Origin of the sequence: Alkalibacterium olivapovliticus, assembly GCF_003003275.1 — a bacterium.
Taxonomy (GTDB): Bacteria; Bacillota; Bacilli; order Lactobacillales; family Carnobacteriaceae_A; genus Alkalibacterium; species Alkalibacterium olivapovliticum.
Genome location: NZ_PVTO01000012.1, coordinates 1 through 57,671, shown reverse-complemented (window position 1 = coordinate 57,671; position 57,671 = coordinate 1). Strand labels below are relative to the sequence as shown.

General features: G+C 41.6%; 50 protein-coding genes, 1 tRNA gene, 1 rRNA gene and 1 other annotated feature (1 of these 53 running past the window's edge). Of the genes, 8 read left to right on the top strand and 44 right to left on the bottom strand.

Going from position 1 to position 57,671, the window contains the following annotated elements; translation table 11 throughout:
* Both rplC and rpsJ read right to left on the bottom strand, forming a co-directional pair.
* Positions 1 to 23, bottom strand: partial view of a 50S ribosomal protein L3 gene (gene rplC, locus CLV38_RS07420; RefSeq protein WP_106193511.1) — the start only. 616 nt of this gene lie to the left of the window's left edge; only the first 23 of its 639 coding nucleotides appear in the window; its start codon is at positions 21 to 23; the stop codon falls past the left edge of the window.
* A 41-nt stretch (positions 24 to 64) separates the two neighbouring features.
* Positions 65 to 373 (bottom strand): 30S ribosomal protein S10, encoded by a 309-nt coding sequence (gene rpsJ, locus CLV38_RS07415; protein ID WP_106193509.1) that lies wholly within the window; start codon positions 371 to 373, stop codon positions 65 to 67.
* A gap of 1,158 nt (positions 374 to 1,531) precedes the next feature.
* Between rpsJ and CLV38_RS07410 the strand changes: the two genes are divergently transcribed.
* Genes CLV38_RS07410 through CLV38_RS07400 form a run of 3 tightly spaced genes read left to right on the top strand, consistent with a single transcriptional unit; the run spans position 1,532 to position 5,955 of the window.
* Complete coding sequence (locus tag CLV38_RS07410) at positions 1,532 to 2,503, top strand: AAA family ATPase (protein ID WP_106193506.1); 972 nt, start codon at positions 1,532 to 1,534, stop codon at positions 2,501 to 2,503.
* A complete protein-coding gene (locus CLV38_RS07405; RefSeq protein ID WP_106193504.1) occupies positions 2,494 to 3,519 on the top strand; it encodes a DUF58 domain-containing protein in 1,026 nt (341 codons plus the stop codon). Before CLV38_RS07410 ends, CLV38_RS07405 begins: the two co-directional genes overlap by 10 nt.
* Before the next feature lie 3 nt (positions 3,520 to 3,522).
* Positions 3,523 to 5,955: a transglutaminase-like domain-containing protein gene (locus tag CLV38_RS07400; protein ID WP_106193502.1), complete on the top strand. Its 2,433-nt coding sequence runs from the start codon at positions 3,523 to 3,525 to the stop codon at positions 5,953 to 5,955.
* Positions 5,956 to 6,078: 123 nt separating this feature from the next.
* On the opposite strand, the gene tuf is transcribed toward CLV38_RS07400, so the two are convergent.
* The 17 genes from tuf to CLV38_RS07315 form a co-directional block, all read right to left on the bottom strand.
* The gene (gene tuf / locus CLV38_RS07395; RefSeq protein ID WP_106193499.1) at positions 6,079 to 7,263 is read right to left on the bottom strand and encodes an elongation factor Tu; all 1,185 of its coding nucleotides are present in this window, start codon (positions 7,261 to 7,263) and stop codon (positions 6,079 to 6,081) included.
* A 182-nt stretch (positions 7,264 to 7,445) separates the two neighbouring features.
* Positions 7,446 to 9,533 carry an elongation factor G gene (gene fusA, locus CLV38_RS07390; protein ID WP_106193496.1) on the bottom strand — a complete coding sequence of 696 codons (2,088 nt, stop codon included), beginning with the start codon at positions 9,531 to 9,533 and terminating at the stop codon, positions 7,446 to 7,448.
* A gap of 124 nt (positions 9,534 to 9,657) precedes the next feature.
* On the bottom strand, positions 9,658 to 10,128 hold the full coding sequence (gene rpsG, locus CLV38_RS07385) for a 30S ribosomal protein S7 (RefSeq protein ID WP_106193494.1): 471 nt from the start codon (positions 10,126 to 10,128) through the stop codon (positions 9,658 to 9,660).
* A 214-nt stretch (positions 10,129 to 10,342) separates the two neighbouring features.
* Positions 10,343 to 10,753: a 30S ribosomal protein S12 gene (gene rpsL / locus CLV38_RS07380; RefSeq protein WP_106193491.1), complete on the bottom strand. Its 411-nt coding sequence runs from the start codon at positions 10,751 to 10,753 to the stop codon at positions 10,343 to 10,345.
* 325 nt (positions 10,754 to 11,078) lie between these two features.
* Positions 11,079 to 14,705, bottom strand: coding sequence for a DNA-directed RNA polymerase subunit beta' (gene rpoC, locus CLV38_RS07375; RefSeq protein WP_106193489.1), 3,627 nt, complete (start codon positions 14,703 to 14,705; stop codon positions 11,079 to 11,081).
* A 114-nt stretch (positions 14,706 to 14,819) separates the two neighbouring features.
* Entirely contained in the window at positions 14,820 to 18,431 is a 3,612-nt protein-coding gene (rpoB, locus tag CLV38_RS07370; protein ID WP_170068843.1) for a DNA-directed RNA polymerase subunit beta, read from the bottom strand.
* Between the two features lie 444 nt (positions 18,432 to 18,875).
* The gene (tkt, locus tag CLV38_RS07365; RefSeq protein WP_106193483.1) at positions 18,876 to 20,873 is read right to left on the bottom strand and encodes a transketolase; all 1,998 of its coding nucleotides are present in this window, start codon (positions 20,871 to 20,873) and stop codon (positions 18,876 to 18,878) included.
* A 28-nt stretch (positions 20,874 to 20,901) separates the two neighbouring features.
* On the bottom strand, positions 20,902 to 21,606 hold the full coding sequence (locus CLV38_RS07360) for an HAD family hydrolase (protein WP_106193481.1): 705 nt from the start codon (positions 21,604 to 21,606) through the stop codon (positions 20,902 to 20,904).
* 86 nt (positions 21,607 to 21,692) lie between these two features.
* The gene (locus CLV38_RS07355) at positions 21,693 to 22,967 is read right to left on the bottom strand and encodes a class II D-tagatose-bisphosphate aldolase non-catalytic subunit (protein WP_106193478.1); all 1,275 of its coding nucleotides are present in this window, start codon (positions 22,965 to 22,967) and stop codon (positions 21,693 to 21,695) included.
* Positions 22,968 to 22,991: 24 nt separating this feature from the next.
* Positions 22,992 to 24,053 (bottom strand): PTS fructose transporter subunit IIC, encoded by a 1,062-nt coding sequence (locus tag CLV38_RS07350; protein ID WP_106193476.1) that lies wholly within the window; start codon positions 24,051 to 24,053, stop codon positions 22,992 to 22,994.
* A gap of 13 nt (positions 24,054 to 24,066) precedes the next feature.
* Complete coding sequence (locus CLV38_RS07345; protein WP_106193473.1) at positions 24,067 to 24,384, bottom strand: PTS fructose transporter subunit IIB; 318 nt, start codon at positions 24,382 to 24,384, stop codon at positions 24,067 to 24,069.
* A gap of 18 nt (positions 24,385 to 24,402) precedes the next feature.
* Entirely contained in the window at positions 24,403 to 24,858 is a 456-nt protein-coding gene (locus CLV38_RS07340) for a PTS sugar transporter subunit IIA (RefSeq protein WP_106193471.1), read from the bottom strand.
* A gap of 2 nt (positions 24,859 to 24,860) precedes the next feature.
* On the bottom strand, positions 24,861 to 26,783 hold the full coding sequence (locus CLV38_RS07335; RefSeq protein ID WP_106193469.1) for a BglG family transcription antiterminator: 1,923 nt from the start codon (positions 26,781 to 26,783) through the stop codon (positions 24,861 to 24,863).
* A gap of 237 nt (positions 26,784 to 27,020) precedes the next feature.
* Positions 27,021 to 27,626 carry a class I SAM-dependent methyltransferase gene (locus CLV38_RS07330; RefSeq protein WP_106193466.1) on the bottom strand — a complete coding sequence of 202 codons (606 nt, stop codon included), beginning with the start codon at positions 27,624 to 27,626 and terminating at the stop codon, positions 27,021 to 27,023.
* A 123-nt stretch (positions 27,627 to 27,749) separates the two neighbouring features.
* Complete coding sequence (gene fumC, locus CLV38_RS07325; RefSeq protein WP_106193463.1) at positions 27,750 to 29,111, bottom strand: class II fumarate hydratase; 1,362 nt, start codon at positions 29,109 to 29,111, stop codon at positions 27,750 to 27,752.
* Between the two features lie 58 nt (positions 29,112 to 29,169).
* On the bottom strand, positions 29,170 to 30,798 hold the full coding sequence (locus CLV38_RS07320) for an NAD-dependent malic enzyme (protein WP_281260048.1): 1,629 nt from the start codon (positions 30,796 to 30,798) through the stop codon (positions 29,170 to 29,172).
* A 285-nt stretch (positions 30,799 to 31,083) separates the two neighbouring features.
* Positions 31,084 to 32,379, bottom strand: coding sequence for a uracil-xanthine permease family protein (locus CLV38_RS07315; RefSeq protein ID WP_106193458.1), 1,296 nt, complete (start codon positions 32,377 to 32,379; stop codon positions 31,084 to 31,086).
* A 338-nt stretch (positions 32,380 to 32,717) separates the two neighbouring features.
* Between CLV38_RS07315 and CLV38_RS07310 the strand changes: the two genes are divergently transcribed.
* The gene (locus CLV38_RS07310) at positions 32,718 to 33,953 is read left to right on the top strand and encodes an MFS transporter (RefSeq protein WP_106193455.1); all 1,236 of its coding nucleotides are present in this window, start codon (positions 32,718 to 32,720) and stop codon (positions 33,951 to 33,953) included.
* Positions 33,954 to 34,008: 55 nt separating this feature from the next.
* Here the strand turns inward: CLV38_RS07310 and CLV38_RS07305 are convergent, their stop codons facing one another.
* The 11 genes from CLV38_RS07305 to CLV38_RS07255 form a co-directional block, all read right to left on the bottom strand.
* Positions 34,009 to 34,500: an LURP-one-related/scramblase family protein gene (locus tag CLV38_RS07305; protein WP_106193453.1), complete on the bottom strand. Its 492-nt coding sequence runs from the start codon at positions 34,498 to 34,500 to the stop codon at positions 34,009 to 34,011.
* Positions 34,501 to 34,506: 6 nt separating this feature from the next.
* A complete protein-coding gene (locus tag CLV38_RS07300; RefSeq protein ID WP_106193451.1) occupies positions 34,507 to 35,676 on the bottom strand; it encodes an FtsW/RodA/SpoVE family cell cycle protein in 1,170 nt (389 codons plus the stop codon).
* A 29-nt stretch (positions 35,677 to 35,705) separates the two neighbouring features.
* Positions 35,706 to 36,899, bottom strand: a complete 1,194-nt coding sequence (locus CLV38_RS07295; protein ID WP_106193448.1) for an FtsW/RodA/SpoVE family cell cycle protein — start codon at positions 36,897 to 36,899, stop codon at positions 35,706 to 35,708.
* Between the two features lie 204 nt (positions 36,900 to 37,103).
* On the bottom strand, positions 37,104 to 37,469 hold the full coding sequence (gene rplL, locus CLV38_RS07290) for a 50S ribosomal protein L7/L12 (protein WP_106193445.1): 366 nt from the start codon (positions 37,467 to 37,469) through the stop codon (positions 37,104 to 37,106).
* Positions 37,470 to 37,563: 94 nt separating this feature from the next.
* Positions 37,564 to 38,073, bottom strand: coding sequence for a 50S ribosomal protein L10 (rplJ, locus tag CLV38_RS07285; RefSeq protein ID WP_106193443.1), 510 nt, complete (start codon positions 38,071 to 38,073; stop codon positions 37,564 to 37,566).
* 66 nt (positions 38,074 to 38,139) lie between these two features.
* Positions 38,140 to 38,269 (bottom strand) — a sequence feature (ribosomal protein L10 leader region).
* A gap of 126 nt (positions 38,270 to 38,395) precedes the next feature.
* Positions 38,396 to 39,091, bottom strand: coding sequence for a 50S ribosomal protein L1 (gene rplA / locus CLV38_RS07280; protein ID WP_106193440.1), 696 nt, complete (start codon positions 39,089 to 39,091; stop codon positions 38,396 to 38,398).
* A 146-nt stretch (positions 39,092 to 39,237) separates the two neighbouring features.
* A complete protein-coding gene (gene rplK, locus CLV38_RS07275) occupies positions 39,238 to 39,663 on the bottom strand; it encodes a 50S ribosomal protein L11 (RefSeq protein ID WP_106193437.1) in 426 nt (141 codons plus the stop codon).
* A 149-nt stretch (positions 39,664 to 39,812) separates the two neighbouring features.
* Positions 39,813 to 40,367 (bottom strand): transcription termination/antitermination protein NusG, encoded by a 555-nt coding sequence (gene nusG / locus CLV38_RS07270; RefSeq protein WP_106193434.1) that lies wholly within the window; start codon positions 40,365 to 40,367, stop codon positions 39,813 to 39,815.
* A 140-nt stretch (positions 40,368 to 40,507) separates the two neighbouring features.
* Positions 40,508 to 40,684: a preprotein translocase subunit SecE gene (secE, locus tag CLV38_RS07265; RefSeq protein WP_106193431.1), complete on the bottom strand. Its 177-nt coding sequence runs from the start codon at positions 40,682 to 40,684 to the stop codon at positions 40,508 to 40,510.
* A 40-nt stretch (positions 40,685 to 40,724) separates the two neighbouring features.
* Positions 40,725 to 40,877, bottom strand: a complete 153-nt coding sequence (rpmG, locus tag CLV38_RS07260; protein ID WP_211295435.1) for a 50S ribosomal protein L33 — start codon at positions 40,875 to 40,877, stop codon at positions 40,725 to 40,727.
* 85 nt (positions 40,878 to 40,962) lie between these two features.
* Positions 40,963 to 42,021, bottom strand: coding sequence for an FAD:protein FMN transferase (locus CLV38_RS07255; RefSeq protein ID WP_106193427.1), 1,059 nt, complete (start codon positions 42,019 to 42,021; stop codon positions 40,963 to 40,965).
* A gap of 174 nt (positions 42,022 to 42,195) precedes the next feature.
* Here CLV38_RS07255 and CLV38_RS07250 point away from each other — a divergent pair, with 174 nt between their 5' ends.
* Positions 42,196 to 42,771: a Gx transporter family protein gene (locus CLV38_RS07250; protein ID WP_106193424.1), complete on the top strand. Its 576-nt coding sequence runs from the start codon at positions 42,196 to 42,198 to the stop codon at positions 42,769 to 42,771.
* A 275-nt stretch (positions 42,772 to 43,046) separates the two neighbouring features.
* Here the strand turns inward: CLV38_RS07250 and CLV38_RS07245 are convergent, their stop codons facing one another.
* The 11 genes from CLV38_RS07245 to CLV38_RS07195 form a co-directional block, all read right to left on the bottom strand.
* Positions 43,047 to 43,673, bottom strand: coding sequence for a sigma-70 family RNA polymerase sigma factor (locus CLV38_RS07245; RefSeq protein ID WP_106193422.1), 627 nt, complete (start codon positions 43,671 to 43,673; stop codon positions 43,047 to 43,049).
* A 236-nt stretch (positions 43,674 to 43,909) separates the two neighbouring features.
* Positions 43,910 to 44,443, bottom strand: a complete 534-nt coding sequence (locus CLV38_RS07240; RefSeq protein ID WP_106193419.1) for an NYN domain-containing protein — start codon at positions 44,441 to 44,443, stop codon at positions 43,910 to 43,912.
* 35 nt (positions 44,444 to 44,478) lie between these two features.
* On the bottom strand, positions 44,479 to 45,204 hold the full coding sequence (gene rlmB, locus CLV38_RS07235) for a 23S rRNA (guanosine(2251)-2'-O)-methyltransferase RlmB (RefSeq protein WP_106193617.1): 726 nt from the start codon (positions 45,202 to 45,204) through the stop codon (positions 44,479 to 44,481).
* Between the two features lie 143 nt (positions 45,205 to 45,347).
* Entirely contained in the window at positions 45,348 to 45,749 is a 402-nt protein-coding gene (locus CLV38_RS07230) for a Mini-ribonuclease 3 (protein ID WP_106193416.1), read from the bottom strand.
* Positions 45,742 to 47,160 (bottom strand): cysteine--tRNA ligase, encoded by a 1,419-nt coding sequence (gene cysS, locus CLV38_RS07225; RefSeq protein WP_106193414.1) that lies wholly within the window; start codon positions 47,158 to 47,160, stop codon positions 45,742 to 45,744. Before cysS ends, CLV38_RS07230 begins: the two co-directional genes overlap by 8 nt.
* Positions 47,161 to 47,324: 164 nt before the next feature.
* Positions 47,325 to 48,800, bottom strand: coding sequence for a glutamate--tRNA ligase (gene gltX, locus CLV38_RS07220; RefSeq protein ID WP_106193411.1), 1,476 nt, complete (start codon positions 48,798 to 48,800; stop codon positions 47,325 to 47,327).
* Between the two features lie 78 nt (positions 48,801 to 48,878).
* A complete protein-coding gene (gene ispD / locus CLV38_RS07215; RefSeq protein WP_106193409.1) occupies positions 48,879 to 49,592 on the bottom strand; it encodes a 2-C-methyl-D-erythritol 4-phosphate cytidylyltransferase in 714 nt (237 codons plus the stop codon).
* Positions 49,589 to 50,701 carry a PIN/TRAM domain-containing protein gene (locus CLV38_RS07210; RefSeq protein ID WP_106193407.1) on the bottom strand — a complete coding sequence of 371 codons (1,113 nt, stop codon included), beginning with the start codon at positions 50,699 to 50,701 and terminating at the stop codon, positions 49,589 to 49,591. The genes ispD and CLV38_RS07210 overlap by 4 nt, the downstream gene beginning before the upstream one ends.
* A gap of 84 nt (positions 50,702 to 50,785) precedes the next feature.
* Positions 50,786 to 52,156 (bottom strand): DNA repair protein RadA, encoded by a 1,371-nt coding sequence (radA, locus tag CLV38_RS07205; RefSeq protein ID WP_106193404.1) that lies wholly within the window; start codon positions 52,154 to 52,156, stop codon positions 50,786 to 50,788.
* 27 nt (positions 52,157 to 52,183) lie between these two features.
* Complete coding sequence (dut, locus tag CLV38_RS07200) at positions 52,184 to 52,678, bottom strand: dUTP diphosphatase (protein WP_106193401.1); 495 nt, start codon at positions 52,676 to 52,678, stop codon at positions 52,184 to 52,186.
* A gap of 206 nt (positions 52,679 to 52,884) precedes the next feature.
* Entirely contained in the window at positions 52,885 to 53,991 is a 1,107-nt protein-coding gene (locus CLV38_RS07195) for an ABC transporter ATP-binding protein (RefSeq protein WP_106193399.1), read from the bottom strand.
* 330 nt (positions 53,992 to 54,321) lie between these two features.
* Here CLV38_RS07195 and CLV38_RS07190 point away from each other — a divergent pair, with 330 nt between their 5' ends.
* Positions 54,322 to 55,062, top strand: coding sequence for an SDR family NAD(P)-dependent oxidoreductase (locus tag CLV38_RS07190; RefSeq protein WP_106193396.1), 741 nt, complete (start codon positions 54,322 to 54,324; stop codon positions 55,060 to 55,062).
* A gap of 53 nt (positions 55,063 to 55,115) precedes the next feature.
* On the opposite strand, the gene CLV38_RS07185 is transcribed toward CLV38_RS07190, so the two are convergent.
* Positions 55,116 to 55,667, bottom strand: coding sequence for a sugar O-acetyltransferase (locus CLV38_RS07185; protein ID WP_106193394.1), 552 nt, complete (start codon positions 55,665 to 55,667; stop codon positions 55,116 to 55,118).
* 185 nt (positions 55,668 to 55,852) lie between these two features.
* On the opposite strand from CLV38_RS07185, the gene CLV38_RS07180 reads away from it, so the two are divergent.
* Both CLV38_RS07180 and CLV38_RS07175 read left to right on the top strand, forming a co-directional pair.
* A complete protein-coding gene (locus CLV38_RS07180; protein ID WP_106193391.1) occupies positions 55,853 to 56,980 on the top strand; it encodes an NADH-dependent flavin oxidoreductase in 1,128 nt (375 codons plus the stop codon).
* Positions 56,981 to 57,050: 70 nt separating this feature from the next.
* Positions 57,051 to 57,347, top strand: coding sequence for a HesB/YadR/YfhF family protein (locus tag CLV38_RS07175; RefSeq protein WP_106193614.1), 297 nt, complete (start codon positions 57,051 to 57,053; stop codon positions 57,345 to 57,347).
* 129 nt (positions 57,348 to 57,476) lie between these two features.
* On the opposite strand, the gene CLV38_RS07170 is transcribed toward CLV38_RS07175, so the two are convergent.
* Positions 57,477 to 57,549 (bottom strand) — tRNA-Asn (locus tag CLV38_RS07170).
* Between the two features lie 36 nt (positions 57,550 to 57,585).
* Positions 57,586 to 57,671, bottom strand: a 5S ribosomal RNA gene (gene rrf, locus CLV38_RS14205); the annotation flags it as partial.

Below are 57,671 nucleotides of genomic sequence, written 5' to 3'. Positions count from 1 at the left end.
CCTAAGATTCCTTTTTTGGTCATGATTACACCTCCGTTATATTAATTTTGTTTTATGTTACGAATTATAGTTTAATTTCGATGTCAACGCCTGATGGTAAGTCAAGTTTTGTCAACGCATCAACAGTCTTTGGTGTAGGATTTAAGATATCTACTAGACGTTTGTGAGTGCGCATTTCAAATTGCTCACGTGAATCTTTGTATTTGTGCGGCGAACGGATTACTGTGTACAGTTTACGTTCAGTTGGCAATGGAATTGGACCAGAAACAGTAGCCCCAGTTCTTTTTGCCGTTTCCACGATTTTGTCAGCTGATTGATCTAGTACTCGGTGCTCGTAAGCTTTTAAACGAATACGTATTTTTTGATTTGCCATGATTTTTTCCCTCCTTCGCTTATTTAAGAAATAAACCTAGCTCCACGAAAATTTTCGACTGCCCTCCATGGCAAAGCATCCGGGTGTGTCGTAACCTCTCGCTTCCTAGCCCTGGTTCTGTAATTGATGCCTACCCAGCGTAACTATCTTACACAGGTTAGATATGTTCTGCTGAAAATAAACCTCTCTCACAGACACCTATACAAGTATACAGACAACACAGACTTTAATCAAGTGTTTTCTGCATATTATGAAAATAAACCATGAGTCTTTCATGTGCTTATTTATTTTGTAATGCTCTATGAATTATAGGGGTTTTACAGCCATAACTCATCTCTTTTGTCCTATTATTTGGATTTTATAATATCTCTCTTCACTTGGCCGACACATTTATGGTAAATCAGCCTTTCTCTACTCACTGTTGTGTCTCCGCACTCTCTTTTAATGCTTTTTTCCTCTAATTCAATTGTTCTTGGCGCCTGCTTCGGTCAGCTCACCACAGACTGATGGTTTACTTCGCTTATGGAACTCCTACTTATACAAACTCAACACTTATTGTTCTTCCACTTTACCTAAAGCTGCATCACTTCAACACGCTCAACAGGTTTCGCTCTTTCAGTATCCCCAAAGCTGGTTCACTTCGACACACCCAATAGTAGATACTCTCTGACTTTGCCTAAAACGGAGGTACTTCAGCTCACTCAAATTCGTATTCGCTTTACTTTACCTTAGTCGCCTATTTTAGGCATACTCTATACTCTATACCTCCTCACTCTGCCGAACCGTATCCTACTTTAGCTTACTCACTCACTCCAACGCTCACACTTTGCCTAAGCAGCTGGTTTACAGGGTGTTAACCGATATTACTCAGTTACACTTTCCCCAACAGGTTATTATATAGAAGAAACTGGTTCATCCAGTTTCACCTTCTTTCCATTTCGGACTGATTTAACAGGGATTTTTACTCATTCACGTGCTGTTCCTTTGAAAAGACCAAAAACGCTTATTAATTGTAACCATTTAGCGACAGTCTGCCTGAAGCCATTGTTTTATAAGCGTTTTCTCTATACAATAATAAAAACCCATGCTGTATGTACACATCATAGAGCCAACAAACTCTAAAGCCTTTTAACTACATTATTTCAAGGGAGACTATTCATGGCCTTTTCAGAAGACATCACAGTATCTATTCAAAAGCTTCACCAGTTGATCGACACTGTCGATCACATCATTATTGGGAAAAAAGAAGTCACCCGTCTGACCATCGTTGCTATGCTCGCAGGTGGCCATATTCTATTTGAAGACATTCCTGGAGTAGGGAAAACTCTTTTGATCAGAACGATCGCAAAATGTCTGGAAGCTGACTTTGCCCGAATCCAGTTCACACCCGATCTAATTCCCTCGGATATTATCGGCTTCTCTGTACCTACTACAAATGGATCTCTGTTCGATTTTCGCAAAGGACCGGTATTCAATCAGCTGATACTAGCGGACGAGATCAACCGGACTTCTCCCCGTACACAGGCTGCCATGCTTGAAGCGATGTCAGAAAAACAAGTGACATTGGACGGAAGGACCTACACGCTTCCTAATCCTTTCTTTGTTCTGGCTACTCAGAACCCCATTGAGTATGAAGGGACCTATCCTTTACCGGAAGCACAGCTTGACCGTTTTCTTTTCCAGTTATCTCTCGGTTACCCCGACAGCGAACAGGAAGCGCTCATGCTGGCGTCTCCCGATCAGCAGAAAGAAGTGGAAAAACTCGAGCCCGTAATGGACCTGGAGGAATTCCTGCTGCTTAAAGAGACAGTGGATCAAGTACACGTTGAAGAAAAACTGCTTCATTACATTGTCTCACTGGCCACATTGACGCGTAACCACCCTGCTTTAAGGTTAGGCATCAGCCCTCGTGGAAATCAGTATTGTCTGGCTGCTTCTAGAGCCAACGCTCTGATTGACGGTCGGGATTATGTCACGCCTCAGGATATCCTGACCGTCCTTAAGCCGATCTATCGTCACCGCCTTCTGTTTGAAAACAGTCTATCTAAGACAGAAATAGATGTCTTTATCGACGAACTGACTAAGGAGCTCGTTGTTCCGACTATTAGAGGAACAAGACGATGGAACTGACGCGGTCAAGATTTCGTGTGATCTGGTACCTGCTCCTTTACGGCTTAGTCATTTTGTATACCGTCACGTTCCCGACAACAGTTGCCTGGTTCTTATTCTATTCATTTTCCCTGCTGCTGTTACTGTCTTTTGTCTCCACACGCCATACTTTCAGTATTCAAAATGTAAACTGGTACAAAACGGATGAGAACCGCATCACTCTTTCTTTGACGCTAACGAGTAAGCGGAAGCTGCCATTCTTTCTATCCTCCGTCAACCTGACTCTTTTGAAAGGAAATGAATCTGATACGCAATATCAGTCCTCTTTCTTTTCCAGAAAAGTGCCTGTCACGTTCAATCAGCTTCTTTTACCACGGGGGCAGCATGATCACCTCACTGTCGATTTTGAAGCTGTCAGTTTATTCGGTGTCTGGAGAAGACACTTATCTTTTGAGATTCCTGTTGACGTGGCTGTCTACCCTGCAGTTTTGACCAAGTCGAATCGTGCCAGACTAATGAGGACTATTAACCCTGAACTGACGAATGCAATACACTCTTCGCTTCACGAGTTTTATGTAAAGGAAATCCGCGGTTATCAGAACCGGGACGCATTCAGCGCAATAGACTGGAAAAGCAGCATGAGGCGAGGACAGTGGATGGTCAAGGATTACGAGCTCGAAGAAGATGCTCCGGTAGACTTGTATTTTTACGGAGGAAGTCCTACCGATTTCGAATTCCTTTTAAGTGTTACTTACAGTCTTTACCTTGAGTTGAATAAAATGATGACATCCCAACTGTACCTGATAGGTCAGTTTGAAGATGGCCCCGCGTTGAGAGAAACTGAACACAGTCTATTAACCATTCATCCTTCCACAGATGAACGGGCCACGGCCCAGATCATCAGACAGTCCCTATCCACAGACAGAAAACACATCCTCATAAAAGCAAGCGATTGTAAGTTACCGAGCGGGTTTTCCCCGTCAAAAGCAGATATGATATTAGATGAACACGATCTCCACTTTCTGAAAGGAGGGTGACCTATGACACTACTGACTAGACACAAACTGGATATAGTCAAAGATGCACTGATTGGTATACTACACGTCTTTGTGTTATTGCCGGTGTTGTACTTCGCCCTGGAACTGAACAGAGTACCGGGCATTAGGGGCTTAGTTGTATTTTTTGTATTGACTCAAGCATTAGCCGTTATGTTTACCAGACGTCGCTACTATTTTCCCATTCAGGCAGGACTGATTACGGCATTTTTGTATGTGCTATTCCCCTTGACCGAAGAGCCCGTTTCTTTCTGGAGCTGGCCCGCAGAAACATGGATGCTCGGGAGAGAACAGTGGACAGCACTTATGGCCAGTGAGCTAGTTGAAGTGCCTATGCTGCTGCTGACCGCTATGCTTTTTGTTCTAATCACGCTTCTCACCCATCTGTCAATCCATATTAAACTGGCGATTCCCTCCTTCTTGGTCAGTTTTGTCTATCTTATGCTGGTTCACACCTTTAGCGCCAATCGAATTTTGCCCGAGATGATTCAGCTGATTGCTTTTGGCTTTTTATTTATTTCAATGATGCAGCTCGATTCCCGGACCAGCTGGCTGCATTTCACTAAGAGCGTGATGTTGACTTCACTGTTTACTCTTGGATTAGTCAGTCTCTCCTCATGGGCAGTCGATCGACTCCGTCCGACTCAGGAATGGATCGAAGTCCGCTCGGAGGGGTATCATAAAGAACTGGATGAAAGAGGCCTGTTTGAATGGATAAATACCTATAGCAGTGGGTTCGGATTCAGACGCACCGGTTTCGGTGTCGACGATTCGAGACTAGGCGGTCCACTCCGACAGGATTATACGCCTCTGTTCAATGCCTATACAGCAGAACCACACTATTGGAAAGTCATGCACCGAAACGAATACACTGGTATTGGCTGGGAAACACAAGAGGATGAAAATCCGAGAAGAGTCTATTCGCCTTACAATGCAGTTCATGATTTTACACCACCCACTACTCAGCGGGAAGATATGATCGCATCCGATTCAATTTCCACAATCGGCGTTAAATGGATCGATGACTTCAGCTATATTGCCTATCCTTATGGGTGGTACGATTTGGAGCTCGATACTGACGCAAGTCGAAATTACTCTATGGTCCGGTATGACAGCAGTGATTTTTATTCTGTTGAGTCCGGATCTGAGGATATGACTGACTATGTTGTCACCTACAATAATGAGTTCCCCAGCCGTATTGATGAAGACATTCTGCGTATAGATGATGACTGGCGTATGGCAGTTCCAGGTCTACATGAACAGCGAGTGAGCGACTATCCTGACTATGATTTCGATCCCCTGGAAGATGAGGATATTCTGTCATTCTTGTTCGAAAATGAGCTGCAGCTGCCAGCGGACCTGCCTCAGCGGGTGATTGATCTGGCAGAAGAACTCACGGAAGATCTGGATAATGAGTATGATAAAGTACGTGCAATCGAACAGTATTTAAAAGAAGATGGCGGCTACCGTTACAGTCTCCTCGAAGTTGAAAATACACCTGATGGCGGCGACTATGTCGATCACTTCCTGTTCGAATCCAGAATTGGTTACTGTAACAACTTCTCATCTGCCATGACCATCATGCTGAGAGCTGTAGGCATTCCGGCAAGATGGAGCAAAGGCTTCACGCCAGGTAGTCAATACACAGATGAGAACGGCGAAACATTCTTTCAAGTTACGAATGCTAATGCACACTCATGGACTGAAGTGTTCTTTCCAAGTTTCGGGTGGGTTCCTTTCGAACCAAGCCCATCATTTGCCAATCCAATGACGAACCCGGAACCTGTCGCAACCGTCGGAGGTGAAACGTACAGTTTTGAAAATGAAGATTTCATCGATCTGGAAGAAGCAGGAACAGAAGAAACCGCACTCGAACAAGACACGTCTGAAGAAGAACTAGAAGCAGATCCAGTGCAAGATGAAAATAGTGAAACTCCACTGGAAGAGGACACAGTCGGTTCTGAAACCGAGCCCTCATTCAGATGGTCACTTATCGTAAGCCTAACGACGTTGACGACATTAAGCACTCTGTTATTCCTTACCATCTTCAGATGGAAAGTAACGACATATCTCGCTATACTCCTGATTAAAAAAGGCATTATATCCGTGCACCAGTCGTGTTCACTTGTCTTGACTCTTTTCAGTATCCGACAGATGCGAGTATCTGGTCAAACCATTGGACTGTATCTCGACCAGTGGAAGCCATTTGCTCCTCAAAATGTTGCAGAGATTGATCGTTTCACTCAGTTATCTGACGCTGTATTTTATGGTGCAGACGACAAAAACAAAAAGCCGTCAGATGAGCAAAAGGCAGTTTTCATCGATATCCTTAAGCTTTTATATGACTTGCCAAATTTAAAACATAATCCAAGACCCCCTCACCCTCTCAGCGGTAATATTGAAAATTTTAAACTGTAAACACTAAAGGTCCTAAGTCAGAATTCTGACTTAGGGCCTTTTATTCTGCATTCTATTTTTCTGCATGAAAAAAGCACCTGGAGGAAAACCTCCAGGTGCTTTAAACTAGCTCATTGTTAACTATTACTCAACAATTTTAGTTACAACGCCAGCTCCAACAGTACGTCCACCTTCACGAATAGTGAATTTAGTACCATCTTCAACAGCGATAGGAGCGATTAATGAAACGCTCATGTTAGTGTTATCGCCAGGCATAACCATTTCAGTACCTTCTGGTAACTCAACAACACCAGTTACGTCAGTTGTACGGAAGAAGAATTGTGGGCGATAGTTAGTGAAGAATGGAGTGTGACGTCCACCCTCTTCTTTTGAAAGAACATATACTTCAGCATCAAATTTAGTATGCGGAGTAATTGAACCAGGTTTAGCTAATACTTGACCACGTTCAACGTCATCACGTGACATACCACGTAATAGTGCGCCGATGTTGTCTCCAGCTTCAGCGTAATCTAATAATTTACGGAACATTTCAACACCAGTAACAGTTGTTTTAGCAGTGTCTTTGATTCCGATAACTTCGATTTCGTCTCCAACTTTAACTTCACCAGTCTCAACACGACCAGTTGCAACCGTTCCACGTCCAGTGATTGAGAATACGTCCTCAACTGGCATCATGAATGGCTTAGCTGAGTCACGCTCAGGAGCAGGAATGTAGTCATCTACAGCTTGCATTAATTCAAGAATTTTTTCGCCGTACTCTTCGTCGCCTTCAAGAGCTTTAAGAGCAGAACCAGCGATTACAGGAATATCGTCACCAGGGAAGTCATATTCAGACAGTAAGTCACGAACTTCCATTTCAACTAATTCAAGTAATTCTTCATCGTCGACCATGTCAACTTTGTTCAAGAATACTACGATATAAGGAACGCCAACTTGACGTGAAAGCAGGATGTGCTCACGTGTTTGAGGCATTGGTCCATCAGCAGCAGATACTACTAAGATAGCGCCATCCATTTGTGCAGCACCAGTGATCATGTTTTTAACGTAATCCGCGTGACCTGGGCAGTCAACGTGTGCATAGTGACGAGTATCAGTTTCATACTCAACGTGTGAAGTAGAGATTGTGATACCACGCTCTTTTTCTTCAGCAGCTCCATCAATACTGTCGTATGCTTGTGCTTCTGCATAACCTTTTTTAGATAATACAGTAGTAATAGCAGCAGTCAACGTCGTTTTACCATGGTCGACGTGTCCGATAGTACCAATATTCATATGTTGTTTCGTACGGTCAAATTTCTGTTTAGCCATTTAAATATATCCTCCTTAGGATTATCTTCTTTTTTAAAATAGAAAATGAGTTTTCTATTCCTATTTTCTCTAATTTATTATACCGGTAGACCGGTTTTAAATCAATCAATTTGGTTGATCTGTGCACGCGTTCATCTCCCACTGCTGGGATCTTAACGCGTGCTCGATCAGGAGTTAGCTTATTAAGCTGCTCCACCATTTTTCTTGATAATTTCTTCAGCAATGCTCTTAGGCACTTGCTCGTAGTGGTCAAACTGCATAGTGAATGTTCCACGACCTTGAGTAGCAGAACGTAGAGATGTTGCGTAACCGAACATTTCAGCTAAAGGAATAGTTCCTCTAACGATTGTTGCATTTCCGCGCTGTTCTGATCCTTCAATATTCCCGCGGCGTGCAGAAATATGGCCCATAATGTCACCCATGTAATCTTCAGGAACTGTAACTTCAACAGCCATCATAGGCTCAAGAATGACAGCGCCCGCTTGTTTAGCAGCGTTTTTCAAAGATAGTGAAGCAGCAACTTTAAATGCTGTCTCATTTGAATCGACATCGTGGTAAGACCCATCATACAGTTTAGCTTTAACGTCGACTAGTGGATAACCGGCAAGAACACCGTTGTCCAGTGACGCTTCCAGTCCGGCTTTAACAGCAGGAATGTACTCACGAGGAACAACTCCACCAACGATAGCATCTTCAAATTCGAAACCTGCTCCTTCTTCGTTTGGTGTAAATTCAATCCATACGTGACCGAATTGTCCTTTACCACCAGACTGACGAACAAATTTACCTTCTGATTGTACTTGTTTAGTGAATGTTTCACGGTAAGATACTTGAGGTGCTCCAACATTGGCTTCAACTTTGAATTCACGTTTCATACGGTCAACGATGATGTCCAAGTGTAATTCACCCATACCGGCAATGATTGTTTCTCCAGTTTCGTGATCAGTTTCAGCACGGAACGTAGGATCTTCTTCAGCCAGTTTTTGTAGTGCAATACCCATTTTATCCTGGTCAGCTTTTGACTTAGGTTCGATAGCTACTTGAATAACGGGCTCAGGGAATACCATTGATTCCAGGATTACCGGAGTTTCAAGTGAGCATAGCGTGTCACCTGTTGACGTATCTTTAAGTCCAACAGCTGCTGCGATATCTCCAGAAAATACTTCTGGAATCTCCTGACGGGAGTTCGCATGCATCTGAAGGATACGTCCAACACGTTCACGGCTGTCTTTTGTTGCGTTTAAAATATATGATCCTGATTCAAGAGTACCTGAGTACACACGGAAGAATGTCAGTCGCCCGACAAACGGGTCAGTCATAACTTTAAATGCTAAAGCAGAGAAAGGCTGATCATCGCCTGCTCCAACTTTAACCTCTGCCTCCGGATTTCTTTGTTCATGACCAATCAGTTCACGAACATCTAGAGGAGATGGCAGGTAATCAACAACAGCATCAAGCAGTAATTGAACCCCTTTGTTTTTGAAAGCAGATCCGACAAGCACTGGGTAAAATTCTACGCTCAATGTTGCTGTACGGATACCTTGTTTTAGTTCAGCTTCAGAGATGTCTTCTCCCTCAAGATATTTCATCATGAGTTCTTCATCCATATCTGCTACAGCTTCAACTAATTTAGTACGCCATTCTTGTGCAAGCTCCATATGATCTTCAGGAATGTCTTCTTCAGTGATTTCAGTTCCTAAATCATTACCATACATGAAAGCTTTCATTTTAACTAAGTCGATGATACCTTTGAAGTCATCTTCAGCACCGATCGGTAATTGGATAGGGTGAGCATTAGCTTGTAAACGGTCATGTAATGTTTCGTTCGCGTTTAAGAAGTCTGCTCCCAGTTTATCCATTTTGTTGACAAAAACAATACGTGGAACGCCGTAAGTTGTTGCTTGACGCCATACTGTTTCTGTTTGCGGTTCAACACCTGATTGTGCATCTAATACAGCAACAGCTCCATCTAATACACGTAATGAACGTTCTACCTCAACGGTAAAGTCCACGTGTCCTGGAGTGTCGATGATGTTTACACGGTGATTGTTCCACTGAGCAGTTGTAGCAGCAGAAGTAATGGTGATTCCACGCTCTTGCTCTTGCTCCATCCAGTCCATTTGTGATGCACCTTCGTGCGTTTCACCAATCTTGTGGATTCGGCCAGTGTAATAAAGGATACGTTCAGTCGTTGTTGTTTTACCAGCATCGATGTGAGCCATGATCCCGATATTACGTGTTTTGCTTAGAGGAAATTCTCTTTTGGCCACTAATCATTACACCTCTCTTTAATCGAATTGTTCATGTTGCCATGAATACGGATAGTCATTTAAAGTAATAGAGTTCGTCAGTCGCACGGATAAACTCTATGCAACTAACCGAGGCTCTGTTATTTTACCAACGGTAGTGAGCAAACGCTTTGTTCGCTTCTGCCATACGGTGGATTTCTTCACGTTTACGAACAGCAGCACCAGTGTTGTTTGCTGCGTCCATGATTTCTTTAGCTAATCTGTCTTCCATAGTGTTTTCTCCACGAAGACGAGCATAGTTAACTAACCAGCGTAATGCTAATGTTGTACGACGATCTGGACGTACTTCCACAGGCACTTGGTAGTTAGAACCTCCTACACGACGAGCTTTAACTTCTAATACAGGCATGATATTTTTTAGTGCTTGTTCAAACACTTCCATAGGATCATTTCCTGATGTTTCTTTAATTTGATCAAATGCATCATACAAAATCGTAGATGCATTCCCGCGTTTACCATCAACCATCAAGCGGTTAATTAAACGAGAAACCAATTTAGAATTGTACATTGGATCTGGCAATACATCACGTTTTGCTACAGGACCTTTACGAGGCATTCAAATTCCTCCTTTCGGGAATAGTTTTCAGATTTTTTGTTATGTGTGCTTGGCTTAACGCCTCACTACACTTTTAATTTTATCCAGCTTCGTTCGGCAGCTCTCCGCTCCATTCACATGAAAAATTCGCTGTGCAGCCTTCGGCTTGCGCGCTATAATTTTTCATGTGGATGTCGGGTAGAGCTTAACGCCTCACTACACTTTTAGTTTTAAATTACTTAGCTCTTTTAGTTCCGTATTTAGAACGACCTTGTTTACGGTCAGCTACTCCAGCAGTATCAAGTGCTCCACGAACGATGTGATAACGTACCCCAGGCAAGTCTTTTACTCGACCTCCACGGATTAATACCACGCTGTGTTCTTGCAGGTTATGACCTTCACCAGGGATGTATGCTGTAACTTCGATCATGTTAGATAAACGAACACGAGCATATTTACGTAAAGCTGAGTTAGGTTTTTTAGGAGTCATTGTTCCAACACGAGTACAAACACCACGTTTTTGTGGAGAGTATACTGTAGTCTGTTTACGTTTTTGAGTGTTGTACCCTCTGTTTAACGCAGGTGACTCAGACTTGCTTGTTTTAGATTTACGAGGCTTACGGATTAATTGATTCATTGTAGGCATATTGTGTTTCCTCCTTCCATTTATTCTATATAGTACGTGCTTTTCTAAGTCCACACATCCAGGCGGTTCCTTTTTGAACAAAAAAGAATAATCGCTGATAGGCGACATCTGTTTCCTACAGAACTTCCCGACATATGGTGTTGTTTTTGTCTCTTGCGTACCAGTCAAACTGACTGTTAACTCTGTCGAATCAGAACACAAAAGCACCTCTAGCATAGTACCACGTAGATTTGAATCTGTCAACATTGTAAATAAAATTAATTAAAATAGTAGAGAGTTCAGGAGCAGCAAATAGCGACTCCTTATTCTCCTTTACTCTAAATGATTATTTTTGTTCAGTTGCCTGAGCGTCTTCGTTGATACTGTAGACGTTATCGCTGACAACTCCTACTTCTTTAGGTTTCATATCGTTATACACTTTCATACCTGTTCCAGCTGGAATAGATTTTCCGATGATAACATTCTCTTTCAATCCGATCAGTTTATCGTTCTTTCCTCTGATTGCAGCATCTGTCAGGACACGTGTTGTTTCCTGGAATGAGGCAGCAGATAAGAAACTGTTCGTTTCAAGAGACGCTTTAGTGATTCCAAGTAAGATCGGACGACCTGTTGCAGGTAATCCACCGGAAATTAAAGTCGCTTTGTTGGCTTCTTTAAAGTCAGCTACATCGACTAGGCTACCTGGTAGAATGCTTGTGTCACCTGGATCCATGACTCTAACTTTCTGCAGCATCTGTCTAACCATAACCTCGATATGCTTATCTCCGATTTCAACCCCTTGACTGCGGTATGCGTACTGAACTTCCTGAAGCATGTAGTTCTGTAATTTGATTACATTACTGACAGCCAGGAGTTGTTTAGGTTCAATTGACCCTTCACTCAGTGCATCTCCACGTTCAACGAAGCTTCCTGCTTTCACACGCATACGGGCATTGATTGCCAATGTATAGGTACGTGTGTCAGTTGCGCCTTTAATCGTTACTTCTTTCGTACGTTCAGCAGGGATTTCTTCAATCGAAACGACTTCCCCTGTTACTTCTGTAATAGTTGCCAGACCTTTAGGGTTTCTGGCTTCAAAGATTTCCTGTACACGAGGCAGACCTTGAGTGATATCATCTCCGGCAACCCCACCTGTATGGAATGTACGCATAGTTAACTGAGTTCCAGGTTCTCCGATAGACTGAGCAGCGATTGTTCCAACTGCTTCTCCTACTTCGACTTCACGACCTGTTGCCAAGTTACGACCATAACATTTCTTACATACACCGTGGTTCGTGTTACATGTGAACACCGAACGGATAGTGACTTTTTCGATTCCTGCATCAATGATGACTTTAGCAAGATCTTCAGTAATCAGATCATTTTCTCTGACGATGATGTCACCTGTTTCAGGATGTTTCACTGTTTTACGTGCGTGACGTCCGATGATACGCTCTTCAAGCGGCTCGATTTCTTCCGTGCCGTCACGAAGTGTTTCAGCGACTAGTCCACGTTTTGTGCCACAGTCTTCTTCACGAATAATAACGTCCTGAGCTACGTCAACTAAACGACGAGTCAAGTACCCTGAGTCAGCTGTTTTCAGCGCTGTATCTGTCATTCCTTTACGAGCTCCGTGTGTAGAGATGAACATTTCTAAAACGGAAAGCCCTTCACGGAAGTTCGATGTGATCGGTAGTTCCATGATTCGACCACTCGGAGCTGCCATCAATCCACGCATACCTGCTAGCTGAGTAAAGTTGGAGATATTACCACGGGCTCCTGAATCACTCATCATGAAGATGTTGTTGTGATTATCAAGAGTATTCATCAAGTGGTTCTGAATCGTATCTTTTGTTTTCGTCCAGACATCGATTACTGCAGTGTAGCGCTCTTCTTCAGTGATCAATCCACGACGGTGAGACGCATTGATACGGTCAACCTGATCATGTGCTTTAGTTAGGATATCTGCTTTTTCTTCTAGTTGAGAAATATCAGCGATCCCTACTGTAATACCTGATTTAGTTGAATGTTTGTATCCAAGGTTTTTCATTTTATCCAGCATTTTAGATGTTTCTGTTACCTGGTAACGTTTGAACACTTCTGCAATAACATTACTGAAGTTTTTCTTCTTGAATGGTTGAACAAGTTCGGCATCTTGTATGTGCTTAACGATATCCGTTCCATAAGGGACAAAATACTTGTCAGGCGTTTGTTTTTCCAGGTTAGCTTGAGATGGCTCGTTCAAGTACGGGAACTCTCTAGGCATGATTTCATTAAAAATCAGCTTACCTACAGTAGTAATCAGATACTTGTCTTTCTGCCAGTCAGTAAACGGCTTGTCGAGAGATGACGCGTGAACCGCTACTCTAGTATGCAGGTGGACATAGCCAGTCTGATACGACTGAAGTGCTTCAGCATGACTGGAGAACCTAGTTCCTTCACCAATTTTACCGGCATCTTCCATCGTCAGATAATAGTTACCTAATACCATATCCTGAGATGGTGTAACAACTGGTTTACCATCTTTAGGGTTCAGGATGTTTTGAGCACCCAGCATTAAAATACGTGCTTCAGCCTGAGCTTCATCACTTAATGGAACGTGAACAGCCATTTGGTCTCCATCGAAATCGGCATTATACGCTTCACACACTAACGGGTGGAGACGTATTGCTTTACCTTCAACTAAGATCGGCTCAAATGCCTGGATACCCAGTCTGTGAAGAGTAGGGGCACGGTTAAGAAGAACCGGGTGTTCACGAATAACGTCCTGCAGTACTGGCCAGACTTCGTCATCCATACGCTCAACTTTACGTTTTGCATTTTTAATGTTGTTCGCAATTTCTCTTACAACTAGTTCTCTCATAACGAAAGGTTTGAACAATTCGATTGCCATTTCTTTAGGCAGTCCACACTGGTACATTTTTAAAGTGGGACCTACAACGATAACTGAACGACCAGAATAGTCGACACGTTTACCCAGTAAGTTCTGACGGAAACGTCCTTGTTTCCCTTTAAGCATATGAGATAGTGATTTCAGCGGACGGTTACCCGGTCCAGCTACTGCACGGCCACGACGTCCATTATCGACTAGCGCATCTACAGCTTCCTGCAGCATACGTTTTTCGTTTTGAACAATGATATGTGGTGCGTTCAGATCAAGCAGTCGTTTCAGACGGTTGTTACGGTTGATAACACGGCGGTACAAGTCATTCAAATCACTTGTTGCAAAACGTCCGCCTTCTAATTGAACCATTGGACGCAGTTCCGGTGGAATAACAGGGACAACGTTCATTACCATCCATGCAGGATCGTTTTTAGAATGTCTGAATGCTTCCAGAATATCCAATCGACGAATCGCACGTGTTCGTTTCTGACCAGTAGCCGTTTGAAGTAATTCTTTCAATTCTTCTACTTCTTCTACTAGCTTCACACCGTTTAAAAGTGTTTTAATGGCATCCGCACCAATTTCAGCTTGGAATTTAGTGCCATACTGCGCACGGCGCTCACGGTATTCTCTTTCAGTCATTAATTGTTTTTTCTCAAGTGGTGTGTCACCTGGATCTGTTACAACATAAGAAGCAAAGTAAATGATTTCTTCTAATGCACGTGGAGACATGTCGAGAACTAATCCCATACGACTCGGGATCCCTTTAAAGTACCAGATATGTGTGACTGGAGCAGCTAATTCTAAATGTCCCATACGTTCTCTACGGACTTTAGATTTCGTTACTTCTACACCACAGCGGTCACAAACGATTCCTTTATAGTGAACGCGTTTGTATTTCCCACATGAACATTCATAGTCTTTAGATGGTCCAAATATTCTTTCGCAGAATAACCCATCTTTTTCAGGTTTCAGTGTTCGGTAATTGATTGTTTCTGGTTTCTTAACTTCTCCATAAGACCAGCTACGGATTTTATCCGGTGAAGCTAAGCCTATCTGAATACTTTCAAATTTATTTACATCGATCAAAGGGGCTACCTCCCTTTAGTAGATTATAGAGCTGCCCTTGCTCCTTTTCTTGCGCAAAGACGAAGGAGAGGTCAGGTCTAATTTCCCGACTCTCTCGTTTCATCCAGTCTAACCTTAGTCTTGCTCCAGTTCTTGTTCCTGTGCTTCCAGTTCACTTTCAGCAAGTGCCTGTTCTTCTTTCACTCTTGCTTCTTCAGCACGTTTTTCATCTTGCTCTTTTTTCATTTTTTCTAGTGAATCAACATTTCCAAACTCGTCATCTTCATCTGAGTCTTCCAGATCGATTGGTTTGTGATCGATATCCAGCACTTTCAAGTCCAGCCCTAATGACTGAAGCTCTTTAACCAGCACTCGGAATGATTCAGGAACACCAGGTTTTGGAATGGTTTCCCCTTTGACAATCGCTTCGTAAGTTTTAACACGTCCGACAACGTCATCCGATTTGTAGGTCAGGATTTCCTGGAGGATATAAGCAGCACCATATGCTTCAAGTGCCCATACTTCCATCTCTCCAAATCGCTGTCCACCAAACTGCGCTTTACCACCAAGTGGCTGCTGCGTTACAAGTGAGTAAGGACCTGTTGAACGGGCATGGAGTTTGTCGTCAACCATGTGCGCCAGTTTAACGAAGTACATGACGCCTACAGATACTTTATTATCAAATGGCTCGCCGGTACGGCCATCAATCAATACTGATTTAGCATCGTCATCCATACCTGCTTCTTTGATAGTTTCCCATACTTCTTCTTCATTCGCTCCATCGAATACAGGACTTGCAATGTGAATGCCCAGCTTACGTGCCGCCATTCCCATATGCAGTTCAATAACTTGTCCAATATTCATACGTGATGGTACCCCAAGTGGGTTCAGCATGATATCAACAGGTGTACCATCCGGAAGGAAAGGCATATCTTCTTCAGGTAAGATCAAGGATACAACACCCTTGTTACCGTGACGTCCAGCCATTTTATCTCCAACGTTGATTTTACGTTTTTGAACAATGAAGACACGAACAAGATAGTTTACACCAGGAGATAATTCGTCTCCAGCTTCACGCGTGAAGATTTTAACGTCATGAACGATTCCGCCGCCACCGTGTGGTACGCGTAAAGAAGTATCTCTGACTTCACGGGCTTTTTCACCAAAGATTGCATGCAGCAGTTTTTCTTCTGCAGACAGTTCCGAGACGCCTTTAGGTGTTACTTTACCTACGAGGATATCGCCATCCTGAACTTCCGCACCGATTCTGATGATGCCACGGTCGTCCAGATCTTTAAGTGCGTCGTCACCGACGTTTGGCAATTCACGTGTGATCTCTTCAGGTCCAAGCTTAGTATCACGCGCTTCTGATTCGAATTCTTCTATATGAATAGACGTATAAACGTCATCTTTCACTAGTCGTTCACTCATGATAACGGCATCTTCAAAGTTATAGCCGTCGAATGTAGTGAAGGCGATCAATGGGTTACGACCCAATGCCATTTCTCCATTTTCCATAGACGGTCCGTCTGCCAGGATGTCACCTTTATCCACTTTATCGCCGTGACGTGCCAGGGCGCGCTGGTTATAAGATGTTCCTGCATTTGATCGTTTGAATTTTGCAATAAGGTAGCTGTCGAGTCCGCCGTCTTCACGTCTGACTCTGATTTGTTTAGCATCAACATATTCAACAGTTCCAGAGTTTTTAGCAATAATTGCTGCTCCAGAATCTCGTGCTGCTGTGTGCTCGATACCTGTTCCGACAAGCGGTGCTTCCGGCTGAATCAGCGGAACCGCCTGACGCTGCATGTTCGCACCCATCAACGCACGGTTTGAGTCATCATTTTCAAGGAACGGGATACTTGCTGTCGCTACAGAGACAACCTGCTTAGGTGAAACGTCCATGTAATCCATCAGTGAAGCATCAAGCTCTTCATTATTATTTTTAGTACGTGCCAGTACCAGATTATTTACAAATGACCCATCTTCATTTAATGGTGCATTTGCCTGGGCAACGACGAACAGGTCCTCTTCGTCAGCTGTCAGGTAATCGATATGAGCTGTAACCTTGCCTGTTTCTTTGTCTACTCGACGGTAAGGTGTTTCAATAAATCCAAACTCATTGATTTTCGCATAAGTGGATAAACTGTTGATCAGTCCAATATTCGGTCCCTCAGGCGTTTCGATCGGACACATACGGCCATAGTGGGAATAGTGAACGTCTCGTACTTCATAACCGGCACGGTCTCGTGTCAGTCCGCCGGGTCCAAGTGCAGATAATCGACGTTTGTGTGTTAACTCACCCAGTGGATTCGTCTGATCCATGAACTGAGATAACTGAGATGATCCGAAGAACTCTTTAATAGAAGCAACAACAGGTCTGATATTAACCAGCTGCTGTGGTGTTGTGGTCGTTGTGTCCTGAATAGACATACGTTCACGTACCACACGCTCCATACGGGATAATCCGATACGGAATTGATTCTGCAGCAGTTCGCCAACTGAACGGATACGTCTGTTACCTAAGTGGTCGATATCGTCAGTTTCCCCGATACCTTCCTGCAGGTTGAAGAAGTAGTTCATTGAAGCAATCATGTCTGCTGGAATAATATATTTGATTTCACGATCCGGATAAGCATTACCAATAACATTGACCACACGGTCGCTGTCCATAGGTGAATATACTTTTACGATTTGTAAATCAATCGGTTCCGGTACAACCCCTTCATCAGAAGGATGTAGTGTAACGGCGTTCAGACCGTTATCGATATGCGGGCCTAATTCATTCATCACTTCACGGTTGATCAATGTGCCCTCTTTAGCTAACAGTTCGCCTGTTTCACTGTCAACAAGTGATTCTGCTAAAGTAAGTCCCATCAAACGGATTTTAAGGTCTAGTTTTTTATTCATTTTGTAACGTCCGACGCGAGCTAAGTCATAACGCTTCGGATCAAAGAAATGCGTTGTCAGTAAACTTCTAGAAGAATCTGCTGTTTTAGGTTCTCCTGGACGAAGACGTTCGTAAACATCTTTCAGTGCTTCTTCAACACGAGAATCAGACATGTTTTTATGCACATCTTTTTCAAGTGTTGCCATCAAGCTGTCATTCTGTCCAAAAATGTCTAAAATCTCATCGTCAGATCCAAATCCTAATGCACGAACGAGTACACTTAAAGGAATTTTACGCGTACGGTCAATACGTACGTTTGATAGACCTTTAGAATCTGTTTCATATTCAAGCCATGCGCCACGGTTAGGAATGACTGTAGAGCCGAATCCTTCCATGCCGTTCTTCTCGATTTTAGGGCTGAAGTAAACACCAGGTGAACGAACAAGTTGAGAAACGATAACACGTTCCGCACCATTAATGATAAATGTACCCTGATGAGTCATAAGTGGGAAATCGCCGAAGAACACTTCCTGCTCTTTCACTTCACCTGTTTCTTTGTTGATTAAACGCAACTTTACATATAAAGGTGCAGAATAGTTTGAGTCGTGTTGTCTCGCTTCATCTACTGAGTATTTAGGTTCCTGTAATTGATAATCTGTAAATTCCAGTGAAAGATTTCCTGTAAAGTCTTCAATGGGAGAGATATCTTTGAACATATCTTTCAATCCATCTTTTAAAAACCAGTCATAAGAGTTTGTCTGAATTTCGATTAAGTTCGGTAATTCCAATACTTCTTTGATTCGTGAATAACTTCTGCGTGTACGGTGCTTGCCGTATTTTACGTCTTGGCCTGCCAACCTCTTCACCCCTCATAAAATAATCACTAGTTGTCATAATCAGAAGCACTGTATCGATCTAAATCATGCACACTTTCAACCAATAATAATATATTACAATTGTGTTGCAATTATTATCATTCGATTAAAAAGTGAGGGTTTACCCTATTTTAGACCAAAAAAAATACAAAAGAGTCGTGAAAGATTCATCCTGGATCATCACACATTCTTTTGTTTGGCTTCAAAAATCGCGTACGGACAATATTTCGCACGAATTTCTTTTTCATACTTTATTTAGCGTCTATTAAGTTTACATAAAAAGCAAGTGGAAGTCAAGGTATAACATAATTAAAACAGAAAAGCTCACCACTTATTGGAGACAGTGATGAGCTTTTCTGTTTTAATTAAGAAAGTCCTCTACTATTGCAATGTATTATTTGTTGTAAACTTAGTTAATTCAAAATTTTAATTAATTGATAAATAAGTGTTTACGACGTTTTCAGGTGTGAAGCCATAAGCTTCAACCACTGCTTCGCCATTACCACTTGCACCAAACTTATCGATAGCCAAAACTTTTCCTTCTGGACCGGCATATTTATGCCAACCGAATGAAGAGCCCATTTCAATAGCTACTCTGTTTTTGACAGCATAAGGCAATACTGATTCTTTGTAGTCATCTGATTGAAGTTCAAACAAATCAAAACTCGGCATTGAGACAACTGATACATCGTGTCCTTGCGTTTTCAATTCTTTTTGAGCCTCAACAGCTAATGATACTTCCGATCCAGTTGCGATCAGGATACCATCTGGTGTTTCTTTATCAGATGCAGATAGAACATAGGCACCTTTTTTAACGTTTTGTCGAGCAGAAGCTTGAGTTCCTGGCAATACAGGCAAGTTCTGACGAGTCAATACAAGCATTGTAGGTCTGTCTGTAGAAGTAACAGCCACTTCCCATGCAGCAGCGACTTCGTTTCCGTCAGCTGGACGTAAAACGGTTAGGTTGTGCATACCACGGAAACTTGACAACTGTTCAACTGGCTCGTGTGTTGGTCCATCTTCTCCAACAGCTATTGAATCATGAGTCATAACATAGATAGCCGGGATACGTGACAAAGCAGCTAAACGAACAGCCGGTCTCAGGTAATCAGTAAAGACGAAGAATGTAGCCACATACGACTTAGTTCCGCCATGCAGTAAAATTCCGTTTAAAGCAGCAGTCATTGCAAATTCACGTACACCATACCAGATATTGCGTCCGTCGTATTGTCCTGCCTGGAAGTCTTTAACATCATCGATCATTGTTTTGTTGGATCCAGATAAGTCAGCTGAACCACCCCAGAAATTAGGGACAGATTTAGCAATGGCATTCAATACTTCTCCACTTGTTGAACGAGTAGCGGCAGAACCATCACTTTCAGCATAACTTGGTAAGTTTTTATCCCAGTCTGCAGGTAATTCTCCTGATAGTGCAGAATCAAAACGAGCTGCAAGGTCTGAGTGAGTGTTACGGTAATCTGTCACTAATGAGTTCCATTCAGCTTCAGCTTTTTCACCTTTATCGATTATAAGCTCTTTAAAGCGATCTTTGACCTCTTGAGGAACGAAGAAGTCTTCGCCTTCCCATCCATAAGCTTTCTTGGCAGCTTCCACACCTTCAGGTCCAAGTGGTGCACCGTGAACATTGTGTGTACCAGCATTAGTTGCACCAAATCCGATAACTGTCTTGATTTCGATCAGAGAAGGTTGGTCGGTATTTTCTTTAGCTTTTTGAATAGCTTGGTCGATTGCTTCTAAATCATTACCGTCTTCAACCAGAATATGTTCCCAGCCATAAGCTTCAAAACGCTTGCCGACATCTTCAGTAAATGCATTCGATGTTGGACCATCCAATTGGATATCATTGGAATCATACAACATGATCAATTTACCTAATTTTAAGTGGCCAGCCAGAGAAGAAGATTCTTGAGAAACACCTTCCTGAAGATCGCCGTCTCCACATAGAACATAAGTGTAATGGTCTACAATACCGTAGTCCTCTTTGTTATAGGTAGCTGCTAAGTGTGCTTCAGCCATAGCCATTCCTACAGCGTTTGCAATGCCCTGTCCTAAAGGTCCAGTTGTCGCTTCGACACCATCAGTAATGTGTACTTCCGGATGTCCTGGAGTGTTGCCTTCCAATTGACGGAAGTTCTTCAGGTTATCGATCGTTACGTCAAATCCAGACAAGTGGAGCATGCTGTATAAAAGCATTGACCCGTGACCTGCAGATAATACAAAACGATCTCTATTGAACCATCTGGAGTTATTTGGATTGATATTTAAGTGACGTGTCCATAGCGTATACGCCATAGGTGCTGCTCCCATTGGTAACCCGGGATGTCCAGAATTTGCTTTTTGTACGCCATCTATACTTAGGGTACGAATTGTATCAACAGCCATTTGATCTATTTTATCGAACAATTAACTTCAATCCTTTCGTATTATAATTTTATTTTGCATTACAAATTTTTTTTATTAATTCTAATGCTTCTTTGTTATCAGTAAGCGTATAATCTGGCAATATATTAGAGTTATAACTCTTTTTGTAATGATTCATCCAAATAGATTTCCACCCAGCTCTTTTTGCACCTACGACATCATTTTCAAACGAATCGCCGATATAGTAAGTTTCTTCAGGCTTTAATTTCATTCTATTCTCAGCAATTTTGAAAATTTCTTTGCCTGGTTTAGATTGCCCAACTTCTCCTGAAATAATTATATTTTCTTTTGCAATCCATTTTTTAAGTTTCAATTGTTCAATTTTCTTTTTTTGATGATATTTTGGTCCATTGGTAATTATTCCAATTTTCAAATTTGCTCTACAAACAAAATTTAGTACATTTTCAAACTCATCCAATAATTTAATTTCTTGTTGGAATTTTTTGTAACTTTTTTGAAATTGTAGCGCTTCAAAATCCGTAATGGCTAAATTAAAATCGCTCATTGCACTTTTTATTCTGTAGATATGCATTTCTACTAAAGGTAACTCCCCTGATTCAGTAAGATTGAAAACATTATCGCTATAGAACCTACTTCGCTCGTACAATTGCCTACTATCTATTTTAGTATCTTTAAAACAAATTTCAAATGCTTGTTTGAATGGTATAAATTGATCATATAATGTATTATCTAAATCAAATATAAAATTCCACACAAAATCATCACCCCTAGCTACTATTTTTCTATAATATAAAACAAACAGGATAAAGGTTATCTTTACCCTGTCATTATAACTTAAACTTATTTTGTTAGTATGTTATTTATCCTAGAAGTAGCTCCTTTTAAATTAAATGACTCAGCGTAATCTCTAATAGGTCTCTTAATGTGGTCTATTACAAATCTTTTACCATTAATATTGTTTAACGTTAAATTAGTATATAATTTCTCGATTTCCAATTTAACCTCATTATTATTAAAGGTATAGTGTCCCGCAATATCGAGTATTTGTAGAGACAAATCGTTATCAGCTTGAATTTCTTTAACTGTTAACTCTTTTTGATCTCCTACCATCCACTTTCTCCAACGCTCACTTTTTATTGAATGAAGTAGCAGTACTTCTTTAAGTTTCGAAGGATCTTTCACTAAGTTGTGTTTGACCAAATTTTTTTCTAACTCATATAATTTCAAATATGCTCTAGTTTCTTCAGTTCCATATTGTGGAGCAACATTTGTAGCAGCTATATTAGCTGGTTTGTGTTCAAGCAGACTAACGTCATCAAGGTAGTCTCCATTGTGCTCCTTAAGTCCTACTCCATATTGTTTTGCCATACGGGATAACTCCAGAGCATTCTCAAAGTTAAAAGTCCCTGCTTGAATTGTTTTTTTAACTAGGGTACCTGTTTGACCAACAATAAATACTGGCATCGGAAGCTTTCTTTCTGTTAACTTGCTTTGTAATTCTATAATAAACTTTTCGTAGGTATCAGTTGTCGTTAATCCACCATTCGTTTCTTCAGTGCCTACCTCATATCCAATCTCAGGTAAATCTCTTTCAATTCTTTCATTTTCACAGAATTCTATTAATTCTAACGTTCTCTCAATAACCACATCTAGAGGAATAACTTTGCCCATTTCAAAAGGATCTTTTGTAGGATCTATCATTAACAAATCAAATCCAGCCTCAATATCAGCTATATAAGATTTTTTTGCAATATCCATTGCTTTTTTTTCTTCTAAATGAGAATTTCTTTCTTCATCTCGTTGCCACGGCCCACCGTGATCTCTACACATATAGTAGTAATTATTGTAATTAATTGAACGAGCTACTTCTTCTACAGCTTTTTTAAATGTAAATTGATTCCATCCGTTAACATATCCTCCACCTAATTCATCCAAATCTACTTGATTACGGCTTGCTATAAACATAACTGGATAATCATCGTTTTTAGATAGTTCTAAAGCAGCTTGAATTGCATTTTTAGACATTGGACCAATACCTAAAATGGTCGTACTCTCTCCAATATCTTGTAGTTCTAAAATACCTTTAACTACTTTTGAAAGTGATAGTTTATTCATAATCATTCTCCTATTATTTGAATTTTACTTACTAGTTTCGTTATCCACTAAATCTATATCTTTTTTTAAGAAATGTAGCATTGCAACTGAAATGGCAACCCCCACGAACATTGATATAACAAACCACATACGCCCGTTCACTACAGGTAGGATTATTAACCCACCATGAGGTACCAGCGCCTCTACATTGTTCATCATACTTAAGGCTCCACCCACAGCGCTACCAACCATTATTGATGGAAGAACTGCTTTGACATCTTTAACTGCGAAAGGTATTGCACCCTCTGTAATTCCTATTAATCCCATAAATATAGCCGAAGTACCCAACGGTTTGTCTGCTAATGTATATTTACGTTTTGATATTAGAGTAGATATTCCTAATGCAAGTGGTGGAATAGCTACTGCTACACGATGAGCTCCATTGGGAGCATAAATACCCTCAGCCATTAAGGCTAGTGTGAAAGCGGTTGCTGTCTTATTAATTGGCCCCCCCATATCAATAGCAGTCATAGCACCAATTATCGCTCCCAGTAAGATAGCACTAGTTCCTTGCATCCCGCTCAGAACCTCTACTAACCAATCCATAGCAGTACCAATAGGAACCGCAATTACATATATATACAACATACCCAGTACAAATGTTACAAAAACTGGTACAATTAAAATAGGCATAATAGTTTTTATTGTTTTTGGTACCTTCCAAGTCTTACACCATCTTACTAAATACCCAGAAGCAACTCCCAATAACATTGCACCTAAAAATCCGGTTTGAACTTGAGATGAACCAATTGGATTGTTAGCTACAAACCCCAGTATCATACCCGGGGCTAGTCCGGGCTTGCCGGCTAGAGAGTATGCTATATAACCGGCAAGGATTGGTATCATCATTGCAAATCCTGCTGAACCTATATCAAGAATATTTTGCATAAATTGATTTGTTACGACCATTCCTTCTGGGGTGGCTTCCCCTGTTGCTAGAGCTATTGCCAAAAATAATCCTCCAACTACTACAACAGGAATTATATATGAAACACCTGTATTAAAAGCCTTTTGCAGGTCATTCAAGATGTTACTTTTTTTATTCATAGATTTTATCCTCCTATTTTATTTTTTCAGCATCATCAATTACTTTTGAAGGGTGCTTTATAGCTTCTCCAGGATCTATTTGTAATACTTTTCCTTCCTGCTCTTTCACTTCAAATCTCTCTTCACCTTCTATACCAATAGAAACGGCCAATATCAATACATCAGCATCGTCTATCTCAATTTGTTCTAATTCATTTTCAATACCCATGCTTCCCTGAGTTTCTACTTTAATATCGTATCCTCTTTTTTTACATTCTTTTTCAATAGCTTCCTGCGCCATATATGTATGCGCAACACCGGTTGGACAAGCTGAAACGGCAACAATTTTCATAATTTTCCTCCTTGTTTTTTATGAATTTAGTATGTCATAAACTTCATTAAGATCATCTGAACTTAAAAGTGAATCTCTAAATTCTTCATCAAGTAACTTTTTACTTAGTAATGAAATGAATTTCAGATGGATATTATTTTCGTTTTCTACCGGAACCCCTATTAAAAAAACCAACTGTACTTTTTCTTCATAATTCTCTGTCCATACAAATTCTTCATTTGTTCTCACAAATCCTACAAATGGTTTTTGTACTGAATTATCTTTTCCATGAGGAATGGCCACACTATAACCTATTGCAGTTGGCATACCCTCTTCTCTACTCATTACTGATTTTTTAAACTCAGTGATGTCATTAAGATAATCTTTTCCTCTTGCTGCATCAACAATCCACCCAATCACCTCCTGTTTTGATTTAGCATTAAGATCCAGTTTAATTAAATCTTTTGAAATTATATTATCAATAGAATTTTCCATTTTCATTCTCCTTTTAGCACATTCAAGAAATCATCTTTATCTTCTACATTTTGAATTAAAGTGACAAAATCTGATGATTTAACAATTTGATATATGTCTGAGAGTATATCTTTTATTTTTTTTATATCCTTCTCAGCTACACAAATTAATATTATCAACTTAACTGAATGCTGGCACCATTTAATCGACTTATTGTTCACTATAAATACTACTCTAGTTTTCTTTACAAATTTCGGACTTCCATGTGGAATCGCTACACCAGTAGGTAAATCAGTACCACTAATTTGTTCTCTCCTCAAAACACTTTCCAAAAAGTCAGAATCTATAATTTTTTTATCCAGTAAGCCTTTACAAATTTCTTTTAGGCAGTCTTCTCTTTTATTGTAATTAGTACCCAAATAAAGAAATTCTTTCTGCAGATAAGGGATGATGTTGTTCAACTTAATATTATTCTTATCAAAGTCCTTACTTAAAACAAATTCATCATTAAAAATACTTTGTATGTTCTGTACATCCTCATTACTCAACAAAGGAGAGACAACCACTAGCTTAACCTCATCTACGTCTATATCTACTGTAGATATTATAAGATCGATATCTTCAAGATGCATGTCAGTCATTTCTCTAATAGAAGCAACTTTTACTGTTGTAAAAGATGGTAATATATTCGATATCCTATTAACTAGCAGCTCAGAGGTCGCGACTCCAGTTGGACATACTACAAGTATTTTTTTGCTAACTCTAGAGCGTTCAATCGCTGATTGAAAATGAATGGATAAAAACCCGACTTCATCCTCATTAAATTTGATGTTCAATTCATTTGCATAATCAGAGAAAGTTACCCAAACTAAATTGAATAAGACTGAATACTCTCTTTTTATTTGATGTACAAAAGGATTTTTTAGCAAGAAGCCTCTTCTCAGTCTATAAACCATAGGAGGAATATGTTTTTTGAGATTTTCGAATAATTGCTCATCTTTACTTAAATCAATATCAACAAGTTTGCCTACTTTTGCTATTACTTCTTCAGCAAGATAATCAAAATGCTCCTGATTAGATATTAATTCAAACTTATTAGAGAGTAGATGGCTAGATAGATATATAAGATCGCTCGATGAAATTTCAAAATTTAATCTTAAAGACAGCTTATCTAGTAATTGTTCCGCACCGTTGTAATAATCTGAATCAGCTGTAGTATGGTTTTCAAATTCACCTTCTATATGTTCCCCGAAAATTGATCTATGAACCAACACCATAAGAACATTTAGTATATTAAAAACATAGTGCTCTCCTATTGCATTAGCATCCCTGGTTATATACTCGTACAACACTCTGCTACAAGCATTTACAATATCTTCTCCGTAATATTCTGATAATATTTCTTTGTTTTTTTCAAAATCATTTTCATTAATATAGCCTTCACTTTCATTTATAATCCAGTGGTTGAACGTAATTTGAGCTGATTGAATCTGACTCTCTTTCGCAATTAAACGAGTTCCCTTAGCATCGCTAGTAAGTTGGATATTTGCATCTTTGCTCAAAAGGTTATTAATATATTTAATATCGCTATTTATCGATGACTGACTGACGTGAAACATTTCTGACATAGATTCATATGTTAATATTTCGTTCTTAAATATTAGCATATGGAGCATCTTTCTTCTTCTAACCATAGGACTAAATTCATTACTTTCACAATCTGGTACTCTATTTTCTGGATTTTCTTTATCTTTAACCAATTTTATACCTGCAGAAGGTTTTTTTACCAAAACATATCCTTCTTTTTCAAAATAGCTATTTAAAGTCTTTAAATCTGTGTGAATTGTTCTTTCAGAGACATTCAAGTAATGTGAGTAGTACCTTATCGTTTTATATCCTATATTCTTTTTTAGTAACTCGTGTAATGTAACTTGTCTCTTCTTCAAAACTGTCCCTCCTCCTTTGTAAGCACTATCACTATATACATAGTCTAAACCTTTCTTCGAAACTGTTGAACGACATAAAATTGCAACAACTTATTGAATGTTATTGAAGTGGGCACTATAAAATCCACTTTAAACTTTTGTAAATTAAATACCATTCCAACTCAGCAGAAAAAACCGAATTGAAATGGCTATTAGACTATAAATATCTTTTTGACTTACCATAAATTTTTACTACTTTTAGTTTTTTCGTGATTGTAGTACCCAGTACCCTTTGTCCAGAGCTATTCTAACGACATTCCCATAAGTCTCTTCCATTACCTTTTTGGCACTTGGTGCGCCTTGCTTCCTTTGTATGACAATAATGAGTATACCTCCTTCGACCAAATGGTCCTTTGCGTCTATGATTATTTTATGGACAGTCTCTTTCCCTGCCCTGATTGGCGGGTTAGAAATAATTACCCCGTAATCTTCTTTTTTGACCTGCTCATAGATGGACGATACGAATATGGACACATTATCTATTCCATTCAGGCTCGCATTCTTTTTAGCCAGTTCCAGTGCGCGCTCATTCACATCGATCATATCGATGTCCAGTGTCGGATTGGCTTTTCCCAAAGATAAACCAACAGGTCCGTATCCGCAGCCAACATCCAGCACTCTCTTATTAGGAAAACAGGAATCCTCGATCGATTCGATCATGACCTGTGAACCAAAATCCACGCGGTCTTTCGAAAAGACACCTGCATCCGTAATAAACCTCAGGTCATTGCCTTTGAGTGTCGCGTTTATCTCTTTTTCATCTTTTTCAGCGTTCGGTTTAGATGTAAAATAGTGATCAGTCATATTTAGTACCCTCTTTTTTAAGTTAATCCTTATTCTTAGTATACTACGGACAGCATGACACTACAATTCTAGTCCACTATCTACATCTATAATCCTTTTTTCAGAGACTTGCTCTATTTTCAGTTAAACCATTTTCCTTGGATCTACATAAGTATCAAATTCATCTTCCGTCAGTATACCCATCTGGACAGCAGCTTCTTTCAGTGTCAGCTTTTCTTCATGTGCTTTTTTGGCAATCTGGCTCGCTTTGTCATAACCTATCTTAGGCGACAAGGCCGTTACAAGCATGAGAGACTGCTCGACAAGCTGGTTCATTCTTTCTTCTTCAACTGTGAGCCCTTTTAAGCATTTTTCATTGAACAAGTCTAAACTGTCACTTAGTAAGGTGATGCTCTGCAGAAAATTATACGCAATCACCGGCATAAAGACGTTCAGCTCGAAATTCCCTTGAGACGCTGCAACACCTATCGTCGTGTCATTTCCCATCACCTGCACACAGATCATCGTCAGTGCTTCTGCCTGAGTCGGATTGACTTTTCCCGGCATGATCGAACTGCCTGGTTCATTCGCCGGAATAGAAATTTCTCCTAAGCCGCTTCGTGGTCCGCTGGCCAGCCATCTGATGTCGTTCGCACATTTCATTGCGTTGGCTGCCAGTGCTTTTAAAGCCCCATGCGCAAAAACAAAAGCATCTTTACTGGATAGGCCATGAAATTTATTGGGGCTTTCTTTAAACGACACCTCTGTATATTGACTGATTTTGTCTATCGCTCTGGATGGAAATTCCGGATGCGTATTGAGTCCGGTCCCTACTGCCGTCCCGCCAAGAGGCAGGCGAAGCAAAGGGTCAAGTACCTGTTTCATCATCAGTTCATTCTGATGGAACATTTCTCTCCAGCCACTAATTTCCTGGCCAAACGTCAACGGAGTTGCATCTTGAAGATGAGTCCGTCCGATTTTGATTGTGTGTGCAAACTTGTCTTCCAGTTCTTTCAGTGTCTCCTGAACAGCAGTCAATACTGGCAATAAGCGTTCCTTGATCTGCAGGACACCTGCAATTTGCATAGCAGTGGGAAAGGTATCATTCGTGCTCTGACCCATATTGACGTCATCATTCGGATGAACATTTAATGGCTTTTCTTCATTAGCCAGGTGAGCAATCACTTCATTCACATTCATATTTGTCTGCGTTCCACTTCCCGTCTGCCAGACAGCCAGCGGAAATTCGTTGTCCCATTTGCCCTCAAGAATAGCGTCACAAACTAAAGCAATCGTTTCTGCTTTATCAGCAGACAGCAGACCCAACTCAGCATTTGTTAGCGCTGCCGCTTTTTTTATCATGACGTAGGCATATATCAGATCCATCGGCATTTGTTCTTTTCCAATTGGAAAATTGCCTAGGCTCCTTTGAGTCTGTGCTCCCCATTTATGCTCCATTGGTACACTAATTTCACCGAATGCATCTTTTTCTACTCTCTTTTTCAAGTTACCCCGCCTTTTTAAATCAATTTATTACGTTATTAAACACTTTTAGAACTAGCTGTTAAACAGACTTATAAACAGGCTCCCAGATACTCTCTTCAACCGCTTCAGCTGGTTCTTTTATGGGCACTCTGCTGACTTTGTCTTCAACTGCTTTTGTGATGACAGCAGTAGCAACAAGCTTAGACACTTCTCTCAGTTTGCTTACATCAGGCAGCAAGGCTTCTCCTGGTTTGCTCAGATCCAGCATTTCATTTACTGAGTGTGCCGCGGCCAGCAATATTCCATCTGTCACGTGATGGGCACGGGTGATGATCAGACCCTGTCCAAGTCCTGGATACAGCAGTGCATTATTTGCCTGCCCTATCTGATAGGTGACTCCTTTATAGACAATGGGTTCTGTTGGACTCCCTGTTACAACTAAGCCGTTCCCATCGGTCCACTTGATGATATCCTCTGCTTTAGCTTCAGCTAACTCTGAAGGATTTGAAATAGGGAAGATTGCTGGACGATTGGTGTGTGTCTGCATCGCTTTAACGACTTCTTCACTGAACGCATCCGTCTGACCGGAACAACCAATCAGTACAGTCGGCTTGATTAAATGAATCGTTTCTAGTAGATTCCCCGGGATACTAGCTAGACTGTCTTTATCGACAGCATATCGTTTCTGCCCTGAAGTCAGTTCTTTCTGTTCTGAGTGGATCAATCCGTATCGGTCATATAAGACAATGCGTTTTTTTGCCTCTTCAGCTTCCAGGCCTTTATTCACCAGTTCACTGTAAATCGTATCCGCGATACCAATACCCGCAGTCCCTGCTCCGAATATTAATACAGTGTGCTCAGATAAAGGCGCTTCCGTTACTTTTACAACTGAGTTCAATGCTGCGACCATCATGATCCCTGTTCCCTGAATATCATCATTAAACGTGCAGAGCGTCTGACGGTATGTGTTTAAAATCACATCAGCATGCTCTCTTCCAAAGTCTTCCCAGTGAAAGAGGACATTCGGAAATAGACGTGCAGCTGTCTGTACAAACTGGTCAATATAGTGGAGGTATTCTTCACCGTGCACCCTCTGCTCTTTGAGCCCAAGGTAACTTGGTGCATCCAGCAAAGCTTGATTATTTGTCCCTGCATCGATCACTATAGGCAGCACTTCACTAGGATCCAGCCCAGCAGCAACAGTGTACACTGCCAATTTGCCGATCGAAATGGCTGCTCCGTTGATTCCCCAGTCACCTATACCTAAGACGCCTTCTCCATCTGTGATGACCATCAGCTTCACTTCGGATAAATCGGCAGCTCCATTTTTTAAAACCTGCTCGATTTGATCAGGCTCATTAACTGATAAATAAACAGCATCTTTAGGATTAAAGTAATGCTGACTGAACTTCTTAACTGCTTCAGCAATTGTTGGCGTATAAATAACCGGCAGCAGTTTTTTGACATCCCGACTTATTGCGTTGAAAAATAGTGTTCGGTTCGTTGAGTAGATCGACATCAAGAACCGGTGCTGATTATAGGCATCTGCCAGCTCATCGACTTGAGCCAGCACTCTGTCTGCCTGCTCATCTATCGTTTCGACTCTGGATGGTAACAGCCCATTCATGCCATACTTTTCACGTCCCACTACTGTAAAAGCTGTTCCTTTGTTTAGATACGGATTCGTTAAAGGCGTGTTCTTTTCTATGTTAATCAGTCCCTCTCAGATAAGCCAGTCATCATCAGATAGCCCTCCAGTATTTGTTCTCACCATTATTAACCTACTATACCAAACCTTGAGATGAAATAATAAAAAAACAGCATCTTTTATCTAAGCTGATTATGCAGACTTAAACAAAGATGCTGTAATGGTATTTAATCGCTGAAGAGTTGATTCGTGTGCTGTCTGCAAAATCCCCATCAGAAGCAGACTGGACTGTTCAGTACCTATTGTATTGAAGATACGGCGTTAACCGTACGACCAGTTCTTCTCTTAAACTTCCGGTTGGTAATCTGCTTCTTCTCTCGGCAGAATCTGGTTCAAGATAACCCCTATGATAGCACTTAATGCAGTACCGGACAGCGTAACGAGTCCCGCAATGTCGATGACTGCGCCACCTAATCCGACAACCAGCATCGAGCTGGCAATGATCAGATTACGCGACTGATTGAAGTCCACTTTATCTTCAATCATGACTTTCAGACCGTTACTGGCGATGACTCCGTATAACAGTATAGACATGCCCCCCAGTACTGCGCCGGGTATAGTAGAAATCAAAGCAGTAAATTTACCCATAAAGCTTAGGATAATGGCAATGAATGCCGCATTTCTAATAACGGATACAGACGCGATACGTGTCATCCCAATAACTCCGGTGTTTTCTCCATATGTCGTATTTGCCGGCCCTCCGAAAAATGCTGAAACAGCTGTTGCCGCTCCGTCACCAATCAGTGTGCGCTGTAGTCCGGGTTCTTTCAGAAATTCACGGTCACATATTTTACCCAGCACCGAGTGATCTCCGATGTGTTCCGCAATTGTTACGAGTACGATTGGAAGCAGTGCCCATGTTTCAGGACCGAAGTAGAAGGTGTAGTTGTCAAATGTATTGGTTTCAAATGGCAGATAAAACTGCGGTAAAGAGAACCAGTTGGCATCCATTACCGGGGTGAAGTCAACGACTCCCAGGAGAATCGCAATGATGTACCCTCCAACGATCCCAGTCAGGAAGGGGATGATTTTAAAGAACCCTTTTCCATTTGTATTCACGAAAGCTGTAATCAAGAATGTAGCAATGGCTATGAAAATCGTGCGCCAGTCAGAATCCATGACTAGGCCGGCACTCGTGACCGCATTCCCTGCCAGTCCAAGACCAATAACAATAATCATGGGCCCGATGACGATTGGCGGAAGAACTTTGTCTACCCAGGCTGTTCCGGTGTACTTGATTACACACGCAATTAGTATGTAGACTAATCCCACCATGATGACCCCTGTCTGAGCCGCACTGATGTCCCCGCCCATCTGCTCAATAGCGATTTGCATCGCGGCAATATAGGCAAAGGATGACCCAAGGTAGACGGGTACTTTCGCTTTGGTTGCAATCTGGTATATGATCGTTCCGACTCCACTGGCTAACAGCGCGACGGAAACAGGCATATTAAGTAAAATAGGTACTAGGATAGTGGCACCAAACATGGCAAATACGTGTTGAAGACTCAAAAATAAGCCTTTCACTACTGCCGGTTTGTCCTCCACATCTAAAATCAATGGTCTCTGCTGTATTGCCATAACTAATCGCCCTCTCTTTTGTGTTTTCAGGGCATAAAAAAATGCCCTTTACATTATGCAAAAGGACCTTTAGGATAAGATGGAATCCACTTTTTTACTGACGCCTCCACTCTTCTTCAGAGAGGTGGTCTAGTCTTGTAAACAACTGGATATATGACGTTTTTCCATCCTTTTCTACCTCTCGGGATAGAATTAAAGGAGCTTTGCTTTAAATAGTGTACCAATACACAAAATAAAAAGCAATAGTCTTTTCAGCCTTTGTTTATGCTTTTGCTTTCATTCAGTTCAACTAGTATACTAGCTACACCTAATACATTTAGAAAAGAGGGATAGACTTAATGGAAAACCCGTCCAAATCTTTAAAGCACTGGCTGGTACTCGCTATCAGCTGTGGGATGTCCGCCAGTGCGATTGGGGTCAACTTGAATGTCATCGGCGTCTTTTATACGCCCGTATCTGAAAGTTTAGATATCTACCGGGGAACATTTGCCATGCATGCGACGATTTCTTCTCTCGCACTGGCTTTTGTCTCTCTTTACTTCGCGCCTCTACTGAATCGGTTTGGATGGAAACCGCTGCTGACCGGCGCTGTACTCTTAGCCTCCATCTCGACGATGCTGATGGCCTTTACCACTACCATATGGGTCTTTTATGTGCTGGGCGCCTTAAGAGGAATCGGAGCCGGTTTATACGCGATGGTGCCTTTATCCGTCATCGTTAATAACTGGTTTGAAAAGAAAAAAGGCCTAGCAATGAGCCTGTCATTTGGGTTCAGCGGCATCGCCGGGGCTATTTTCTCACCTGTTTTTACGTCTCTGATTGCTCAGATCGGCTGGGAAAACAGTTTTATCGCCATGGGCCTCGTCATGTTTCTTCTGGCCTTACCCGCCATCCTCTACCGTTACTCTCTCGATCCGAAAGAGGACGGGTACCTGCCTTACGGGTATGACGAAAGTGAGGAATCCAGACGAAAAGTTATTAAAAAAGCAAACTGGACTAATTTTTCGTTTACTCAAAAGTCATTTGTTTTTATCGCACTGATTGGCCTGCTGCATACATCGATTACGGGTATCTCTCAGCATCTACCGGGATTTGCCGAATCTAACCAGCTGTCTTCCCAAGTAGGTGGAGTCATGTTGTCAGCTGTAATGGTCGGAAATATCTCATTCAAACTGCTGATTGGATCGATCAGCGACGTCCTGGGAATTGTCAAATCGACCACATTGATGATCTGCATCAATATTTTAGGGATTTTTCTGTTGCTGACCTTTAGCCATCCGGTCATTCAGATTTTCGGCGCATTCGTTTTCGGATCTGTCTTTTCAGTTCCGGCAGTTGCCCTGCCTCTTTTAACAACTGAATTTTTCGGAAGAGCTTTATACGTCCGCATCTACCCTATCTTATCCTTCGTGTCAGGTGTCGGTGGCGCCTTATCCATGGCCGTCGTCGGGTATGTCTATGACTTTACGGGTACATACGCCTTGGCTTTCTTTACCGCACTGATTTTCCACTGCGTCAATCTGTGTCTGCTGTTTTTAGCCAGACGCGAAACGTTAAGACCCCGAACTGCATGAATCAGAAAAAAAGAATCCGGATCAAGTTGATTTCTCACTTGATCCGGATTCTTTTTTAGTGCGCTGCTGAACTGCTGTTTCTAGCCGCGGATATAACGCAGTCAATGACAATGACTGTTCCAAGCAATAACACCACATTCTTTTCTTCGTGAATAGTGATTTCATAAGTATCGCCCCATGAGACCCATTTTTTATTGATATCTGCGATAACATTTCCCTGATCCTTGATGACATAATCATGAGCCATGACAGATCCTTCAATATCCCATTCCTGCCCGTGGATCGTGTAGTTATTCTGGAAGAAGGCCCATTCTTTTTTTATGGTTGCTACCTTCTCATTATCGACAAACAAATCGAATTCAGGCATCAGCTTCCAGAGCTTCTGTTCGATATAGAGTACTTCTTTGTTGTGCTGATCGTATACTCTGAGCTTTTTTCCGAACGTGAGAAACTCTCCCTCTACAAAGTAGCGGTCTGTTTCATTCTCATCTTTGACTGTAAAACGATCGTTGAGAGATAACACCTGCTGCTTGATAAATAAACGCATGGCTGACTACCTTCTCTCGTTTAGTGTGTTCGCTTTTCTGTAATTGATTCGTGCCGATACATTTGCTACTAACCCTATCGATGCTGACAAGACAATCATACTCGATCCGCCGAAACTGATAAATGGAAACGTCAGACCGGTAATGGGCATGATCCCAATAACTCCACCTAAGTTGATGAAGGCCTGAACCATGAACATCGTTGCGATGCCGATACACAGGAGCGAGTCAAACGAATTGTTTGAACGAATAGAGGTCAGAAAGAGGCGGGATGCCATCAACGTAAAGGTAGACAGCAGAATAAGAATCCCAATCAAACCAAACTCTTCTCCGATAATCGACACAATAAAATCCGTATAGGGGAATGGTAAGAATCCCGTTTTCTGAACACTATTCCCAAACCCTACACCGAAAAGTCCGCCTCGACTTAACGCATAATAGGAGTGTACCAGCTGCATGCCGGCCCCCTCAGCCAGAGTGAACGGATCCCAGAAACCCAGGAACCGGTTATAGCGGTATTCATTCAGGAAAAAAAGCCGCGTGCCAAACGTCCTGATCAGTTGAGACAGTCCCAGCAATCCAATCACTCCCACAAGCCCGAAACTGAATCCGAGTTTCGGAGAGACCCCACTGGCAAAGATCATGATCGCCCCAATCAGGACAATGATGAATGACGAACCGGTATCCGGTTGAATGTAGATAAACAGGACAATAAAGGAGACCAGAATGAGCGGAGCTCCGATCGCATTGAAAAAGTTCTCACTAATTTTCTGCTGCTTTTTCGACAAAATGTAAGCTAAATACCAGATGACCATAAACTTGGCAAATTCAGCCGGTTGAATATTGAAAAAAGGGGTTTCGATCCATCGTCTGGCACCGTATATTTCTCTCCCGAAAACAAGAAGCACCATCAGCGACGCCGTTGTAATGGCTATCCCCCATATCACCAGCTTTTTATTTTTCAGCAGTTTTATAGGAAAGAAAAAGGCTATTAAAAAAACAACATAACCAACCACTACATAAACGGACTGTCTGGGTAAGTAATAATGCGGGTTCCCGTAATCATTTAACGCACTGTAACTACTTGCACTGTATACCATGATAATACTGAAAAGTGTCATCGCAAGATAAGGCACGACAATCAATTTATCTACATATTTTATCCGTTCACGTATCATACTGCCAGTCCTCTCTTACGTTTAACTTTCTATGCTCCTGGATGGAATTCTTCGCCTTCTCCAGAGAAGAAGTAGGATTTATGATGGAATCTCATCGACATGATCAAACCAATCCCCATCATGTTACCAAGTAAGGAAGATCCCCCCTGAGAAACGAAAGGCAGCGGAATCCCTGTCATAGGAAGCAACCCGATGTTCATTCCAATATTTTCAAGTACGTGAAAGACGATCATCATAATAACGCCTGTTGCGATGTACGCATAAAATTCATTTCTCGTATCGTAAACGATTTTGATCATCTGATACACCAGTACAAAGTAAAGGAATATCAAAAACGCTCCGCCGGCAAAGCCGAAATTTTCGCCAATCGTTGCAAAAATCATATCTGACTCTCTAACGGGTACGTATACTTCACTTACGCCAAAGCCTTTTCCAAAAACTCCACCGGATCCAATAGCTTTAAACGCCTGTACAATTTGATAAGACGTTCCGCTCGTTCCCTGATGAGGATTCAGCCAGGTATCGATACGGGCAAACTGATACGGCTTGAACAATCCAGTATTCAATAAAAACTCCCGGTTGTAAACGACCAGAACGATAAGTGTCAGTCCGATGGTGGAAATAACCAGAAAAACAGGGAGTAAAATCTGCCACCTAATACCCGAAAGCAAGGTGACTCCAATAACTATTGACGTGTAAACCAGCGCTGTACCCAAGTCGTTTTGCATAAACACTAAAACAATGGGGACCAGTGAAAAAAATGCCAGTTTTCCTAATAATACGAAATCTGTATTAAAGTCACGGTTTTTAAATGTGCTGTTATGTTTCGTGACGATTTTGGCTAACATCAATATATAAGGAATTTTAACAAATTCTGACGGTTGAATAGTGCCCAGCGGACCTAACCTTACCCAACGCCTGCCTCCCGTAGCCATGGCAATGTTTCGATCATAAAACACTAGCGTAAGCAGAAGAATTATAATACCCACTATATACAAGTAGGTGGTCATCTTCCACAGCTGCTCAGAATCAAACTGCATGATGATAAACACAGCCAATGCGCTTATTCCATACCATAAAACCTGCCTGATCGTCATCCCTATCGAATCATCTTGAATCAGTACAGTAGTGGAGTAAATCGACAGTATGCTGATAATGGCTAATAACATGACTGATAAAATGACACCGTAATCTATTCGCTGAGGATATTTTTCATTATTCATTTTCCTCGTCCTTTCCTCTTTTCGATCCATTTCTGGTAGACAATCTGAATTAATACGTTCAAAGACATATTTTATCAAATTTAAAGCCCTATTCCTATACAATCTTCAAAATGACACAAAATAGTAGAATGCAAAAAACCCCTTTGTCATAATTAGATCACAACAAAGGGGTTTATTTAAAAGGATAATTTTAGAAAACTAAAATTATTTAACTTCTACTGAAGCTCCAGCTTCTTCTAATTTCTCTTTCAATGCGTCAGCATCTTCTTTAGAAATATCTTCTTTGATTGCTGAAGGTGCGCCGTCTACTAATGCTTTAGCTTCTTTCAAGCCAAGACCTGTAGCTTCACGAACTGCTTTGATTACTTTAATTTTAGCTGATCCAGCAGATGTTAATTCTACTGTAAATTCAGTTTGTTCTGCTGCTGCTGCTGCTCCAGCTCCTGCTGCTGCTACTGGTGCTGCTGCTTCAACGCCAAATTCTTCTTCTATTGCGCTTACTAAATCATTTAATTCAACAACTGTTGACTCTTTCAAGTCAGCAATGATTTTTTCGATATCTAATGCCATTTTTGTTTTCCTCCATTTAATTTAATAGTGTGTGTTTGGTTTTCAGGCGGCTGTACTAGTGTATAGCTGACTGCTAGTCGACTCGACTGCGTGTTTATGCAGCTTCCTCTTCTTCTTTTTTCTCTGCAACGGCTTTGACTGCCAAAGCAGTGTTTCGGATTGGTGCTTGAAGTACAGATAATAGCATTGAAAGTAGGCCTTCGCGACTTGGAAGTGTTGCAATTTTGTTGATTTGCTCAACGCTGGCAACTTTACCTTCGATGACGCCACCTTTAATTTCAAGTGCTGCTGCATCTTTCGCAAATTCTGCGATGATTTTAGCAGGTGCTACAACTTCTTCATTACTGAATGCTACAGCTGTAGGTCCTCTGAAGACATCTACTAATTCTGATAATCCAGCAGCTTCAGAAGCACGACGCAACATAGAATTTTTCAGTACGCGCATTTCGATCCCTGCTTCACGTAATTGCTTACGTAATTCAGTTACTTGGCCTACTGTCAGTCCACGGTAATCAACTACGACTACTGCTTGTGCATCTTCAAATTTTTTCGTAAGATCTTTAACGATCTCCTCTTTTTTTGCAATGACACTTGGTTTACTCATTGATGTTTCACCTCCTGATCGATTGAAATGAGGATTAAATTTTTACGGCATATTTCTAATCGAAATAATTGGTATAAAAAAACCCCATGTCACCGTAGACATAGAGAGAGTGTAAGTTGATTATTCATCACTTTATCCTCGGTATGATATTAAGGCTTGCGCCACATACTGTCTTCGGTATTATTTAGTTATTTAATGGTCCAAAAGTCTCCTTCAAGGCCGGTATAACTGTCATTCATCAATGTATTCAGTTAAAGTTAATACCTTAACCTGCATAAGTATAGCAAGCCACACCCTGCAGGTCAAGAGAAATTAACATTTTTTATTTAAGAACTGTTCCTGTGTCGATTTTAACTCCAGGACCAAATGTGCTGGCGATTGCCATGTTCTTGATGTATACACCTTTAGAACTTGCAGGTTTAGCTTTCACGATAGCGTCGTGAAGAGCTGCCAGGTTTTCTTGCAGTTTTTCGATATCAAATGATACTTTACCGATTGGTACATGTACATTTGACTGACGGTCAACACGGTAAGTGACTTGACCCGCTTTAATATCGTTAACAGCTTTTGCAACATCAGGTGTTACAGTACCTGTTTTAGGGTTAGGCATTAACCCTTTAGGTCCTAAGACACGTCCAAGTTTACCTACTTCAGCCATCATGTCTGGTGCAGCAACGACTACGTCGAAGTCTAACCATCCACCTTGTACTTTTTCTACAAGATCGCTGTCGCCAACGAAATCTGCTCCGGCTTCTTCTGCAGCTTTAGCAGCGTCACCTTTTGCAAATACGATAACTGTTTGAGTTTTACCTGTACCATGTGGTAATACCATTGCTGAACGGATTTGCTGATCAGCTTGTTTAGGGTCTACACCTAGTCTGTATGCTACTTCAATGGTAGCGTCGAAACCAGCATAGTCGATTTCTTTAACTAATTCTAATGCTTCTTTTGCGTCGTACTTTTTCTCGCGGTCTACTTTTTCCAAAGCAGCTGCGAATTTTTTACTCTTTTTAGCCATTATTATTTCCTCCTTATTGTGGTATTAACGGTTTAACCTCCCACTTGATCTCCGCAATAGTGTAAAGACGCGTTGTCTTTACAGCTTGTCAGAAAAGGGTCACTTTTCCGTGGTTGCGGAGGCAGCAAGCAATGGGGTGAAATTCATTACCCTTCGATAGTGAATCCCATACTACGTGCTGTACCTTCAACCATGCGCATTGCTGCTTCAACTGAAGCTGCGTTTAGGTCTTCCATTTTTGTTTCAGCAATTTCTTTTACTTGAGCGCTAGTTACAGATGCCACTTTTTTAGTGTTTGGTTCTCCAGAACCAGACTCAACGCCAGCTGCTTTTTTAAGCAAGATTGCTGCAGGTGGTGTTTTAGTGATGAATGTAAATGAACGGTCTTCATATACTGAAATAACTACAGGAATGATCATTCCTGCCTGGTCTGCTGTACGAGCGTTAAACTCTTTACAGAATCCCATAATGTTTACTTGAGCTTGTCCTAATGCAGGTCCTACTGGGGGTGCTGGGTTAGCTTTCCCTGCAGGTATTTGCAGTTTCACAAGGTTTACTACTTTTTTTGCCACGAGACATACCTCCTTGATTTTTGTCCGCGAGTGGTTAAATGAGGTTAAAATTTCCTCTCCCACCTATTTCCATGCACACTAAATACGCATACGTATACAGGGCGCACTGGCTTAGTCTACCACTCACGCTTCAATTTTGCAATACTTAATTAGTCATCCAGCTTAGAGATTTGATTGTAATCCAGTTCAGCATTTGTTTCACGGCCGAACATCTCAACAGATGCTTTGACTTTTCCTTTTTCGCTTTCCAGTTCTGTAACCGTTCCTTCCATTCCAGCAAAGGCTCCACCGACGATTTTGATGCGTTCGCCTACTTCAACATTCATTTCGATCTTACGTGGGTTAATACCCATGCTGCGCAAAATCTGGTCGATTTCTTCAGGCAGTAATGGTGACGGCTTGCTTCCTGCTCCATGTGATCCGACGAACCCAGTCACACCAGGTGTGTTTCTGACGATGTACCACGCATCATCAGACATAATCATTTCCACCAGGACATACCCAGGGAATATTTTTTCAGTGGCTACAGTTGTTTTGCCATCTTTTTCTTCTGTTGTTTCTTCTTCAGGAATAATGACCTGTAGGATATGTTCTTCCATTCCCATACTTCTTGCACGAGATTCCAGATTCTGTTTGACTTTATTTTCGTAACCGGAATACGTGTGAAGCACATACCAGGCTTTTGATGTTTCTAATTCGTTCATAATAGACTCCTTCTTTTAATTGGTTTATTTTTTCATACTAAAAAAACCTTCTCCATTAAATTGGAAGAAAGGTTTTTCGTCAGCTCTCGTTACGTAGTATATCACGCACAAAGGTAAATTACCACTGGATTCAGGGTCTGTCAAATTATATTCAATAAAAAGGTGATCACTGAATCAGCTGCGTAAAAGAATACACCGAAGAATGCCATTACGCCAAATACAGTTGCTGTATTTTTCTTCATTGCGTCTCTTTTAGGCCAAGTTGTTTCTTTCAGTTCGTGTTTTACTTCACCCAGAAATGTCTTTACTTTATTCATGAAGAGCTCCTTTCGGTCCTAGTCCTGTCGTTCAATCTGTTTATTTTGTTTCTCTATGCAGTGTGTGCTGTTTACAGTAGCGACAATATTTTTTTATTTCAAGACGTTCCGTACGGACTTTGTCGCCTACTTCTTTCGTGTAGTTTCTTGATCCGCATTCGGTACACGCTAATGCTAACTTCTTTTTCATGATTACAATCCTCACTTCAACTGACTCTTAACAAATATTTTATAGTCCTTCATACTTTACCATTTACTGAAAACACTGTCAATTAGCCTTAGTTTATCTTCTCAAAGTCAGTGTCGTTAATTTGAACAGTTTCAGAAATACCATCTGACGCAAAGACTTCTCTTTCATTCGTGATGTAGATGACATCGACACCGTCAAGACTGTTGACATACTCGAGTCCAGCTTCAACGCCTAATGCAAATGCGATATTAGCCAGTGCATCGGCATCCATCGCGTTATCCGCTATGATACTAATGCCGGATATATTGTTATCGATCGGATAGCCCGTTTCTGTGTCCATCAAGTGATGGTATTCGTTATCTCCATCACGAATGAGCCGTTCATATATGCCAGATGTAACGATCGCCCGGTCTGATACAGGAACCATCCCCAGTATATCTCCACGTTCACCGTACGGATTCTGGATACCGACATTCCAGGCTTCATCTTCTCCTCGCGTGCTGTTTCCGACGACTACGATGTCTCCACCTAAATCGATGATGGCTGTATTGACGCCTTCTTCAACGAGTACTCGCGCAGCTTCATCTGTAATGTAGCCTTTTGCAATAGCCCCCAAGTCCAGTACCATTCCTTCTTCCTGAAGGTACACAGTCTGATCCTCTTCGTTAAGTTCAATTAAGCGGTAATCGACAACTTCCAGCGCTTCCGCCAGTTCATCATCCTCCGGGACTGCTGCATAATCCTGCCCGATTCCCCACAAACTTGTGACAACCCCAATAGTTGGGTCAAAACTGCCGTCTGATTCTTCTGCATAATACAATGCTCTTTCCATCACGTGAAAGACTTCGTCAGATACTGCTACCGGTTCGATTCCGGCCTGACGATTCACTTCGGAAATTTCAGATTCCGGATTCTGCATCGCGAACCATTCATCCAGTTCCTGTACACGGTCAAACGCTTTATCTAACGCTTCTTCTTTTCCTTCATTATACACACGAATATTAGCAACGGTTCCCAGTAGAAATTCAGTACGATCATATGGTTCATCTGCCAAGCCTCTAGGATCTTCTTCTTCACATGCCAGTAGTACGATTGAGAATAAAGGCACAAACAACAGTAATAAGTATTTTCGGTTTCTGGTCAACATCTTCATTTTCCTTCCCATTCATTTTCTCTGTACATCTTACATTAAAAGTGTTATTCTGTCTATGTTTTCACAAGATTAGATTCAGGATAATATTACTTTAATCTTTATAGATAGAAAGCTTTATTTGTGGGACAATAAAGAGGACCTTACTCAACTTAGAAAAGAAGGATAAACATGAGCCGAACTCAAAAAATGATCTATATTTCCCTGCTTTCTGCTCAGGCAGTGATTCTGGGGATAATCGAACGCAGCATTCCTTTTCCGTTTGCGTTTGCCCCGGGTGCCAAACTCGGCATCGCCAACCTGATTATTATTGTGGCTATTTACACACTGCCCTTTAAGGACAGCCTGAAAGTCGTCTGGATGCGTCTGCTGATGACCACCCTGCTCGGCGGGACCATTTCGACCTTTATGTACAGTATGGCTGGTGCGTTTTTAAGTTATGCCGGTATGCTCATCGTTAAGTTTGTCGGGGGCAAACGCGTGAGCATCATCGGTGTCAGTGCAACAGGTGGGATCCTGCACAACCTGGGCCAGCTGCTGGTCGCGAGTACGATCGCTCAGACCTGGACCGTTTTGCTGTACCTGCCAGTTCTCTCCTTTATGGGCATATTGTCCGGTATCGGGATCGGCATAGCGGCCAACTTCATGATGGACCACGTCACCACAATCCAGCGCTTCAGGAAGGCGCATGAGGAAAAAAAAAGTGACAAGAACAGTAAACGACAAGTCGCTGACACACTTGCCTGATTATATACACATTAAAGCTGCATCATCCTGTCATTATGAGGAGATGCAGCTTTTTGTCTGAGTCAGAGTGATTTTAAAGTGAGATTTCTTTAAACTCATCATTTTATGTTTATTGCCGACGGTCACACCAAAAAATCTTTCCAGAATGAGTTAGTCCAGGTTTCCCCTTTATACTAACCATCCAAAAAGATTTTCGGAAACTCTTACTCAATCACTCGCTCTCGAAACAATCTCAATGAACATTCTAATACATAAACGCTTGCCCTATCTCCTAATTAAAATAGGAAAAATTTCCTATATTTCTCGGTACAGCGATGTTTTGCATTAAGCACTTTATTTCGACTGCAGTTCAGTTTCTCTGCTATATCGTCATAAGAATACCCCATATAACAATACAAACAAACCTCTTTTTCAAATGAAGATAGACAGGTAAAGTATTCTTCTGCGGTTTCTTCAATTATAGGCCTGTCTTCGGGCTGGACGACATTTGAGTGACCTGCAAGTTGATACCCATTATCCTCCATAACTCCTTCAAGAGAAAGCGCATCTCTGATCGACTGTCTTTTCATAGCATTATTCCATCTAATCAGACGATGAAAATGATTATCGATGCACAAACAAGCGTATTGATTAAAGCTCATCCCTTTACTGAAGTCATATTTTTGAGAGGCTTCCACCAGAACCACACATGCTTCCTGATAGAGATCTTCCCGATCATACCCCTTTATGTATCGCCTGAAGGTGGTTCGTCTAATAATTGGCTGGCATCTTTCAAGTAAAACTGAAAATGCTGCATCATCGCCTGATTGAATCTGAAAAATCAAAGCGTCATTGATTGGATCACTGATATCTTTATATGATTTACTCTCTGTTTGTGTATTATCTTGAGTTCTAATCTGCATCCTTTCTTCTCCTTCTGTATATTGTATGATCAATTACAGAACAGAGCATTTGTAAGAGTAATAGTCTGTATCAATTGAAAGCGTTTCATTAAGTATACTATCTTAATGTTAAAATAGTCATTAAAATTATTAGCTTTGTGAGATATTTCTCATGAAATTTATATGAAAAAAGAAGTCCGCCTAGATAACAAACGCCAACAGACGCTTCTTCTAGAGGACTTCTCATATTAAATTGCCTAATCTAATTTTCGGTCGATCAGTTCGAAATATAACTCTTCTAGCTGCTTTTTATCTTTATCCGTCAGAGGGGAGTTGCGTGTTTTCGTCTGCATACGGTATACGGCACTGTCGACGGCGATTTTTTTCTTTGTGGTATTAACGTCTTTGTACAGTTCATTGGCCGATTTGCGTGTGGCGCCTTTTTGAAAGATGATCCACTGCTCAGCCAAGTCTGATGTCGCAACCTGAACATGACTGAGCAGTAAATTTTCATCTCCAACTGCTTTTTCGATGTAACTGTCGGCTGTTTCACCTTCATTGGTAAAGATCACGGCAACTTCATACTTGTCGTAACGCTTGGAGACACCCGGAACGAGCTGGGCATCAAATACGATTCTTATCTCAATACCTTCATACTTGGCATAATTGCTTAATTCATGCAGAAGAAGATCACGTGCATCTGCCATTTTATCGATTTTTTTCAGTTTAGCCAGATCCGGCCATGCACCGATCATGTTATACCCGTCAACATACAGTAGTTCCTTTTTCACTGGACTCCCCTCCTTTCTACATGACTACTTTTAGCTTACAGAGAATGACGCTTGCGGTACACTTCATACATCAGGAGACCTGAGGCCACGCTGGCATTCAGACTCTGAGTATCGCCGACCATCGGAATCGACAATGTCTCGTCGACTTTATCTTTCACTAAGCGGGACATGCCTTTGCCTTCACTTCCGATGACCAACCCGACTGGAGAAGATACATCCCAGTGACGGTAGTCTTTCCCTTTCATGTCTGTACCGAATATCCACAGGCCGCGGTCTTTCAGCTCATCGATTGTACTCGCCATGTTCGTTACACGAGCTACTAAGACGTGTTCAATTGCTCCGGCAGAGGATTTTGCGACAGTAGACGTCAAGCCAACAGCACGCCTTTTCGGAATGATCACGCCATGTGCACCACTGGCATCTGCTGTCCGGATAATCGATCCGAGATTATGAGGATCTTCGATTCCGTCCAGCAGGAGGAAGAACGGCTGCTCGCCTTTTTCTTCAGCTTTCGTAAATAAGTCACCGATAGACGCGTAGTTCACCGGGCTGGCAGCTAAAACGACTCCCTGATGATTCCCTCCGTCTGATAAGTTATCCAGTTTTGTTTTAGGTACAAACGATAATTGGACTTTTCGTTTCTTCGCTTCTTTTAAGACTGAGTTGATTTTATCTCCAGATAATCCATCTTGAACAAAAAGTTTGTTCACGTCACGCTTGGATCTTAATGTTTCTATGACCGGGTTTCTCCCGTAGACCATCTCATCTGATTCTGCATCAGATAATTCTTCGTCTGTGTCCAGCTCGGCCTCTTTATGTCTGGAATCTTTAGCTCTCGCTTTAAAGTCATTCTTTTTATTAAATTTCTGATATGGTTTTTTTGCCACTTTCTATTCTCCTCTCTCTATTTTCTAGATTCAATTGTTCTAATGCACCAGTCAGTAAGTTCATTCAATCGCTCGCTCTGTTTCGCTAGATGCAGGTAGCCCATGATGGCTTCGAACCCGGTCGAAAAGCTGTAAGTCTTTGCATCGGTATTCTTAGCTTTGGAATAGCTCTTTGCATTGCGTCCCCGCTTGAAGAAATCCAGTTCTTCTTCAGTCAGCTTTTCAGCCTCCAGGAGCTGGTCGATCAGATAGGCCTGTGCTTTTGCTGACACATATGTGGTCGCTCTAGTGTGCAGGATGTTCGGCTTTGTCTGTCCCTGACCAATCAGGTATTCTCTGATCCGCAGTTCATAGATCGCATCCCCGACGTATGCTAAAGCCAAGCCGTTTATCAGTCGGGGGTTGACCTCGTTAGGCATCCACTTGTCCCCTTTTCCATCTGATTCCCTGAGCTGTATCCTCAAGTAAAATAGCCTGTTCTTTTAACTCATCTCTAATTTCGTCTGCACGCTGGAAATTCTTGTCTTTCCGTGCCTGTTCTCTTTCTTCAATCAACGCTTCGATTTCTTCGTCAAGCAAGTCTGTCTGAGCTGACAGTGTGATGCCAAAGACATAGAGTAATTCTTCCAGTAAAGAAAGCGCAGACGTGAGGACCTGTTTTGATACGTCTGCTTCTTCAACGTAACGGTTGATGAAACGAACCAGGTCATACACCACTGTGATCCCATTTTGAGTCTGGAAATCATCATCCATTTGTGTGACAAACTGCTCTCTGAATGAATGGATATCGTCCAGCAGGTTCTCATCTTTGGTTTTAGATTCCACTGCCTGACTCAGTCGGTGATTCGCATTAAAGTAAGCTGTCTCGATGCGCCCCAAATTCGTCTTGGCTTCTTCGATCGCATCCAAAGAATAATTGATCGGTCGTCTGTAATGGGCTGTTGCCATAAAGAAACGCAGCGCTCTTGGATCATGCTGCTCTCTCAATTCTTTCATTAAAACAAAATTCCCGACAGACTTGCTCATTTTCTCGTCATTCATCGTGACGAATCCGTTATGGATCCAGTAGTTTGCAAAGGTTTTATGCGTTTTAGCTTCACTCTGTGCGATTTCATTTTCATGATGCGGGAAGGTCAGATCTTGTCCTCCGGCATGGATATCGATTGTGTCCCCTAAATACTTGGTTGCCATGACTGAACACTCAATGTGCCATCCTGGTCGGCCTTTGCCCCATGGTGAGTCCCAGCTGATTTCTCCTTCTTTTGCTGCTTTCCATAATGCAAAATCCAGCGGGTCCTCTTTCTTGACAGCTTCTTCGCCTAGTCGGTTGCTTGCTCCAGACTCCAGTTCATCTAATGAGACACGGCTCAGCTTGCCATATGTCTTAAATTTACGGGTCCGGTAATACACATCGCCATCGCTCTCATAGCCGTAACCACTCTCGATCAACGCTTCAATAAAGCTGATTATATCCGGAATGGACTCCATCACTCTCGGCGAATGATCCGGTTTCTGTACTTCCAGTGCTTCTGTATCCTCGTAAAACGCCTTTATAAAGGTATCCGCTACTTCCGGAGCTGTTTTCCCCAGTTCAGCAGCTGCTCGAATGATCTTATCATCGACATCAGTAAAATTGGAAACATAGTTGACGTCGTATCCTCTATAGGTAAAGTACCGGCGGATCGTGTCAAAAGCCACTGTACTTCTTGCATTTCCAATATGGATAAAGTTATATACGGTCGGTCCGCAGACATACATTTTTACTTTTCCTTCTTCTAAAGGGACAAATGTTTCTTTTTGGCGAGTCAGTGTATTATACAGTTGAATCATATAAAGAGACTCCTTTCTTTTCGTGTTTGATTTCATTATACAAAATACAGGTCAAACTATCCTCTGATTCCAGATTTTCTTTTCAACGGAAAAGCCACACAACCCGCTTGAAGAAAGTCCCGGTTGCATGGCTATAGCTTACCTTTCCTATGTGCAATCCGCTTTTACGCGTTAATTGCCTGTTTAGCTTTTTCAAGATTCGACAGTACTTTTTCTCTTCCCAGTAATTCGATTGCATCATTTAACTGAGGACCATGCTCCTGACCAGTAACGGCCACACGAATTGGCATAAAGAGATTTTTGCCTTTTATTCCGGTCTCTTTCTGAACCGCTTTGATCGTTTTCTTGATTTCGTCAGCTTCGAAAGGCTCAACTTTCTTGATTTGAACACTGAATGCATCCAGAACTGTCAGTACTGATTCACCATTCAAAACGGCCAGTTCATTTTCAGAAAACTCAAGTGAGTCTTCAAAGAACAGTGAAGCCAGTGAAGTAATTTCTGCCGCATAACTCATTTGCTCCTGATACAAACCAACAAGCCTCTTGATCCATTCGCCTTTTTCTTCAGATGGATTTGCTTCAATATAGCCAGCTTTTACAAGATGAGGAACAGCTTTAAGTGTCAGTTCTCCCAGATCCATTTCTTTCAAGTACTGATTGCTGATCCATTCCAGTTTTTTAGGATCGAATGCAGCAGGTGACGTGCCCAAACGTTTGTGGTCAAACATTTCAACGAACTGTTCTTTCGTGAAGAGCTCATCCTCGCCTACAGGTGACCAACCCAGTAACGTAATAAAGTTGAACAGCGCTTCCGGCTGATAACCTAATTCGCGGTACTGTTCGATAAACTGAAGGATTGTCTCATCCCGTTTACTCAATTTCTTACCGGTTTCACTATTGATGATTAAAGTCATATGACCGAACTGAGGCATTTTCCATTCAAATGCTTCATACACCATCATCTGTTTCGGTGTATTGGCAATATGGTCGTCTCCTCGCAGGACATGTGAGATTTTCATGTAATGATCATCCACAGCTACAGCAAAGTTATAGGTCGGCATGCCGTCGCGTTTACGGATGATCCAGTCGCCACCGATAGAGTCAGATTCAAATGTAATCTGACCTTTAACCATATCTTCAAATGTATACGTACTGCCTTTAGGAATGCGCAGACGAATAACGGGTGTAATGCCTTCATCTTCTTTTTCTCTTTGTTCAGACGCACTTAAGTTGGCACATTTACCGCTGTAGTGAGGCATTTCGCCTCTAGCGCGTTGGGCTTCACGTTCTGCTTCCAATTCTTCAGACGTACAGTAACATTTATATGCGCGGTTACTGGCCAGCAACTGGTCAACTAATGGGTCATAATAGTCCAGACGTTCAGACTGGCGATAAGGACCGTAAGCTCCACCGATATCCGCACTTTCATCCCATTCAATGCCTAACCATTTCAAATTATCCAGCTGGCTTTGTTCACCGGTTTCAACATGACGCTTCTGATCGGTATCTTCGATTCTAATAATAAAATCGCCACCATGATGGCGGGCATATAAGTAATTGAATAAAGCTGTTCGTGCATTCCCAATGTGTAAATTACCTGTCGGACTTGGTGCATAACGAACACGGACTTTTTCTGTCATGACTAAACTCTCCTTTTGTGTTTACATTAGTATAAACTTACCATTTATTTCACTTTTCTTCCACATCAGCGGGTTTTATTATCTGTCGACCTGCTGCTGTTCGACCATAAACCGTGCAAATGTGTAATCCATCGCTGTCGTGATTTTCAGATTCTGTTCCAGTCCTTCAACGACACTGACTTGATAACCTAATCTTTCAACAAGCTCGCCTTCTTCGTTCCCGTAAAACTGTTCTTCTTCAGCCCGAGTGACTGCTTCTAACAGACACTCTGTCCTGAATACCTGGGGCGTTTGAATATGCCTTACAGCTGACCTTTGTAGGGACTGATCGACGACTGCTGCTTTGACTAGCTTCATCGAATCCTTTGCCATTATACCAGGGATCACCGCAGGGCTTTCAGACAATCCTGCGAGCAGTCGACAGATTAGATCACGGGTGATGAATGGCCGGGCTGCATCATGAACCAGTATAGCTGGTGACTTGTCTCCTCGAATGTCACTCAAGGCGCAGCTGACACTGTCCTGTCTCTCTTTTCCACCAGTTACCCATATGATCTTCGATGGCATTTCTTTATATATGTCCTTTGTCTTCTCTTCAAAAAGCGGCCGTTCCGTTTCTCTGGTTACGAACAATATGTTCCGGCACTTCGGATCGCTCAGAAACATGCTCAGTGAGTAATCAAACACAGGGCGGTCTTTCAACGGCATGAGTACTTTATTCCTATCCGACTGATGATTAAACCGGGTAGCAGATCCTGCAGCTAGAAGAATCACATCATAGTATTCACTCATGCTTTTTCTTTCTGGTCGTCGATCGTTTTCTGATCATTTAACAGTTTGGCAAAAATCATTCGCCCAGCATTGGTCTGCAGCGAACTCGTGACTACTACATCGATTCGTTCATTCAAATGATATTTCCCTTCCTCAACAACGACCATTGTTCCGTCATCAAGGTAAGCCACTCCTTGTGCCCGTTCTGTTCCATTTTTGACGACCATAACCCGCATTTCTTCCCCTGGGATAACGACAGGTTTCACCGCGTTAGCCAGCTGGTTAATATTCAAAACAGGGACATTCTGGAATTCAGCGACTTTATTCAAGTTATAATCGTTGGTAACAATCATGCCATCCAGTCTCTTTGTTAAATGGACGAGCTTCAAATCCACTTCTTCTGCTTCAGGTATATCACTGTCATCCATTTCAAGTGAAATCCCGTATTCTTTTTGTAGAGCATTTAAAATATCGAGCCCTCTTCTCCCTCTGACTCGTTTCAAACTGTCGGAGGAATCTGCAATGTACTGCAGCTCTTTTAATACATAATGCGACACAACAAATGTTCCTTCTAGGAATCCTGTTTTGACCACATCCAGTATTCGACCATCAATAATAGCACTGGTATCCAGCACTTTATATTTACGGTAGGAATCACCTTCTTTTCGATCGAGTACATCTTCATTTTCTGTTTTTTCTGTCTTAGGCGTAAATAGCCGTCTGATCTCTTCTCTTCTGGACGTTCCCAGCTGAAAACCGATATAAGCAAACCCGACTGTAATGATCAGAGGAACAACATCTTCTATAATAATCATGTTTAAAGCGCCTATGGGTATACTAATCAATACTGCAAGAATAAGTCCAATAATCGCCCCAAGGCTTCCAAACAAAAGATAGGAAATACTTAATTCAGAAAATGCTTTTTCAACTCTGGCTGCTGCTTTTTCTAACGGTCTGATTGCCTGAAAAGACATCAGGTAAAAAATAAGAGCGCCCAGTAACATCCCAATGATTGGGTGTACCAGCCAGTTCGGTGCCGCCTGCCAGTTGCTGATCACCTCCGGGAACAGATTGTATCCCAGGCTTCCGCCAACTAAGACAAACGTTAATATAATTAACTTTGCTACCATAAAATACCTCCTTTTCCTCCATTTTATCTCTCTTATTCAGTATAACAGGTTGAAGCTGAAAAATAATCGACAGGCGCTTAGTCATTATGAAAAAGCGCGTCGTATCCCATCTGCTAAGGTAGTACAGCCAACTATCTCGATATTGTCCGGGAAATCCCACCCGTCCATGTTGTTTTTAGGGATGAATACCCTCTTGAATCCGATTTTTGCTGCCTCGTTCACCCGCTGGTCTATTTTGGACACCCGGCGGATTTCGCCAGTCAGTCCAATTTCGCCTATAAAACAGTCAGTCGGTCTTGTTTCTTTTTCTTTGTAACTTGATGCAATGCTGATGGCAATTGATAAATCGATTGCCGGTTCGTCCAGTTTAACTCCACCCGCAGCCTTAAGGTAGGCATCCTGATTCTGCAGGAGCAAGCCTGCTCTTTTTTCTAAAACGGCCATGATCAGTGAGACTCTTGAATAATCCAGTCCACTAGCTGTTCGTTTAGCATTTCCGAAAACAGTCGGCGATATAAGGGACTGTATCTCAACTAGGATCGGGCGTGTCCCTTCCATAGCCGCAACGACGGCAGAACCTGTGGCTCCCGAAAGTCTTTCTTCCAGAAACAATTGAGAAGGATTCAGTACTTCTACCAGTCCACCATTTTTCATTTCAAAAATACCTATTTCATTTGTCGAACCAAATCGGTTTTTGACCGCTCTCAGTATACGGAAGGTATGGTGACGCTCACCTTCGAAATAGAGTACCGTATCCACCATGTGTTCAAGCATTCGCGGTCCGGCAATATTCCCTTCTTTCGTTACGTGTCCGACCAGGAAAATCGCAATGTCATTCATCTTCGCAATCTGCATCAGCGTAGACGTCGATTCTCTAACCTGTGAAACACTTCCTGCAGCACTGTCGATTCCGGCATGATGCATCGTCTGGATCGAATCGATTACGACATAATCCGGTTTGATTTCCTCAATGGTTTCCTGAATCGCAGTCAGTTCTGTTTCAGCATATAGATAGAAATCAGAACCTCGTAGTTCAAGACGTTCTGCTCTCATTTTGATCTGAGACGTACTTTCCTCACCCGATACATATAATACTTTGCCCCCATTATTATTCAGTTGAGCGGACACCTGAAGAAGTAATGTGGATTTTCCGATTCCCGGATCTCCCCCAATCAGCACAAGCGACCCTGGCACAACTCCCCCACCCAGTACACGGTTGAATTCGACCAGATCCGTTTTGACCCGTTCTTCTCGTTCAATAGTGATATCTGTGATCTGTTCTGCTTTAGACGCTTTCCCGCTCATGGAGATACGGCTTCGACTATCCGTCTTATCTGGTACTTTTTCCTCGACCATCTGATTCCATGACCCACAGCTAGGACATTTCCCTAAATACTTAGGTGACTCTGTACCGCAATTCTGACATACAAATACCGTTGCTTTTTTCTTTGCCAATCTCGTAACTCCTTCATGTGAAGAACCTTATCTTCCGCTTGATCCGAATCCACCAGTTCTGACAGAAAAGTCAGCTTCTTCTTCATCGGTTGTTTCATAACGCATAAAAATCCCCTGGGCTATGCGTTCGCCCTTTTTAATCTCCAGATCTTCCAGTCCATAGTTGATGACCTGAACAAATATTTCACCTTCATTGCCTTCGTTATTGTAATAATCTGAATCAATGACGCCTATCCCGTTAGGAACAGCCAACTGTCTTTTCATTGGATTACTTGACCGATTGGCCAGTAATAGATATTCATTTTCCGGCATATAGACCTTTACCCCTGTCGGAATAAGTGACGAACCGATCGGATTCCCTTTAAAATCAGGCGTATTTAGTGCCTTTAATACTGATGGGATAACCATATCGACTGCAGCTGTCAGGTCATATCCTGCCGACCCTTTAGTTGCACGTTTGGGTAAGGGTAACTGCTGCCCCTCGTATGTTGTGACACGTTCAAAGCCTCTAGTTTTATTCATATGAATCACCTGCCTTGCTTATCTAAACAAAACAGATTTGATGCCCCTTTCCAGTAACTCTTTGTTAGTGTAATAACTCTATTTTACACTAAATGAGCCTCTTTATAAACGACCATTTTAATATAGAAAAAAACCTCTCTGAATATACAAATGTATACCAGAGAGGAAAAAAGGGGGCATATTTAATTCACTAACCTTATCTCAAATTAACGGATAACGTCAGTTGATTCTGGATCGAAGTAGTGTGATTTACCCATATCAAATGCCAAGTCAATATCTTTACCAGGCGCGTGGTAGTCACGTGCATCTACTTTAGCGATAAATTCCAGTTCTCCAACTTGTGAGTAAAGCATTGTTTCAGCACCCAGAAGTTCAGAAACGGTAACTTTTGAAGTCACTACTGATCCTGGAGAAGCATCTAACGCAACTTGTTCACTCTTAATGTCTTCAGGACGGATACCAAATACTAATTTAGCGCCATCTTTGAATCCATGTTCGTGCAATGTGTTCAGTTTACCTTGAGGCACTTCCAGTGTTAATCCTTTTTCATTGGTAACTTTATTACCCTTCAAAGTAACATCGAAGAAGTTCATAGCTGGAGATCCAATAAATCCACCAACGAAGATATTAACTGGTGTGTCATATACTTCTTTAGGTGTTCCGATTTGCTGGATGAATCCATCTTTCAAGATAACGATACGGTCAGCCATTGTCATCGCTTCAGTCTGGTCATGTGTTACATAGATAGAAGTCGTGTTCAAGCGTCTGTGTAGTTTAGCGATTTCTGCACGCATCGCTACACGCAGTTTAGCATCTAAGTTTGATAGAGGCTCATCCATCAGGAATACTTTAGCATCACGTACGATTGCACGTCCTAAAGCCACACGCTGACGTTGTCCACCAGATAAAGCAGCTGGTTTACGGTCTAATAATGGTGTCAATCCTAAGATATCAGCAGCATTGTCCACACGTTTTTTGATTTCATCTTTTTTGTATTTACGGAGTTTTAATCCGAAAGCCATGTTATCAAAAACAGTCATATGCGGGTAAAGCGCATAGTTCTGGAATACCATTGCGATGTCACGGTCTTTAGGTGCTACATCGTTCATCATAGTATCGCCGATCCATAATTCACCATCTGTAATTTCTTCAAGTCCAGCGATCATACGCAGTGTAGTAGACTTACCACATCCTGAAGGTCCTACGAATACAATAAATTCGCGGTCTTTTACACGCATATCAAAGTCTGATACTGCGAAATCTTCTGAGTTGTCATAACGTTTATATATATTTTTCATTGCCATTTCTACCATAAGTAATCACCACTCCTAATAATATTTGTTGATTCTCAAAACAACTGAATCAAGATCATTGTTTTAGTTGACAAGACCAATTGTAATGGAAACGTTTTTTTAACGCTATGTAAACGTGCACAAAAATAGTGTAAGCGTTTTGTGCACAGTGACTAACTCTGTTGATATCACTCGCAAAAAGGATTCCCGTTTAAATAATCCTGCGAAAACATTGTCTAAATACTTTAATAAAAGGCTTATTCATTGGTAATGTATGCGCTATCGATTGAAATATCCCCCCATTGTTGTATACTGAAATTGTGAAATGAAATACGAATAGGAGTGTGTGAGATGTATGATTTAAGGGATAAAGTCGCGATTATAACAGGCGGTGCCTCGGGAATCGGACTCGCAACTGTAGAAGCCTTCTTAGATAAAGGGGCTAAAGTAGTCTTAAGTGACTACAATGCAGAAGAGGGTCAAAAACATGCTGATCGCCTAAGTGATAAAGGCGATGTCGTTTTTATCAAAGCAGATGTCTCAGACGAAGAAGAAGTCCGCAGTCTAGTTGAACAGACCGTAGAGAGGTTCGGATCTCTAAATGTCATCTTTAACAATGCGGGCATCGGTGCACAGGGCGCAACACACGAATTGACCTATGAAGATTATCACAAAGTAATCAAAATCAATCAGGATGGTGTGTTTTTCGGCAATAAATACGCTGTGCAGCAAATGAAAAAAAACGGCGGTGGCGTCATCATCAACTGCGCATCCATCCTAGGTATCGTTGGAGAACCGACAGCCTATGCTTATAACGCATCAAAAGGTGCCGTCGTGTTGATGACAAAATCACTTGCTCTGCAATACGCTAAAGATAATATCCGATGTGCAGCTGTGGCACCTGGATATGTTGAATCAGGAATGGTCAACAAAGAAGCACTGGGTGAATACTATGATCACCTAGTCGATAAGCATCCGGTAGGAAGACTGGGCGTACCGGATGAAATTGCGCATGCCGTCATTTTTATCGCTGAAAATGAATTCCTTACAGGTATTACTCTTCCTGTAGATGGCGGATACACCTCTCAATAATAAGCAGATAAACATTAGGATCAGAAGCCAACAGACTTCTGATCCTTTTTTGTTTACTGAATTGTTTTAGTCATTTTTGCCGGCACGCCAGCGATAACCACATTATCACCGAAAGATTTCGTGACCACAGCACCCGCTCCGACTACTACGTTATCACCTAATGTAACACCGCCGATGATTGTAGCTCCTGCCCCTATCCAGCAGTTATCTCCTATAGTGATGGGCTTCGCGTATTCTAATCCATTGTATCGTTGAGTAGAATCTAACGGGTGGTCTGGTGTAACAATCAGTACATTTGGACCCAGTAAAGCATTATTTCCAATATATATTGGACCGGCATCCAACAGCACGCAATGAAAATTAGCATAAAAGTTATCTCCGACATGTATATTGTATCCGTAATCCACCCGTAGACCAGGTTCGGCTTTGATCTTTGATCCAGTCGTCTTGATAATCTCTCTAATCAGTTTGTCTCTTGCATACTCATCTTCCAGCTGATTGTACATATGGGTGAGCCTGTGGGCTCGCTCTCTCTCCCTTACTAACTCTTCGTCCATCGGATCATACAAGTCACCATTACACATTTTTTCTTTTTCAGTTGGCATGAAGACCCTCCTTACCCCACTCGATTTAATACTGTTATTTTACCATACGGGCACTGATATACTTCATATTATGCTGATTGACATACCTGTACAGACACTTTAAAATGAATATATGCTTACTTTTCTACAGTAAATAAGTACAAACAGTTTGTTAGATAAAAAGCCAAAAAAGTGGAGAGAACAACATGACCTACACATTCCTGCACCCTTTTACCTTTAAAAATGGGGCTACTCTTAAAAACCGTGTAATGATGGCCCCTATGACAACCAGTTCAAGCACTCCAGATGGTGACGTGACTGAGGAGGAACTGATCTATTATCTTGTCAGATCAAGTGGACCAGGAGCTGTAATAACCGCCTGTGCTTATATTGCTTCAGAAGGCCAGGCATTCCCCAACGGAATGAGTGTAGCCAAGGATCATCACATTGATGGCCTGAAAAAATTAGCCCAAACCATAAAGCTGCAAGGATCAAAAGCCATCCTGCAGATTTATCATGGCGGACGTATGAGTCAGAGAGAATTTAATGGCGGAAGACAGCCTATTTCACCTTCTTCTGTCCGTGCTGAACGAAAGTGGGCAGATACCCCTAAAGAATTATCAGAATCAGGAATACACATCCTGATCAGTCAATTTGGATCAGCGGTTAAACGAGCAATTGCCGCTGGATTTGACGGTGTTGAACTGCATGGTGCAAACACCTATCTCCTCCAGCAGTTTGTGTCACCCCACTCTAATCAGCGTCAGGATGATTGGGGCGGCTCTTTGACTAATCGTCTTCGCTTCCCGATAGAAGTTGTTAAACACTGTCAATCCGTGATAAAAGAACAAGGTGAAGATGATTTCCTTTTGGGCTACCGTTTTTCTCCTGAAGAAATTGAAACACCTGGCATACGATTAGAAGACACTTGTGCTTTACTAGATGCTTTGATTGCTGAAAATATAGACTACCTTCACTTATCAGTCAGTTACTATTATCAGCCTTCCCTCGTTGGATTTAGAGAGTATAAAATTCAGATTCCACAGAAAATCAGCCAGCATATAGCAGGGCGCGTCCCATTAGTAGGAGTCGGATCAGTTAAAACGGCAGAGGATGCTGAAAAGACACTGTTGTATTCAGATTTAGTATCAGTCGGTAAGCAGTTGATCATAGAGCCAAAATGGGTTCAAAAAATTGAAAGTAACAAACAAAACTCAATGAATACTTCGCTCGACTTATCTAAACCTCTTGATTATTACCTTCCTGAAAATTTATGGAACAGCATTAAGCATATTCCTAACTGGTTTCCAATCAAAGAGAGAGAACATAAGTAGATAAGCACCCCTCTTTAGCTATATTATGGTAAGGTAAAGTAATGAATAGAGAGAAGAAAGGAACATGATAATGAAAATAGATGTTACTGACAAAGCAGTCAGCTGGTTTGAAAAAGAGTTACTATTAGACAAAGGCGATGCTATCCGGTTTTTTGGAAAAACTTACGGGAATACTGAAGTACATGATGGGTTTTCTGTTGGGATGAGTGTTGATCAGCCAGATGCCGATGTCCTTGGAAAAACAGAAATAAATGGCATAACTTATTTTGCAGGGGAGCAGGACGACTGGTTTTTCAGCAGATATGATCTGGAAATTGATTTCGATGAAAATAAAGAAGAACCAATTTATCACTTTCACGAGAACTAATCTTAAAACACTACATTAACCAATTATAATAGATACAAAAAAACATCTTGATCAGCATAGAGGCTGGTTCAAGATGTTTTTTTACTGCAATCAGACTGTGACTACTGCATAAAAATAGGCATAAGAAAACTCCGCAAGCAGGGCTCGAACCTGCGACAACACGATTAACAGTCGTGCGCTCTACCAACTGAGCTATTGCGGAATGATTTATACGGCTATTATAACAAAAAAAAGAGCTGCACGGCAACGTCCTGCTTTCACAAAGGGAAACCCTTCACTATCCTCGGCGCTGGGAAGCTTAACGGCTGTGTTCGAAATGGGAAC

Excerpts from the sequence above, each read along its gene's own strand:
- rpsJ (WP_106193509.1), bottom strand. The coding sequence starts at position 373 with ATGGCAAATCAAAAAATACGTATTCGTTTAAAAGCTTACGAGCACCGA.
- CLV38_RS07410 (WP_106193506.1), top strand. The coding sequence starts at position 1,532 with ATGGCCTTTTCAGAAGACATCACAGTATCTATTCAAAAGCTTCACCAG.
- CLV38_RS07405 (WP_106193504.1), top strand. The coding sequence starts at position 2,494 with ATGGAACTGACGCGGTCAAGATTTCGTGTGATCTGGTACCTGCTCCTT.
- CLV38_RS07400 (WP_106193502.1), top strand. The coding sequence starts at position 3,523 with ATGACACTACTGACTAGACACAAACTGGATATAGTCAAAGATGCACTG.
- tuf (WP_106193499.1), bottom strand. The coding sequence starts at position 7,263 with ATGGCTAAACAGAAATTTGACCGTACGAAACAACATATGAATATTGGT.
- rpsG (WP_106193494.1), bottom strand. The coding sequence starts at position 10,128 with ATGCCTCGTAAAGGTCCTGTAGCAAAACGTGATGTATTGCCAGATCCA.
- rpsL (WP_106193491.1), bottom strand. The coding sequence starts at position 10,753 with ATGCCTACAATGAATCAATTAATCCGTAAGCCTCGTAAATCTAAAACA.
- CLV38_RS07355 (WP_106193478.1), bottom strand. The coding sequence starts at position 22,967 with ATGAATAAACTATCACTTTCAAAAGTAGTTAAAGGTATTTTAGAACTA.
- CLV38_RS07350 (WP_106193476.1), bottom strand. The coding sequence starts at position 24,053 with ATGAATAAAAAAAGTAACATCTTGAATGACCTGCAAAAGGCTTTTAAT.
- CLV38_RS07345 (WP_106193473.1), bottom strand. The coding sequence starts at position 24,384 with ATGAAAATTGTTGCCGTTTCAGCTTGTCCAACCGGTGTTGCGCATACA.
- CLV38_RS07340 (WP_106193471.1), bottom strand. The coding sequence starts at position 24,858 with ATGGAAAATTCTATTGATAATATAATTTCAAAAGATTTAATTAAACTG.
- CLV38_RS07330 (WP_106193466.1), bottom strand. The coding sequence starts at position 27,626 with ATGACTGATCACTATTTTACATCTAAACCGAACGCTGAAAAAGATGAA.
- CLV38_RS07315 (WP_106193458.1), bottom strand. The coding sequence starts at position 32,379 with ATGGCAATACAGCAGAGACCATTGATTTTAGATGTGGAGGACAAACCG.
- CLV38_RS07310 (WP_106193455.1), top strand. The coding sequence starts at position 32,718 with ATGGAAAACCCGTCCAAATCTTTAAAGCACTGGCTGGTACTCGCTATC.
- CLV38_RS07305 (WP_106193453.1), bottom strand. The coding sequence starts at position 34,500 with ATGCGTTTATTTATCAAGCAGCAGGTGTTATCTCTCAACGATCGTTTT.
- CLV38_RS07300 (WP_106193451.1), bottom strand. The coding sequence starts at position 35,676 with ATGATACGTGAACGGATAAAATATGTAGATAAATTGATTGTCGTGCCT.
- CLV38_RS07295 (WP_106193448.1), bottom strand. The coding sequence starts at position 36,899 with ATGAATAATGAAAAATATCCTCAGCGAATAGATTACGGTGTCATTTTA.
- rplL (WP_106193445.1), bottom strand. The coding sequence starts at position 37,469 with ATGGCATTAGATATCGAAAAAATCATTGCTGACTTGAAAGAGTCAACA.
- rplJ (WP_106193443.1), bottom strand. The coding sequence starts at position 38,073 with ATGAGTAAACCAAGTGTCATTGCAAAAAAAGAGGAGATCGTTAAAGAT.
- rplA (WP_106193440.1), bottom strand. The coding sequence starts at position 39,091 with ATGGCTAAAAAGAGTAAAAAATTCGCAGCTGCTTTGGAAAAAGTAGAC.
- nusG (WP_106193434.1), bottom strand. The coding sequence starts at position 40,367 with ATGAACGAATTAGAAACATCAAAAGCCTGGTATGTGCTTCACACGTAT.
- secE (WP_106193431.1), bottom strand. The coding sequence starts at position 40,684 with ATGAATAAAGTAAAGACATTTCTGGGTGAAGTAAAACACGAACTGAAA.
- CLV38_RS07255 (WP_106193427.1), bottom strand. The coding sequence starts at position 42,021 with ATGTTGACCAGAAACCGAAAATACTTATTACTGTTGTTTGTGCCTTTA.
- CLV38_RS07250 (WP_106193424.1), top strand. The coding sequence starts at position 42,196 with ATGAGCCGAACTCAAAAAATGATCTATATTTCCCTGCTTTCTGCTCAG.
- CLV38_RS07245 (WP_106193422.1), bottom strand. The coding sequence starts at position 43,673 with ATGCAGATTAGAACTCAAGATAATACACAAACAGAGAGTAAATCATAT.
- rlmB (WP_106193617.1), bottom strand. The coding sequence starts at position 45,204 with ATGGTCTACGGGAGAAACCCGGTCATAGAAACATTAAGATCCAAGCGT.
- CLV38_RS07230 (WP_106193416.1), bottom strand. The coding sequence starts at position 45,749 with ATGCCTAACGAGGTCAACCCCCGACTGATAAACGGCTTGGCTTTAGCA.
- cysS (WP_106193414.1), bottom strand. The coding sequence starts at position 47,160 with ATGATTCAACTGTATAATACACTGACTCGCCAAAAAGAAACATTTGTC.
- gltX (WP_106193411.1), bottom strand. The coding sequence starts at position 48,800 with ATGACAGAAAAAGTCCGTGTTCGTTATGCACCAAGTCCGACAGGTAAT.
- ispD (WP_106193409.1), bottom strand. The coding sequence starts at position 49,592 with ATGAGTGAATACTATGATGTGATTCTTCTAGCTGCAGGATCTGCTACC.
- CLV38_RS07210 (WP_106193407.1), bottom strand. The coding sequence starts at position 50,701 with ATGGTAGCAAAGTTAATTATATTAACGTTTGTCTTAGTTGGCGGAAGC.
- dut (WP_106193401.1), bottom strand. The coding sequence starts at position 52,678 with ATGAATAAAACTAGAGGCTTTGAACGTGTCACAACATACGAGGGGCAG.
- CLV38_RS07195 (WP_106193399.1), bottom strand. The coding sequence starts at position 53,991 with ATGGTAGAAATGGCAATGAAAAATATATATAAACGTTATGACAACTCA.
- CLV38_RS07190 (WP_106193396.1), top strand. The coding sequence starts at position 54,322 with ATGTATGATTTAAGGGATAAAGTCGCGATTATAACAGGCGGTGCCTCG.
- CLV38_RS07185 (WP_106193394.1), bottom strand. The coding sequence starts at position 55,667 with ATGCCAACTGAAAAAGAAAAAATGTGTAATGGTGACTTGTATGATCCG.
- CLV38_RS07180 (WP_106193391.1), top strand. The coding sequence starts at position 55,853 with ATGACCTACACATTCCTGCACCCTTTTACCTTTAAAAATGGGGCTACT.
- CLV38_RS07175 (WP_106193614.1), top strand. The coding sequence starts at position 57,051 with ATGAAAATAGATGTTACTGACAAAGCAGTCAGCTGGTTTGAAAAAGAG.